The following is a 56,123-nucleotide window of genomic DNA, read 5'->3' as shown; positions in this document are numbered from 1 at the left end:
GCGGCCAGAAGAACTCCCACACCGACACGTCGAAGCTGAACGGGGTTTTCTGCAACACCGCATCGTGAGCCTTGAGGCTATAGGCGTCCTGCATCCACAACAGGCGGTTGACCACCCCCGCATGTTCGTTGATCACGCCCTTGGGTTGGCCGGTGGAACCGGAGGTGTAGATCACATAGGCGGCGTGTTGGGCAATGAGGTTTGGTACTTGCGGGTTGGTGGCGGGTTGGTGTTGCCAGGTGCTGTGGTCGAGGTCGACTACCGCCACGTCCCCCAGCAGGCTGCGGGTGGCGCTTTGGGCCAGCACCACCACCGGCGCGCTGTCGTGCAGCATGTAGGCGATGCGCTCTGGCGGGTACGCCGGGTCCAGCGGCACATAGGCACCGCCGGCCTTGAGGATGGCGAACAAACCGACGACCATGTCCAGGCCGCGCTCGACGCAGATGCCCACCCGTGCATCCGGGCGCACACCGCTGTCACGCAGGTGATGGGCCAGGCGGTTGGCGCGTTCATTGAGTTGCTGGTAGCTCAAGGTGTGCTCGCCGGCCTTCACCGCCACTGCCTGCGGGGTACGTACAACCTGGGCTTCAAACAGCCCGTGCAGGGTCTGGTCGAGGTTGTAGTTCACCTCGGTGGCGTTGAACTGCACCAGCAGTTGTTGCCGCTCTTGCAGCCCCAGCACCGGCAGGCGGTTCAGCGCCTGGTGCGGTGCCTGCTCAAGAGCCTCGACCAGGCCGCTCAACGCGTTATGCATATAGCCGCACACCCGTTGCGCATCCATCTGGGCCAGGGCGGTGAATGCATAGCCGTCGCCCAGGTCATCCACGTTCAAGGTCAGCGGGTAATTGGTGCGCCCGTCATTGACCAAGGTCTGCATGCCTTCCCATGCCAACTGCGCATCCGCCGAGCGGGTGGCGGCGCCGCGATGGCGATAGTTGAGCATCGAGCTGAACAAGGGCGCCGGGGCCGCTACGCCACTGCAACGCTGGGCCAACGCCAGGGAGGCGTGTTCATGGCCGAGCAATTCGGTCAGCCGCGCATGGGTGGCCCGCACGGCGGCGCGGGCGCCCTGGTCGTCGATATCCAGGCGCAGCGGCAAGGTGTTGATAAACACGCCCAGAGCGCGGTCGGCTCCCTCGCCGCCTTGCAGACGGCCCACCAGTACCGTGCCGAACACCACCGTATGGCGCGCCGATACCGCGGCCAGCACCTGCGCCCAGGCCAGATGGAACAGGCTGGCAGCGCTGACCCCCAGCAGCCGTGCCTGGCTGCGCAGGCGGCGGTTGAGCTGGCTGTCCAGTTGCAGGGTGTGTTCGTCGATGGCATTGCCGTCGCCGCGCACGTCCTGCCAGCCGAACGGCAACGTCGGTTCGTCGACATCGCCCAGCATCTGGCGGAAGAACTGCTCATGCTCCTGTTCGCTGACACCCAAACGGGCCTGGGCCACATAGTTGCGATACGGCATTGGCGCGGCGGTGGGCGCTGCGTGGCCCAACAGGTGGCCCTGCATTTCGCGCAACACCACGTCGAAGGCGGTGTGGTCCAACACGATATGATGATAGAGCAACACCGCCACCACGCGCTGGTTGGCCGGGTCCTGGGCGTACATCAGGCGGATCAGCGGCGCCTGGCTGATCTCCAGGCGATACCGCCGCGCATCAAACCGCTCGTGCAGGCCGGCGAGTACGTCACCTTCCAGTTGCAGTTCCTGCACGCACAACTGCGCCTGGCGCCACACCACTTGCAGCGGTTGCGCCAGGCCCTCCCACACCACCCCGGTGCGCAGGATGTCGTGGCGGTCGATCACCTGTTGCAGTGCGCGCATAAAGGCCTGCAGGCGCTCCACACCGTCAAACGCCAGGTGTGATTGCAGCAGGTAAGGATCGCCCTGCGCCGCCGTGAGGTAGTGATAGAAAATCCCTTCCTGCAACGGCGCCAGCGGGTAGATGTCCTGCACGTTGGCAGCGCCGCCAGGCACCTGGGCCACCACCTGGTTGATCGCCGACTGGTCGAGGTCCACCAGGGCCAGCATGTCCGGGGTGATGCGCTGGCAACCGGCACTGATGCGATTGGCCGGCACCTGCACTTCGCGGCCACTGCCGACAGCGGCGGCCAGCGCGGCCAGGGTTGGCTGGCTGAATAGCACGCGCACATCGGCGCTGAGGCCGGCTTGGCGCATGCGCTCGATGAGGCTGACGGCCAGCAATGAATGGCCGCCCAGTTCGAAGAAGTGGTCATGGCGACCCACTTGCTCCACCTGCAACACCTCGGCCCACAGCCGCGCCAGGGTGGTTTCGACGTCACCCTGGGGGGCTTGGTATTCACGGCTGAGCAAGGCGCACTGGTCTGGCTCTGGCAATGCCTTGCGGTCCAGTTTGCCGTTGGCGGTCAGGGGCAACTGATCAACCCGCATGTAGGCGACCGGCACCAGCGCCTCGGGAAGTTGGGCCTGCAGGTGCGCACGCAAGGTCTCGATCTGCAGCGGGCGCTGTTCGGTGAACCAGGCCAACAGGCGGCCTTCGCGCACCAGCACCACGGCCTCGCGGATGCCGTCCAGTGCCGCCAGGCGGCTTTCGATTTCACCCAGTTCCACCCGCACGCCGCGCAGTTTTACCTGGTCGTCGTTACGGCCCAGGTACTCAAGGTTGCCATCGGGCAGCCAACGCACCAGATCACCGGTGCGGTACATCTGCCCTGGGTTGAACGGGTCTTGCAGGAAGCGCTCGGCCGTCAGCTCGGGACGGTTCAGGTAACCCCGCGCCACGCCGCTGCCGCCCACATAAAGTTCACCGGCCACACCCACCGGTACCGGACGCAGGTGCGCATCCAGCACGTAGCTGGTGGCATTAGCGATGGGCCGGCCGATATGCAACACCTGCCCGGCCCGCACGCGGCCGGAGGTGGCAACCACCGTGGCTTCGGTGGGGCCGTAGTTGTTGACCACCGCAAAGCGCCGCTCCTGGGTGAACTGACGCAGGCGGTCACCGCCGATCAGCAGGATGCGCAAGGTGGGGTGCTGCTGGGGCAGGCTGAACGCGTACTCGGCCACCGGGGTGGGCAGGAAACTCACGTCCAACGGCTGTGCCAGCCACCAGGCCAGCAGTTCATCGATGTTTTCGTTGCCGATGTCGGCGGGTGGCAGGTGCAGGGTCGCGCCGACGCACAGGGCCGGCCAGACTTCCCAGGCCATGGCATCAAACCCCATGCCGGCCACGCTGCTGGTGTGGCTCACCGCTGTCAGACCAAAGGCCTCACAGTGCCAATGCACCAGGTTCTCCACGGTGCGGTGTTCCACCATCACGCCCTTGGGCAGGCCGGTGGAGCCGGAGGTGTAGATCACATACGCCAGGTGCGCGGGCGTCAGGGCGGGCAGTTGCGGATTGCTGACGGCGTGGCGCTGCCAACCGGGGTCCTGCAGATCGACCACGGCGACGGGCCCCAGCAGCTCCCGCGTGCTGGTCTCGGCCAGCACCGCCACGGGCGCGCTGTCTTGCAACAAGTAGGCGATACGCTCGGCGGGGTACGCCGGGTCGATCGGCACATAGCCCGCGCCAGCCTTGAGAATGCCCAACAGCCCCACCAGCATCTGCGGGCCGCGACGGCAACACAATGCCACGCGGTCATCGGCTTGCACGCCGAGTTCCAGCAAGTGATGAGCCAACTGGTTGGCCCGTTGATTGAGCTGCTGATACGTCAGCGCCTCGCTGCCTTGCTGCACGGCAATGCGATGGGGCTGGCGCTCGGCCTGCACCTCAAACGCACCGTGGACCGTCTGGCCACGGGGGAAGTCGTGGGCAGTGGCGTTGAACTCGCGCAGCACCGTGTCGCGCTCTGCGGCGGGCAGAATCGGTAACTGGCGCAGCGCGCGGTGGGGCGCCGTCTCAAGGGTGGCAACCAGTTGCTCCACGGCGCTGAGCATGTAGTCGCACAGGCGCTGCGCGCCGATTTGCGGCACGGCCAGCACGCTCAGGCCAAAGCCTGCGCCCAGGTCATCCACGCTCAGGGTCAGCGGGTAGTTGCTGCGTTCTTCACCGCCCAGCAGTTGCACGCCTTCCCAGATGCCGTGGCCGTCGCGGGCCATTTCGCCTGGGTTGCTGTGGCGGTAATTGAGCAAGGCGCTGAACAACGGCGTGCTGGTCGGCACACCGCTGCAACGCTGGGCCAGGGCCAGTGACGCATGCTCATGCCCGAGCAAGGCGCTCAAGCGTGCATGGGTGGCTTTGACCGCCTGCGCTGCGCCGGCTGCAATATCGACCCGCAGCGGCAAGGTGTTGATAAACATCCCCAGCGCACGGTCTGCGCCCTCGCCGGCTTGCATACGGCCCATCAGCACCGTGCCGAATACCACCTCGTCGCGGCCCGAGACCAGGCCCAACACCTGGGCCCAGGCCAGGTGCATCAGGCTGGCGGCGCTGACGCCCAGTTGGCGCGCCTGCTGGCGTACACGCTGGGCCAGGCCCGCTTCCAGGTGCACCTCGGCTTCTTCGATTGCACGACCATCGCCCTGCACATCCTGCAGGCCAAACGGCAAGGTGGGCTCGTCAACCTCGGCGAGCATGTCGCGGAAAAACTGCTCATGCTGCGCCACACTGACGCCCAGTCGCGCCTGGGCCACATAGTTGCGAAACGGCGCGGCGGCGGGCAAATCCTGGGCCTGGTTGAACATAAAGGCACGCATTTCCTGGCCGACCACTTCCATGGCGGTGTGGTCCAGCGCCAGGTGATGGAACAGCAGGATCGCCGCGACCCGGTTGTGCGCCGGGTCCTGGGCATAGACCATGCGCAGCAAGGGCGCCTGGGTAATGTCCAGGCGGTAGTGACGCGCATCGAAACGCTCATGCAGTTGCGCCATCACGTCGCCGTGTGCCGGGTCGAGCATCACCTCGTGCACCCCCAACTGGGCGGTGCGCCACACCACTTGCACCGGGCTTTCGAGCCCTTCCCACACCACAGCGGTACGCAGAATGTCGTGGCGCGCCACCACCTGTTGCAGCGCGCCCATAAAACCGTGCAGGCGCTCGGCAGTGTCAAAGGCCATGCGCGATTGCAGCAGGTACGGGTCGCCCTGCTCGGCGCTGATGTGGTGGTAGAGAATGCCTTCCTGTAGCGGCGCCAGCGGGTAGATATCCTGGATATTCGCTGCACCACCCGGCACGCTGGCGACAATCCTCGCGATGGCCTGCGGGGTGAGTTGCACCAGGCTCAGCATCGACGGTGTGATCTGTATGCAGCCGGTGGGGATGCCATTGGCGGGCACCACGATTTCTCTGCCGCTGCCCACGGCTGCCGCCAGCGCGGCCAGGCTTGGCTGGCTGAACAACACGCGCACATCGGCGCTCAGGCCCACCTGGCGCATGCGTTCGATCAGGCTGACCGCCAGCAACGAATGCCCGCCCAATTCGAAGAAATGATCATGGCGCCCCACGCGTTCAAGCTTGAGCACGTCCTGCCAGATCTGCGCCAGCAGGCTTTCCACCTCGCCTTGTGGGGCGTCGTAGCCACGGCTGATCAAGGCGGCCTGGTCGGGTGCCGGCAATGCCTTGCGGTCGAGCTTGCCGTTGGCGGTAAGCGGCAACTGCGCCAGCCACACATAAGCCGAAGGCACCATGTAATCGGGCAACCGGCCTTGCACATGAGCTCGCAGGGTTGCGATATCCAACGTTGCGTCGGCGGTGTAATAGGCCACTAACCGTTTGTGGCCAGGCTCGTCTTCGCGAACCGATACCACAACGTCCCTGATCCCGGCACAGGCACACAGGCACGCTTCGATTTCACCGGGTTCGATACGAAAGCCACGAATCTTCACCTGCAGGTCATTGCGCCCCAGATACATCAAATTGCCGTCGGCTCGCCAGCAGGCCAGATCACCGCTGCGGTAGAGTTGGCCATCGCCGAATGGGTTCGGGACGAATTTTTCCGCGCTCAGCTGAGGCAGATTCAAGTAGCCTTTCGCAACGCCCGCACCGCCGATATAGAGCTCGCCGGTCACACCCACGGGCAGCGGTTGCTGGCGCGCGTCCAGTACATAGGCCTGAGCGTTGGCAATCGGTCGACCAATCGGAATAGCGCCCTCGCCAAGGGTAGTGATCTCAAACGTGGTGGAGAACGTGGTGGCTTCGGTCGGGCCATACCCATTCAGCAGATGCTGGGGTTTGCCGAGCTTGAGTACCCGGCCAATCACCTGAGGGTCAAGCACGTCGCCGCCGACGATCAGGTAGCGCAATTGGCGGAACACCGGCATCAACGCATCGGCGTACTGATGAAATAGCCCGGCGGTCATCCATAACACGCTGACCGCCTGTTCCCGCAACAGCTCGGCGAACGCGGCTTGGGATAACAACTGCACCTGCTCGACCACCACCACACAACCGCCATTGAGCAACGGCGCCCACACCTCGAGGGTGCTGGCGTCAAATGCCGGGTTGGAAGCAAAGGCCACCCGGTCGTGGGCATTGAATTCGGCAAAACCGTTGTTAAGCACCAGCCGCGAGATAGCGAGGTGGGGCACTTGCACGCCCTTGGGCGTCCCGGTGGAGCCGGAGGTATAGAGGATGTAGGCAACGCTCTGCGCGGATTGGGCCGGGTCGGGGTTAGCGGGCGACTGCGTGTCCAGATCCAACTGCGCCAGGTCGTCCAGCACATGGCGTGCGCCGCTGTCTTTGACGATGAAGGCCTGGCGTTCGACAGGCGCGTTGACGTCCAGCGGCACATACACCGCAGCGCACTTGAGGATCGCCAGTTGGCAGACCAGCAGATCCAGGCAACGCGGCAAGGCAATCGCCACGCTTTCGCCGGGCTGCACCCCCTGGCTGATCAGATGATGGGCCAGGCGGTTGGCACGGCGATTGAGGTCACGGTAGCTCAGTGACAGCTCGCCCTGCACCGCCGCCGACGCTTCAGGGCGGGCCAGCGCCTGGGCTTCAAACAGTTGCGAGACAGTAAGTTGCGAGGGGTATTGCCGGGCGGTGGCGTTGAAACCTACCAGCACTTGATGACGCTCGGAAGGCGGCAGGATCGACACCGCCTGCAGCGGCGTGGTCGGCGCATGTTGCAGCGCGCTCACCACATGGCGCAACGCGGTGAGCATGTACTCACCCACGCGTTGCACATCCAGGTGCGCGACGCCTTGCACCGTCAGCGCAAAGCCACTCCCCAGGTCATCAACGTTGAGCACCAGCGGATAGTTGCTACGTTCTTCGGAGCTGAGAATCTCGATACCGGAAGCGGCAAAGGGGTTGTCCCCCGGCGCTTCATCGGCTGCGCTGTGCCGGTAGTTGAGCAAGGTGCTGAACAGCGGCAGCGAGCCCGGCACGCCACTGCAACGCTGGGCCAGGGACAACGAGGCATGTTCGTGCCCGAGCAGTTGCGCCAGGCGCGCATGGGTGGCGCGCACGCCGGCCTGCACGCCGACGCTGCCAACGCTGACCCGCAGCGGCAAGGTATTGATAAACATCCCCAGCGCCCGGTCCGCGCCCTCGCCGCCCTGCATACGGCCCAGCAACACGGTGCCGAATACCACCTCCTGCTGGCCAGACACCTGGCCCAGCACCTGGGCCCAGGCCAGGTGTACCAGGCTCGCGGTGCTCACGCCCAGTTGCCGCGCCTGTTCGCGCAAGCCCAGGTTGAGCGCAGGCTCCAGCGGCAGGCGCGCTTCATGGATGCCGCTGCCGTCACCATTCACGTCCTGCAAGCCGAAGGCCAGGGTCGGCTCGTCGATGTCGCCCAGCATCTGGCTGAAGAAGGCTTCATGCTGGGCCTGGGTGACACCGAGGCGGGCCTGGGCCACGTAGTTGCGATACTGCACCGCGTCAGGCAGTTGCGCGCTGTGGCCATGCAGGCTGGCACTCATCTCTTTGACCAGCACGTGCAGGGCCGTGTGGTCGAGGAGGATATGGTGCAGCAGCAAAATGCCGACCAAGCCGTGGCTGTCCTGCGCATACGCCAGGCGCATCAGCGAGGCGCGTGACAGGTCCAGGCGATAGTGGCGTGGGTCGAAACGCTGTTGCAGATGCTCCAGTGCATCACTGCCCAGCGCATCCAGGCGTTCGATCACCAAGGGTGCCTGGCGTAACACCACTTGCACCGGCTCTTCCAGGCCCTCCCAGAGGATGGCGGTGCGCAGAATATCGTTGCGCTCGATCACCGTGTGCAGCGCGTTGACAAACCCGTCGACGGCGCCCTGGTCGTGAAACCGCAACTGCACCTGCAACACGTAGGGGTCGCCCTCGGTGGTCGCCAGGTGGTGGTAGAGAATGCCGGCCTGCAGCGGCGCCAGGCCGTAGATGTCCTGCACGTTGGCAACGCCACCGGGCACGGCCTCAAGGATATGGTCGATAGCGGCCTGATCCAGCTCGACCAGGGGCAGCATGTCCGGGGTTATGGCCTGCGTGTCTGCTTGAATAAGGTTGGCCGGCACCTGCACGGTCTGCTGGCCGCCCACCGCCGCAGCGAGCGCCGCCAAGGTCGGTTGACCGAACAGCACGCGCACATCGGCGCTGAGGTCGACCTGGCGCATGCGTTCGATCAGCTTGACCGCCAGCAGCGAATGGCCGCCGAGCTCGAAGAAATTGTCCTCACGACCGACACGGTCGACGTTGAGCAGGTCTTGCCAGAGCATGGCGAGGGTGGTTTCCACCGCCCCCTGGGGCGCCGCATACTCGCGCCGGGCCACGGCGTCGGCATCGGGTGCGGGCAAGGCCTTGCGGTCGAGTTTGCCGTTGGTGGTCAACGGCAGCGTATCCAGGCGCACGAAGGCGCTGGGCACCATGTGTTCGGCCAGGCTCAGCAGTAGATGGTCACGCAGGGCGGCCACGTTGAGTTCGCCATCGCTGATCACATAGGCCACCAGGCGTTTGTCGCCCGGCTGATCTTCACGGGCGATCACCACCGCATCGCGCACGCCGCTGGCAGTGGCCAGGTGCGCCTGGATTTCACCCAGTTCGATACGGAAACCACGGATCTTGACCTGGTCATCGTTACGCCCCAGGTACTCAACACTGCCGTCGGCCAGCAGGCGGCCGAGGTCGCCGGTCTTGTACATGCGCAAGCCGGTGGCCGGGTCGGCAAGGAAGCGTTCGGCATTCAGCGCCTGGCGGTTGAGGTAACCACGCGCCACCCCGGCACCGCCCACGTACAACTCGCCCACCACACCCAGGGGCAAGGGCTCATGGCGCTCATCCAGCACGTACAACTGCAAATCGGGAATACGCACGCCAATCGGGCTCACGCCGACCAAGTGCGCGTCGGCCGCTTCCAGCGCACGGTAGGTCACATGCACGGTGGTTTCAGTGATGCCGTACATGTTCACCAGTTGCGTACCGGCATTCACTGCCCGTGCGTACCACGGCTTGAGCATGCCCGGTTCCAGGGCTTCGCCGCCGAAAATCACTTGGCGCAAGGAATGGGACTGGGCACTGTTGCCCTGGGCCGCGATCAACTGGCGGAACGCGCTCGGCGTCTGGTTGAGGATGCTCACCTGGGCGTCGCACAACAGCGCGTAGCACTCATCCGGCGAGCGGCTGACCAGTTGCGGCACGATCAGCAACTGGCCGCCGTGCATCAGCGCGCCCCAGATTTCCCACACGGAAAAGTCGAACGCGAAGGAATGGAACAGCGCCCACACATCGTGCGGGTTGAACCCGAACCAGTGGTGGGTGGCGCTGAACAGGCGTGCGACCTGGCGATGCTCGATCATCACGCCCTTGGGCTGGCCAGTGGAGCCGGAGGTGTAGATGACGTAGGCCAGGTTGGCCGGGCTCAGGTGCAACCCAGGGTTGGTGATGGGCAACGGGCCCAGGTGGTCCAGGTCGATCCGGGCCAGTGCGCCGACCTGCTGCGCCGTGTTGGCCTGCACCAGTACCGCCACCGGCTGGCTGTCGGCCAGGGTGTAGGCGATGCGTTCCTGGGGATAGGCCGGGTCGATGGGCACATAGCCCGCACCGGCCTTGAGAATGCCAAGCAGGCCGATGATCATCTGCGGGCCACGCTCCACACAAATCGCCACGCGCGCGTCGGGGCACACGCCGTGGGCCAGGAGCGCGTGGGCGACCTGGTTGGCGCGTTCGTTGAGTTGGCGGTAGGTCAGGGCGTGGTGCTCGAAGCGCAGCGCAATGGCATCGGGCTGGGCAGCGGCGTGGGTTTCGACTTGCTGGTGGATCAGTTGGGTGTCGGCGTAATGCGTAGAGCAATGATTCAAAGTGTGCAGCAAATGGTGGCGTTCAGCGTCAGGCAGGATGTTCAGGCCGCAGAGCGGCATATCCGGTCGTTGTTCAAGGGCGTCGGCCAGGCTTTCCAAGGCCGTATGCAGATAACCCGCAACCCGCTGCGCGCCAATGGACGCATCGACCATCACGGTCAGGGCGAAGTCTTCACCCAGGTCATCGACGTTTAGCGTCAGCGGGTAATTGGTGCGCTCCTCGGCGCCCAACACCCGGATGCCGTCGGCGACTTCGATCACCGCCGCCATGTCGGTGGCGGCGCTGTGACGGTAGTTGAGTATCGCGCTGAACAGCGGCGTAGGCGCCGCCACGCCGCTGCACCGTTGTGCCAGCGCCAGGGACGCATGTTCGTGATCGAGCAAGCGCGTGAGGCGCTCATGGGTGACCTTGACCGCAGCGCGCACGCCCTGCTCACCCACATCCACCCGCAGTGGCAAGGTGTTGATGAACATGCCCAAGGCCCGCTCACCGCCCTCACCTGCGCCCATGCGCCCGAGCATCACAGTGCCAAATACCACCGCCTCCCGACCGGAGACTGCACCCAGCACTCGCGCCAAAGCCAGATGCATCAGGCTCGCCACACTCACCCCCAGCGGGCGCGCCATGCTGCGCAGGCGGCGGCTCAGAGCGCTGTCGACGGGGATGCGCACTTCGTCGATCCCTTGGCCATCACCCTGCACATCTTGCAGGCCGAACGGCAGCGTCGGTTCATCGATATCCGCCAGCATGTCGCGGAAGAACGCCTCATGGGCCTGCTCGCTGACGCCATGGCGCACCTGGGCGATATAGCTGCGAAACGCTACCGGTGCAGGGGCCTGGGCTTGCTGCCCGGCCAGGTACAGCTGGATCTCATGCCGAACGCCATCCAGGGCCGTGTGATCAAGGATGGTGTGGTGGAACAGCAGCATCGCCACCACCCGCTGGTTGGCCGGGTCGTCAGCGAATACCAGGCGCAGCAGCGGCGCCTGGCCCAGGTCCATGCGATAAGCGCGGGCATCATAACGAGCGAGCAATTGAGCGAGGCGGTCAGCACCGTCCAGAGGCACCTCTTCGCAGGCCAGCACAGCCTTGCGCCACACCACTTGCAGCGGCTCGTCCAGGCGCTCCCAGACCATGGAGGTACGCAGGATGTCGTGACGGTCGATGACCCATTGCAACGCCTCGGCAAAGGCCTCAAGGCGTGCGCGGCTGTCGAACACGAACTGCGCGTGCAGCACGTAAGGGTCACCCTTCTGCGCCGAAAGATGGTGATAAAGCATGCCTTCCTGGAGCGGCGCCAGGGGGTAGATATCCTGCACATTCGCCGCGCCGCCGGGGATCGCCGCGACGATGCGGTCGATGGCCGGCTGGCCGAGGTTGACCAGGGCCAGCATGTCCGGTGTGATGCGGTAGGCCGGGCTCAGCCAGTCACCGCCATGTTCGGCGACCAACTGCAACAGTTGGGGTTTGTGCGCGATCAATTGATCCCAGAGCGCGTCGTCCAACGCTTCGTCATCGCCCAGGACGATCAGGTCGCCCTCTTCGGTCTGCAGACGGATCGCATGGGTGGAGATCGCTGCCAGTAAGTCGCTGAACTGCATGGGTAACCTGCCTGATAATTCACGGTTGACGAGAATGTCCGTATTCAGTTTTGCCGCTTGGATCGGCAGTGCCGGGCGCCCAGGAAAAAATAGCGGGCGCAGCCGAGGGCCTGGAGTGGCTTCCGGCAGGCTTGGAAAATTAAGGTATCTGTGGGCTGGGGGGTGACATGGGAAGCGGGGACAAGTGCCCGGCTGAAGGGTTCCACCGGACTCTGGCGGTTACCCCTCTCTGTGGATGCCAAGGCGGCCCGGAGCTGACAGCCTCAGGGTAAACAAGGTGCGCGGGACATGGTAAAACAGCGCCGTGCCCTTTTCCGGAGAACGCGGCGATGACGTCCAAACTTGAACAACTCAAGCCATTCACCACTGTGGTCTGCGACACCGGCAATCTGGAAGCCATCAGCCGCCTGCGGCCCGTGGGCGCCACCACCAACCCGTCGCTGCTGCTCAAGGCCTGCGCCATCCCGGAATACGCCGAGCGATTGCGTGCCGAAGGGATCCGACAGTTTGCGCGGGATCAGGAAAAACTGGAAAAGCTGCTGGCCTGCGCATGACTGCACTCTCTCCTTTGGCCCAACCACGCACGTTGGTGTTCCTGACCTACCCGCACATGGGCTTGCTCGACCTGACTGGCGCCCAGACGGTGTTCTGGGCCGCGACCAAGGCCATGGCCGAGCGCGGTTTGCAAGGTTATGTGTTGCACAACGCCAGCCTGGCGGGCGGGCTGATGCCGACCGCCGAGGGCTTGAGCGTCGACACCGTCGCCTTGGCACAGTTTGACCCCGCTGCCATCGACACCCTGGTGGTACCCGGCGCGCCGGCCATTGAGCAAGCCATGCTGGAAAATACCGCGCTGGTGGACTGGTTGCGCAACGCCTCCGGCCAGGCGCGACGGACCGCCTCGGTGTGCAGCGGCACGTTTTTGCTGGCGCTGGCGGGCTTGCTGGAGGGGCGCCGCGCGGCAACGCATTGGGCCATGTGCGAGCTGCTCAAGCAACGCTTCCCGAGCATCGAGGTGGACGTGGACGCGATCTTCGTGCAGCAAGGCCAGGTGTGGACCTCGGCGGGCGTCAGCGCCGGGATCGACCTGGCGCTCGCGCTGGTGGAGGCTGACTGCGGGCGCGAAGTGGCGCTGCAAGTGGCACGCGAATTGGTGGTGTTCCTCAAGCGCCCCGGTGGCCAGGCGCAGTTCAGCCAGGTGCTGCAAGCGCAAACCGCCGACAGTGCCAGCTTTGATGCGCTGCATGCGTGGATCAGCGACAACCTGCGCGACAGCGACCTCAGCGTCGAGCGCCTGGCCGCGCAGAGCCATATGAGCCCACGCAACTTTGCCCGGGTCTATAAGCAAAAAACCGGTCGCACCCCGGCCAAGGCCATCGAACTGTTTCGCATGGAAGCGGCGCGCCGCATGCTCGAAGACTCCCAGCGCAGCATCGACCAGATCGCCGGGCTTTGCGGGTTTGGCGATGAGGAACGCATGCGCTGCACCTTCCACCGCCACCTGGCCATCTCACCCCGCGACTACCGCGAGCGCTTTTCCAGCTAGGCCGGCAGAGGTGGCAGTCATCCAGGGTTATCTGTCCTTTCGGACAGACCCTGCTGCTTTTACAGTGATCCGGCAATGCCTTGCGGCTTATCTGGTCTCTGGAGCAACCCCATGAAACAACACATTCTGATCATTGGCGCCGGGTTCGGTGGCGTGTGGAGCGCCTTGAGCGCGGTTCGGCTACTGGATAAACACGACCGCAACGATGTGCGCATCAGCCTGCTCGCCCCCCAAGCGGAGCTGCGTATCCGCCCGCGGTTCTACGAGCCCGATGTACATACCATGCTGGCCCCGCTTGATGCGCTGTTCGACGCTGTGGGCGTGACCTTTGTGCAAGGCGCCGCCGACAGCATCGACGCCACTAATAAGCAAGTGACCTACCGCAACGCGGCCGGCATCCCGGCCACCCTCGCCTACGATCGCCTGGTAGTGGCCGCCGGCAGCCGCTTGAACCGCCCCGGCATGGACGGCATCGAGCATGTGTTCGATGTGGATCAGATCGAAGACGCCGCGCACCTTGAAGCCCATATCAACGCCCTGAAAAACCTGCCCGACACCCCGGCCCGCAATACCGTGGTGGTGGCCGGCGGCGGCTTTACCGGTATCGAGACCGCCACCGAAATGCCGGCGCGCCTGCGTGCGGCACTGGGTGAGACGGCCAACATCCGTGTGATCGTGGTCGACCGCGGGCCGCAGATTGCCGCGTCGATGGGCGATGGCATACGCCCCTCGATCATCGAAGCCAGCCAGGCACTGGGGCTTGAATGGGTACTGAACACCTCGGTCGCCTCGGTGGATGCCGGTGGCGTGACCCTGGCTGATGGGCAGCGGATTGAATCGAGCACCGTGATCTGGACCATCGGCTTTCGCGCCAACCCCCTGACCGAACAGATTGAGGGCACCCGCGATCCCCAGGGCCGCCTGCACGTGGACGCCCACCTCAAGGTCAAGGGCCAGGCTACCATCTTCGCCGCTGGCGACGTGGCCTACGCCGCCACTGACGCGCTGGGCAACTTCGCTGCCATGTCCTGCCAGCACGCCATCGCGCTGGGCCGCTACGCCGGCAACAACGTCGCCGCCGATCTGATCGGCGTGGCCCCCATGGCCTACAGCCAACCCAAATACGTGACCTGCCTCGACCTCGGCGCCTGGGGCGCGGTGTACACCGAAGGCTGGGACCGTCAGCTCAAGCTGGTGGGCCAGGAAGCCAAGGAACTCAAACAGCAGATCAATAGCGTGTGGATCTATCCACCGGCGGCGGATAGAAAGGTGGCGTTGGCGGCAGCGGATCCGTTGATCCCGGTGGCGTAGAACTTCGCGTTGCTCACCACAATGACAGGATGTGAACGGTCCAATTTTTTGATGTCATCCACTTCCCGGTTGCGATGGAGCATCGCGCAGGCTACTCTTTCAACTCGCAGCAAGTGCTGCGATTGGACTTGGCGGTCCGACCAGATATAGGCGCAACGGCGCCCCCAACACGATTGCAGGCGCTTTTTTTGCGCCCGTGATTTCGTGCAATGGCGGGTTGCGCAGGGACTTCTTCGGAAGTGCCGGGTCCTATATCCCCGGTCCGCCAACCTTGCGTAATCCGCCACCCTAATTCTGCTTGGCGGCAGAAGGTGACGGCTCACTTAGATATAGGAGCAAGAACCATGACCTCATCTGATCGGTATATGCCCATAACGGGCCCCGATTGCACCATACCTACACTGCTAATCGATACTCAGGCGCCGCTTGATGCTTTGCATGACGCAGCAGTTTTTCGTATTCGGGCAGTCACTCAAGTTCTGGAAAACCTGGCACTTCGCGATGAAATCAGCAGCGATACCGTGGTGCTGCAGGACTTCGCGTTGCTGTTGAGTATTCCATTGCGGGACGGCTGCGATTTACTGGATGTGATCGGGCGTAGGCTAAGGGCAAGGATGTCGTAACCGAAAACAGGCGACCTTACGGTCGCCCTCTATAAACTCAGCAAATCAGCAAAGCCGCATTTATTCAGCGTACCTTGTGATAGTTGGCCAAAGCATCCATATAGGCTGCTTTAACTGTCAGGCCTACAGTATCCAATACCTGCGCGTTAAGGGCAGCAAGCTTGTCACCTATCAAGCTTTGCCCCGCCTGCTTCAACTTGAGCCGGGAATGCCCAGCATATTTCGTGCCGGCGATATCCACCGTCAGGCTAACCTCACAGGCGTAATAGTCAGGAGAGTTCCAAGTCTTGACGAAGACTCTGTCGATCTCGACGCTGGTTTTGAGTGTCGAAGAGGGAGAAACGCCCACCGCACGTTTGGTGAACTCGGTCCAGTCGTCAACAGGAACGTTGGCGAACCCCTCGTAAAGGCCGACATTGTAATTAGCAGCATGCCAAACAAGCTTGCTCGACTCCTTGCAGCGCGTACACTTTTCAGCGCCAGTCACTTGCACGATGTCGGCCTGTACAACACTACTTTTGATTGCCGCCAACTCGGCCTCCGTCGAGTACGCCGCGAAGTGCAACTGGTTGGTAACGCAACCGCTGAGCCCTAACAGAACACATGCAACGATCAAGTACTTCATCAATCACCAATCCCTGTGAAATTCATTTGTTAAGCGGCACACCCTGCCCAAACCGCCGAATCGCCAGGCAATACCCCACCAACGCCAGCCCCGCCAGCAAACCGCCCGCCGCGCCGATCCAGGCGAAGCCGAAGTGGCTGCCCACCCAACTGCCCATCAACGCGCCGCCGCCGATGCCAATGTTGTAGATCCCGGAAAACATCGCCATGGCCACATCCGTGGCATCCGGTGCCAGCACCAGCACCTTGGACTGCATGGCCAGGCCAAACCCCATGATCGCCATGCCCCAGAAAATGCTCAGCCCCACCAGGTAAGACTCGGCGCCGCTCAACGGCAGCATCAGCGCCAGGCACGCGGCGAGGATAGACACTGCGCCGATCACGAACAGGTGGGGGTTGAAGCGATGCACCAGGCTGAACAACAACGAGCCGATGATGCCAGCACCACCGAACACCAGCAGGATCAGGGTCACGGCACTGCCGCCCAGGCCGGCGACGCCTTCGACGAAGGGTTCGATGTAGCTGTAGGCGGTGAATTGCGCAGTGACGGTCATTGCGGTCAGCACATAGAGCGCCACCAGCGCCGGGCGCTTGAACAGCAACGGCAGGCTGCGCAGGGAGCCGGAGTTCTGGCTGGGCAGCAGCGGCAAGGTGCGCCCCAGCCAGAACACAAGGGCGGCGGCGAAGGCGGCGATCACCAGAAAGGTGGTACGCCAGCCCATGGCCTCGCCCAACAGACGGCCCAAGGGAATGCCCAACACCATCGCCAGGGACGTGCCGGTAGCCAACAAGCCAAGAGCCTGCACCTGCTTGCCTTCTGGCGCCAGGCGCACAGCCAGTGAAGCCGTGATCGACCAGAACAACGCATGGGCCAGGGCAATGCCGACCCGACTGACCATCAGCAAGCCGAAGCTGGTGGCCACGCTGGAGAGAATATGGCTGGCGATAAACAGACCGAACAGCACGATCAGCAATTTGCGCCGTTCGACGTTGCGGGTCAGCAGCATCACCGGCAGCGAGGTCAGCGACACAATCCACGCGTAGATGGTGAGCATCAGGCCGACGCTGGCCACGGGCATGTCAAAGCTGGCACCAATGGCGCTGAGCAGCCCGACGGGGACGAATTCGGTGGTATTGAACACAAACGCGGCCAGCGCGAGGGCGATGACCGGTTGCCAATTGGCTTGGGGGGTTGCGGCTGAAAGGCTCATTGACGGGCGCGGTACTCTGACGATGATCAAGCGGCCACCCAGGACAAGCGCCGCCGCCGAACATTCTATAGGTTTCTCGCACCGCTGTTGCTGCGGATCGTCGCCCCAGGGTTTATGGCGAGGTCATGGTAATCACGTAATTGCCCGACTGAATCAGCTTGCCGGCGCGGTCTACCAGCACGTAACGCTGATCGTAATAGCGCCCCTCGCCGGTGTCCGCTACCAGCCGCACATGGGGTGCGTCGACGCTGACCACCGGCGCGACACTGCGCACCTCGATTCGGCTGCCACGACTGGATTGGGCGCAACCGCGCAGTTCCATTACCGAGCCGCTGCGCGCATTTGTCGCACACCCTGACTCGACAATCGCGCCGCTGAACCTGATGGTGCCCTGCCCCACGGTCTGGGCGGCGCCGCAGGTACTTGCCCACAGGGCCAGGAGGCCAGTCATTACCGCAACACGACGAACGTTCATGCCGACACTCCTTCTTGGGTCAGTTAAGAAGTAAGTCGTCGGCACGCCGGTTAACTTGAGCTTATTTACCCGCGAATGAGAGGTGCATCACGGATCTACCTGCCCCATCAATTCAGGAATGCTCTCCGGCCGCTGGGCATAGCGTTGGGCCAACGCCGCACAAACCATCAACTGGATCTGGTGAAACAGCATCAACGGCAAAATCAACACCCCCATGCTCGCCCCGGCAAACAGCACCTGCGCCATCGGCACGCCGGTCGCCAGGCTTTTCTTCGAGCCGCAGAACAGGATGGTGATACGGTCTTCCTGGTTAAAACCAAACGCCTTGCCCAGCAGCGTCGACGCCACCAACACCAGGGCCAGCAACACGCAGCAGGCCACCACCAACCCGCCCAATTCCCACAGCGGGATCTGGTGCCAGATGCCCTCATTGACCGCCTCGCTGAAGGCGCCGTAGACCACCAACAGAATCGAGCCCTGATCGACGAATTTCAGCCAGGCTTTGTTACGCCCGACCCAGCCACCGATCCAGCGGCTGGCGACTTGCCCGGCGATGAAGGGCAGCAACAACTGCACGCTGATTTTGACAATCGCATCGACTGTGGAGCCGCCATCCCCATGCACGTTGAGCAGCAGCGCTACCAGCAACGGCGTCAGGAAGATGCCGAACAGGCTGGACGCCGCCGCGCTGCAGATGGCCGCCGGGATGTTGCCGCGGGCCAGGGAGGTAAAGGCAATCGCCGATTGCACAGTGGCCGGCAAGGCGCAGAGGTAGAGCATGCCCATGTACAGCTCGTTGCCGATCAGCGGCGACAGCACTGGCTTGAGCGCCAGGCCCAGCAACGGAAACAGTACGAAGGTCAGGCTGAACACCAGCAAATGCAAACGCCAGTGGCCGGCACCGGCGACGATAGCCTTGCGCGACAGCTTGGCGCCGTGCAGGAAAAACAGCAGCGCGATGGCCAGGTTGGTGACCCAGCCGAACGCCACGGCGGTCTGGCCGCTGGCGGGCAGCAGTGAAGCGAGGATCACCGTGGCGATCAGGGTGAGGGTGAAGTTGTCGGGGAGAAACCGGGGCCGGGTCATAAGCAATTCTTCCAGGGGTTGCCAAGAGCGTCGCGACGACTCTAACGTAACCACCTGTTACCGACTAACGCCAATGAGCCAGTAAATGCCGCCTAAAGGACATGAAAAAGCCGTGCGCCGCAGTGTACCTGGGCTTTCCAGCCTGCCGAGGCCGGTGTACGGGCGTACTGAATCCTTGCCCAACCGGGCGCTGACACGACGCCACAGCCACCCGTGGGTGCAGTTGTCCTACGCGATTTCCGGCGTGCTGGAGATCCAGACCAGCGTCGGTCGTTTCGTCGCGCCACCGCAGCGCGCCGTATGGATTCCGGCCGGCATGCCCCATCGTGTGTTCAGTTCGCCCCATACGGAGATGCGCAGCTTGTACCTCGATTGCAGCGTCACCGCGTGGGCCGCCGAGCGTTGCCAGGTGCTGGAGGTGAGCAGTTTGTTACGCGAGCTGATCCGCAACTTCAGCCAATTACCGGTGGAATATACCGAGGACGGGCCGGACGGGCGCCTGGCACAGGTACTGCTCGACCAGCTCGCCGCCGCACCCCAGGTGGATTTGATGTTGCCGCTGCCTCACGACCCACGACTGCGGCAGATCTACCGCAGCCTGAACCTGCACCCCGAGCAGCAGACCACCTTGGGCGAGTGGAGCCGCAAACTGGGGGTCAGCGAAAAGACCCTCAGTCGGGTGTTCCTGAGTGACACCGGGCTGACATTCCGCGCGTGGCGCCAGCGCCTGCGCCTGTTGAGCGCCCTGCCCGCCCTGGAACAAGGCGAGCGGGTGACGGATGTGGCATTGGGGTGTGGCTATGAATCGACCTCAGCGTTTATCAATGCATTTCGTCAGCAGTTCGATTCCACCCCCGGTGAGTTCTTCCGCTGACCCTCCCACGACGCAAATAATCCCCAAACCCACGCTCGGCTGGTATTGTGCCGCGCTTTGAAACACAGCAACCGACTGCGAGGAATGGACGTTGAACACTGACGAAAAAATGACCGGGGACCTGTTCGAGGTTGATAAGCGCCTGTCACTCAAGCCCGTGGTGGACTTCAACGCCTACCTGCGCAGCGCCTTCGGCGACGGCCCTTGCACCTGCGTGCGCTGCACGGCCAACGGCGGCGATGAAAGCGGTTATGAGTTCCAACACACCTTCACCTTCGAGGGTAAACCGGTGCACCGTCGCTTCGCTTCGACGGCGGGGAGTGATGTGTTGATGGCGTTGAAGAAGGCATGGTTGTCGTACACCAAGGCCGAGCTGCCGCTCAGTGGAACGTTGGCGCTGGATACAGTCAAAGAGTTTGTCGAGCCACAGTGGCACAAACGCCTGGCGCCGCTGTTTGTCGCCAGTGGGTTGGTCAAGGATGTCGAGGGCCAATTGCGCATCCAGCCGCAAGCCGCAGCCTGACACAGGTTAATGTGGGAAACACCACTGTCAAAGCAAAGAAGAACCATGTGGGAGCTGGCTTGCCTGCTATAGCGGTAGTGCAGTAACAGGCGCAGGGACTGTCACGCCGCCTTCGCAGGCAAGCCAGCTCCCACATTGGTCATGCATCGCCCACAAAATCAGCGTCCGGCACAGATCCCCTGTGGGAGCGGGCTTGCCCGCGAAGGCGGCGTGTCAGTCACTGAATATTCAACTGAACCACCGCTATAGCAGGCAAACCAGCTCCCACATTTTTCCGGTTATTGGCCTAGAACCCGGGAACGCTTTGTACGCGCAACTCAGGGGTCAGTTCGTCCAGCGGCTCGGTCAGCGGCCGGTCGCTCCCACCCGGCAGCAGGATCACCTTGCGGCATTCCTCCTCGGCTTTATCAAACAGCTCATACCCCCGCGCCGCCTGCTCCAGGGGCAGCCTGTGAGTGATGATCGCCTCCGGATGCAGATGCCCCAGCTCGATGTGCTCCAACAACTCCGGTAAGAACCGCTGCACATGGGTCTGGCCCATCTTGAAGGTCAGGCCCTTGTCGAAAGCATCGCCAAACATGAAGCCATGGATAAACCCGGCATACACCCCGGCGACGCTGACCACACCACCGCGACGTACGGCGGCGATGCACTGGCGCAGCGCCTTGCCGCTGCTGCCCTCGATCTTGAGCGCGGTGAGCAGGGTTTCCGTGGTGCTGCCCTTGGCCTCGAAACCCACCGCGTCCACCACACCATCGACGCCGCGCATACCGGCGGTCTGGCGGATGATGGTGTCCGCCGGGTCTTCGTCTTCTTCGAAGTTGATCGGGATCACGCCGTACATTTTTTGCGCATAGGCCAAACGATACGGATGGTCGTCGACCATGAAGATCTGCTCGGCACCCAGCATCTGCGCGCAGGCCGCACTGAGCAGGCCTACGGGCCCGGCGCCATAGATGGCCACGCTGGAGCCTTTGCCGATGCCAGCGTTGGTCACTGCCTGCCAAGCGGTGGGCAGGATATCGGAGAGGAACAGCACCTTCTCATCCGCCAGGGTGCCGGGCACCTTGAACGGCCCGGTATTGGCCTTGGGCACCCGCACCCACTCCGCCTGGCCGCCGGGAATACCGCCATACAGGCGGCTGTAGCCAAACAGCGCGGCACCCGGTGGGATGGATTTTTTATTCAGGATCGCGCCGCGCCCATCGTTGGTGGTTTCGCAGGCGGCGAATTGCTGGAGCTGGCAGAAAAAGCAATCGCCACAGGCAATCACGAACGGAATCACCACACGGTCGCCGCGTTGCACGGCGGTGACGGCCGGGCCGGTTTCTTCGACGATGCCCATGAACTCATGGCCGAAGATATCGCCGTGCTCCACGGTCGGGATCTTGCCCCGGTACAGGTGCAGGTCCGAGCCACAGATCGCGGTGGCGGTGACCCGCAGAATGATGTCGTCGGGTTGTTCAATGATCGGATCGGGCACGGTATCCACCTGCACCTTGTGTGCGCCCTGGTAAGTCATCGCTCGCATGCTCTGCGCTCCTGCCGTTGAGGGGTTACTGATTAAGGGCGGAGCAACACCATCAGTGTTCCATCAACCTCGTTCAAGACCCGATCAATGGTCGCCGCGAGTCTGGGCCAACAGCAGGTCGACTACCTGGCGCAAGCTGGCAAGCGCATCGGCGCCGCTCGCCTGGGCCTGGGCCTCCCAGCGCAACTGCTCGGCCGCGCTGTTGCCGCGTCGCAGCAGTGCCTGCAGGGTATCGAACAGCAGCGGCTCGCCCATGGCCTCTGCGGTGGCGGCAAAGGTCTGCCGGGCGCACTGCAGCCATTGCTCAGCGCTGCCCAGGGTGCCTGCGTCGTCCAACGCGAAGGTGCCTGCGACCCCATAACGCTTGGCCTGCCAGCGATTTTCCTTGAGCAGCCAGCGCGCCTCGGCACTGAACCCGGCGCCAGGGCGCTGCATCGCGCAGGCATGGGCGACCATTACCCGAAACAGCGTGGCGAGGGCCAAGGTGTCCGCCAACCGTGGGCAGGCGTCGGTCATGCGCAGTTCAAGGGTGGGATAGCGTGCCGCTGGGCGGATTCCCCACCAGCCATTGCCATCGGCCTTGATCGCGCCGATGCGCTGTAACATGGCCAGGTAGCGCTGGTACTCGGCCCAATCGCTGAAGTGTTCCGGCACGCCCATGCGGGGCCACTCGTCGCACGCGGCCTGGCGGTAGCTCATGAAGCCGCTGGGCGCGCCGTCCCAGAAGGGGGACGAGCAACTGAGCAGCAGCAACAACGGCAACCACGGCGACACCTGGTTCATCACCGCGATACGGTCCAGCGTTTGCGGCACCTGCACATGCACATGCAGCCCGCACAACACACTGCGCCGCGCTACATATTGAATATCGTCGAACAGGTGCCGGAAATGCGCCTGATCGGTTGGCCGCTGCTCACGCCAATCGGCCAGGGGGTGGCTGCCGGCGCACACCACACCGAGGCCGAACTCAGCCAGGGATTGCGCCAGGTTGCCGCGCACTGCCCGGAAGTAGTCCGCCGCTTCGGCGCTGGAGGTGAACACCGGAGAGGCCGCCTCGATCTGGCCCTGGAACATCTCAAACGAGAAGCCCGCGCCAATCGCTTCGCGACAGGCCGCCAGCACTGCCGCCGAGGGCTCGCCGACCATCTGGCGGCTGTGCAGGTCGGTGATGAAGTATTCCTCTTCAATGCCAAAGGTGAGCATCGGGTATTCAGCGCAATCGGGTGACAGTCAGTGCGACCACGGCGATGCGCTCCACCTGTTCATAGCCTGGCTTTTCCAGTTCTTCACCGAAAACATCCGGGTCCAGTTCGCGGTAGGTCCAGCCGTAGGCGTCGCTGCCCAGCAGCGGCTTGACCGCCTCCAGGAAGGGGTCGCTGCCGGCCACCATCGCCACCCCGGTATACAGCAACAGGCTACCGCCCAGGGCCAGGCGCCCGATGGACTCACTGACGATGCGCAGCGACAACTGCTCCCCCAAGGCGCCGCCGCCATGGCGATAGGCGCGCTGGCGGTCATCTTTCATGTACGGCGGGTTAGCGACGATCAGGTCGAATTCGCCCTCCACACTGGCCAGCACGTCACTGTGGTACACGCTGACGTTATTCAGCGCGGCCAGCTCGGCATTCACCGCGGTCATGCGCAGGGCACGGGGGTTGATATCCACCGCCAGCACCTGGGCGTCATGCCGGGCTTTAGCAATCACCAGCGCACCGACGCCGGCGCCACAGCCAATGTCTACAGCGCGCTTGAGCGGCTCGAAACGCTGTTGCAGATAGGCTTCGATCACGTGGGCAAAGCGGTAGCTGTCGGGGCCGAAAAACACTGCGTCCGCCTGGTCGGTAGGATAAGGCGAATGGGCGAACAGCAGCTCGTCGAGGCTCGACCATCGCACCGAGCTGCGCCATAGCGCGCCGTGCTTTTCGATCACATCCGCTTGCTGCAATTCTTCGCGCAGGGCCTCGGGCAACAAGCCTTGATCGAACGGCATCGACCAACCGAACACATCGCGCAGCGTCATTGCCAGGGGCGTCGCCAGCCGCCGATAGACACGCTCATGGGTCAAGGGCGTTGGCGTGATAAAGCGATAACCACCCTCCTTCAACCCCCGGCCCAAATTCAACAAGGCACGATCAGCCAGTTGTTGCGCAGACATAGGCACATTCCTTAGCGCAGGCGCGCACGCAGTTGGATAAAGCGGCGAGTGGCATACAGCCCGGCAGGCGTGCAGTGACGGCGTGCCGACAGCCACGGGATCAGTGCATTGAGCTGCTGCACATCGGGCAAGTTGCACAATGACTCCGCCAGGGCCTGGGTATCAGGATCCGCGGGACGATGCTGCTCGCGGGAAAACCGGCTGCCGCGTCCCGGCCGCACGGGCGGCACGCGTTCGCTGGTAACCCATTCACCCGCAATCCAGTCATGGATCAGTTGTTTTTCATAACCGCTGAACACCCCGAACATCGCGGCGCCAGCGCCCTCGATCAATTGCCAGAAGCGGCTGTTGGCGGGGTCCTGGTTGTGTTTGATCCAGCCTTTGTCTTCGAGGGCCTTGAGGAACGCGCCGATCTGCCCAGGCTGGGCCAGCCATTGGTTGACGGTCTGCCCTTCGAAGCGGCAATAGTCCGAATGCATGTGCTGGCCGAAGGCGCGCTTGCGCTCAAGCATCGCCACCACCTCGTCCTGCAAGTTGAATTGTTTGATGATAGACGTGGTACCCAGGCCCAAATCATTCAGACGGTAGCATGCCGCCACACGGCGATAGAAGTCTACCCTGCCCTCGCCCAGCGGCAACAGGTTCAGCACCGATTGCGCCGCCTTGCTCGCGTGGCCGCTGCTGGCGTTGTCGATGGTGACATGCAGCGTGAAGTAATAAGGGTCGATACCCAGCTCACTGAGTTCATAGGCGGTGATCAACAGGTGCAGCGGCAGTTGCTCGTAACCCAGGTTGAAGCCAATGACCTCCGGCAGGAACTCGTCGGCGCACACGCCAAGCGCCAGTTGCAGCGCGCCTTGCAGGTAATGGTCATCCTCAAGGCCGGCTTCGCTGTCGGCATCGTGTTCGCTGAGCAACTTGCGGTAGATCACCACATGGTTCTGCGCGGCTTCACCGTCGCCCAATTCTTCCAGGTAAGTGGTGAGCAGGCCGTCGAAGCGCTGGTCTTGCCAATAGCGCAGCAAGCCATAGAGCCAGGCGCCGTCGACCTGTTTGGTGGGTGCCACGCGCTGCAGAAAGTACAACGCATGGGCCTTGTTCTGGAAATACCGTCGTGGCCCCCCTTGCTGGCGCTGCTCAAGGTAGTCGGCATAGGCCTGGGCCACCTCGGCGCAGCGTTGCTCGACCCAGGCCATCAGCTGTTCGGGCGCCTCAGGCAAGTCGCAGTCGGTGTCCTCTACCAGGGCCAATTGATCGTGCAGGTATTCACGCGCCAGTTCGGTGGCGTCTTGGGTTTCGCCATGCAGCTGTTGGTAGACCCGTTGATGGCGGCCCTGGGCCGAGTCGGTGAGAGAGGCCGGCTGGCCAGACAGCGCTGTAAGGAGTGTCATGATGGCAGTTTCCGCAAAGTCCGTTACAACGGGCCTCCCACAAGGTGGCCCCGCAAGAGCGCTCAACATCACGCGCTTCTAAAATGCAGAGCCTCGGGGCGTGCGGAAAATTCAAATGAGGTTGGGTTGGGAGGGATAAGCGGTCGTTTGTCAGGGCTCACAAAACCAAAAAATGCCTGTAGGAGCGAGCTTGCTCGCGAAAAACGTCAACGATAACGCGTGCTTCCTGAATAAACGCGGCGTCGGTGAGTTCTTCGCGAGCAAGCTCGCTCCTACAGGGGTTGAGATGGCGCTGTTACTTACGCGCCGCCTCCCACTGCTTGAGCAGGTCGTTGTAGTTCACGGTTTCGCCCTTGGGCTTTTCGTTGGCCAGTTTCGGCTTCGGTGCACCCGGCTGGTCGAACCAGTATTGCGCGTCACGCTCGGGGTTCATTTTCGGGCCGCACACCGGTTGCACCTTGGAGCGTTCCAGGCGCGTCATGATCGCATCCTGCTCCTTGGCCAGGTTGTCCAGCGCCTGTTGCGGGGTCTTCTCGCCGCTGGCCGCTGCGGCGATATTGCTCCACCACAGTTGCGCCAGGCGCGGGTAGTCCGGCACGTTGGTGCCCGTCGGGGACCACTCGGTACGGGCCGGGCTGCGGTAGAACTCCACCAGCCCCCCGAGTTTGGGCGCCATGTCGGTCATGGCCTGGGAGTTGATATCGGACTCACGAATCGGCGTCAGGCCAACGATGGTTTTCTTCAGCGACACCGTTTTTGAGGTCACGAACTGCGCGTAGAGCCAGGCCGCGAGTTTCTGCTTTTCGGGCGTGGACTTGAGGAAGGTCCAGGAACCTACGTCCTGATAGCCCTTCTTCATGCCCTTTTCCCAATACGGCCCGACTGGGGACGGTGCCATGCGCCATTTCGGCGTACCGTCGGCATTCACCACCGGCAGGCCCGGTTTGACCATGTCGGCGGTAAACGCGGTGTACCAGAAGATCTGCTGGGCGATGTTGCCCTGGGACGGCACCGGGCCGGATTCGGAGAAGGTCATGCCCGCCGCTTCCGGTGGCGCGTAGGCTTTCATCCAGTCCACGTATTTCTGCGTGGCGAATACCGCCGCCGGGCCGTTGGTGTCGCCGCCGCGGGTGACGCTGGAGCCCACCGGGTGGCAGTCCTCTACACGGATGCCCCACTCGTCCACCGGCAAACCGTTGGGCAAGCCTTTGTCGCCGCCGCCGGCCATGGAGAACCAGGCATCGGTGAAACGCCAGCCCAGGGACGGGTCTTTCTTGCCGTAGTCCATGTGCCCATAAATGCGCTTGCCGTCGATTTCCTTGACGTCTTCGCTGAAGAACTTGGCGATGTCTTCATAAGCCGACCAGTTCACCGGCACGCCCAGGTCGTAGCCGTATTTCTCCTTGAACTTGGCCTTCAGCTCCGGCCGCTCGAACCAGTCGGCGCGGAACCAATAGAGGTTGGCGAACTGCTGGTCGGGCAACTGGTAGATCTTGCCGTCCGGCGCGGTGGTGAAAGACAGGCCGATAAAGTCCTTGAGGTCCAGGGTGGGCGAGGTGAAATCCTTACCTTCGTTGGCCATCAGGTCGGTGATGGACTCGGTCTTGCCGTAGCGAAAGTGCGTACCGATCAAGTCGGAATCGTTGACCCAGCCGTCATAGATATTCTTGTCGGATTGCATCTGGGTTTGCAGCTTCTCCACCACGTCGCCTTCCTGCAGCAGGTCGTGGGTCAGCTTGATGCCGGTGATTTCACTGAAGGCCTTGGCCAGCACCTTGGATTCGTATTCATGGGTGGTGAGGGTTTCCGACACCACGTTGATCTTCATCCCACGGAACGGCTCCGACGCCTTGATAAACCACTTCAACTCCTCCAACTGCTGGGCTTCGGTAAGGGTCGAGGGTTTGAACTCGCTGCCGATCCATTTTTTCGCGGCATCTTCATACGCATCAGCCCAGGCCGAAGCGCTCAAACCACTGAGGGCCAGTACGGCGGCCAATGAAATGCTATGTCGCAGCTTATTGTTTTTATTCAACATAGAGACCTCCAGGTTAATTTCAAACGGGGCTTGTAGGAGCGAGCTTGCTGTGGCGAGGGAGCTTGCTCCCGCTGGGCTGCGAAGCGGCCCCAAAATAGATATCCGAGTCGGTTATCGGTTTGGGAGTGCTGCGCACTCCAGCGGGAGCAAGCTCCCTCGCCACACAAGCCCGTGCACAGCTAGCCCCAACGCATCACACTCAACAGCCAAACAAGGGAGAGCGCGGACGCCACCCAGATACTCCAGTCGGTAACGCCAATGACCAGCAAATGCAGGTAGGCGCTACCGAGAAGACCGATAAACAAGCGATCGCCACGGGTGGTGCTGATCGGCAGCAAACCGCGCCGCGGGATACTCGGCGAACGTAATTCCCAAGTGGTCATGCCCGCCAGAATCAGGGCAATGCCGCCAAAGAACAGCGCAGTGGGGGTGGTCCAGGCCATCCATTCCATCATCGACTCCTCTAGACCCGGCCCAAGGCAAAGCCCTTGGCCACGTGGTTGCGAACAAACCAGATCACCAGCATGCCCGGCAGGATGGTCAACACCCCCGCCGCTGCCAGCACGCCCCAATCAATGCCGGAAGCCGACACCGTACGGGTCATTACCGCTGCGATGGGTTTGGCGTTGACCGAGGTGAGCGTGCGCGCCAGCAGCAGTTCTACCCAGGAAAACATGAAACAGAAAAACGCCGTGACGCCGATACCGGAGCCGATCAGCGGGATAAAAATCTTCACGAAGAACTTGGGAAAACTATAGCCGTCGATGTAGGCGGTTTCGTCGATTTCCTTGGGTACGCCGGACATGAAGCCTTCAAGGATCCATACCGCCAACGGCACGTTGAACAGGCAATGGGCCAGGGCCACGGCAATGTGCGTGTCGAACAACCCGATGGAGGAATACAGCTGGAAAAACGGCAGCAAAAACACCGCCGGCGGCGCCATGCGGTTGGTCAGCAGCCAGAAGAACAGGTGCTTGTCACCCAGGAAGCGATAGCGCGAGAACGCATACGCCGCCGGTAGCGCCACGCTCAGGGAGATCACCGTGTTCAGGCTCACGTAGTACAGCGAGTTGAGGTAGCCGGTGTACCAGCTCGGGTCGGTGAAGATCACCTTGTAGTTGGCCAGGGTGAAATCCTGCGGAAACAGGGTCAGGCCGCCGAGGATTTCGGTGTTGCTCTTGAAGGACATGTTCAGCAGCCAGTAAATCGGCACCAGCAGGAACAGGATGTAAACGAGTAGTGGAATCAGCTTGCGCTTGCTCATGTTGGCGGCCTCAGCGGTTGGCGTCGGAATGGGTCATGGCGGTGTAGAACAGCCAGGACACCAACAGGATGATCAGGAAGTACACCAGGGAAAACGCCGCCGCCGGGCCCAGGTCGAATTGGCCGACGGCCATTTGAGTAAGCGTCTGGCTCAGGAAAGTGGTGGCATTACCCGGCCCGCCGCCGGTGAGCACGAAGGGTTCGGTGTAGATCATGAAGCTGTCCATGAAGCGCAGCATCACCGCGATCAGCAGCACGCTTTTCATCTTCGGCAACTGGATATGTCGGAACACCGCCCAGGCCGATGCACGATCAATCCGCGCAGCCTGGTAGTACACGTCCGGAATGGCCCTTAAACCTGAGTAGCACAGCAGCGCCACCAGTGAGGTCCAGTGCCACACGTCCATGACCAGTACGGTGACCCAGGCGTCCATGGTGTTGGCCGCATAGTTGTAGCTGATGCCCAGGGCGTTGAGGGTCGAGCCCAGCAGGCCGATGTCGGCACGGCCAAAAATCTGCCAGATAGTGCCGACCACGTTCCACGGAATCAGCAAGGGAATGGCAAGGATGATCAGCACCAGCGAGGACCAGCGGCCCTTGGTGGGCATGGTCAGGGCGATGGCGATGCCCAGCGGGATCTCGATCAACAGCACGCAGGCCGAGTAGATGAACTGGCGCAGCAGCGAGTCGTGCAGGCGTGGGTCGAGCAGCACCTGCTTGTACCAGTCGGCCCCGACGAAATAGCGGCTGGATTGGTCGAAAATGTCCTGCACCGAATAGTTGACCACGGTCATCATCGGGATCACCGCACTGAACGCCACCAGCAGGAACACCGGCAACACCAGCCACCAGGCCTTGTTGTTCTGCACTTTGTTCATGGCGCCACCTCCAGCAGGTAATCGTCGGCGTAGAGCATCAGCCATTGCGTCGGGAAGCTGATGGAGGCCTTGCCTTCCGGCACCGGCTTGTCCTCGGCCAGGCGCACCTTGAGGGTGGCGCCGTCGAGGTTGAGGGTCATGATCTTGTAGGTGCCTAGGTCCTCCACATGTACGACGTCGGCTTGCAGGGCGTCAGGGTTGTACTCGTCCCATACGTGGATAAATTCCGGACGAATGCCGACCTGGAGCTTTTTGTAGTCGGTGGTGTTGAGACGTTGCTGCATCGCTTCGGACAGCGGCAACAGGGTATTGGCGAACCCTACACCGCCAGCCTTGGCCTGCACCTCGATCAGATTCATCCCAGGGCTACCGATGAAGTAACCGACAAAGGTGTGGCTGGGCCGCTCGAACAATTCACGCGGCGTACCGAACTGCACGATCTGCCCGCCGTACATCACCGCGATCTTGTCGGCGAACGTGGAGGCCTCCAGTTGATCGTGGGTAACGTAGACCATGGTGATATTGAACTGCTCGTGAATCTGCTTGAGCTTGCGCCGCAGTTTCCACTTCAGGTGCGGGTCGATCACCGTCAGCGGCTCGTCGAACAGGATCGCCGACACGTCATCGCGTACCAGGCCACGGCCCATGGAGACTTTCTGTTTTTCGTCGGCGGTGAGGTTACGGGCTTTTTTGCTCAGCAGGTTTTGCAAGTCGAGGACTTCGGCGATCTCCTGCACCTTGCTGTGAATTTTCGCTTCGGCCATGCCCTGGTTGCGCAGCGGGAACGCCAGGTTGTCGAACACCGTCATGGTGTCGTACACCACCGGAAACTGGAACACCTGGGCGATATTGCGCTTTTCCGGGGTCAAGTCGTTGACGACTTGGGTATCGAACAGCACCTGGCCTTCGGACGGGCTGAGCAGGCCGGAAATGATATTGAGCAGCGTGGACTTGCCGCAGCCCGACGGCCCGAGCAAGGCGTAGGCACCGCCCTGCTCCCACACATGATTCATTTCCCGAATGGCGTAGTCTTCTGGACCTGTGGGTGTAGGACTATAGCTATGGGCCAGGTTGCGCAAATGGATCTCGGCCATCAGGCAACCCTCGCGACACGGCGCCCGGGGGCCTGGACCAAGCGACCCTGACCATCGAACACAAACAGTTTATGGGTGGGGATATACACGCGGATCGGCGCGTCGACATCGTATTCATGTACCCCCGGCAGGTGCAGCACCAGGAGGAAATGCTCACTGCGCACATGCAGGAAGGTTTCCGAGCCGCTGATTTCGGCGACTTCCACGGTCACCGCCAGCTCCAGGTCATCATCGTTGCTAGGCACCAGGCTGATATGGCTGGGGCGCACGCCAAAGCGGAATTCGCCTTCGCCGATAGGACGCAGGTCAACGTTGAGTGGGAAATGCACGAAATTGGCGAAGCTCACTTCGTTGCCGCTGATGCGCCCTGGCATCAGGTTGATCGGCGGCTCAGAGAACAGTTCAGCGGCGAGGACGGTTTGCGGCTGGTGGTAGACCTCGGCGGCCTTGCCGCTCTGGATTACCCGCCCCTCGTGAAGAATGGTGGTGGTGCCACCCAAGGCCAGGGCTTCGTTGGGCTCGGTGGTGGCATATATCGCGATGGTGTGGCGCGCCTTGAACAGTTCGCGCATTTCCTGGCGCAGCTCTTCGCGCAGTTTGTAGTCCAGGTTGACCAGCGGCTCATCGAACAGAATCAGTTCGGCATCTTTCACCAGGGCGCGGGCCATGGCGGTGCGTTGTTGCTGGCCACCGGACAATTCCAGGGGGTGGCTCTGCAGGAATTTCTCGATGCGCAGCATCTTGGCGGTTTCCAGCACCTTGCTCTGGATCACCTCCTGGGACACACCGGCCTGGCGCAACGGCGAGGCGATGTTTTCGAACACGGTCATGGTCGGGTAGTTGATGAACTGCTGGTAGACCATCGACACATTGCGCAGGCGTACCGGCTTTTGCGTGACATCCACGCCGTTCATCAGGATGCGACCGCTGTCGGGCTTGTCCAGGCCGGCCATCAAGCGCATCAGGCTGGTCTTGCCGGACAGGGTGCGACCGAGCAGGACGTTGAAAGAACCGGCTTCGAACCGCAGGTTGGCGTCGTCGATCCAGGTTTGGCCGTCGACAACGCGGGAGACATGTTCCAGGGTCAATGACATGACACGACCTTTTTTATTATTGGAATGAATCTGGTGCGTTGTCAGAGCGAGTTTCGTGCCAAAACCGCAAGCGCTTGATGTGTAAGGAGATGGGTGAATCATGATGTTCAGGCGTGAACAATCCGGCTGAACAACTGAACACTGCCGGGGTTGACAATGAACAGTTGTGAACAACACTTTATGCGCGACGAAGATCAAATGTGGGAGCGGGCTTGCCCGCGATGGCGGTGCATCAGTTTGTAGATGGTGTGCCTGACCCTCTGCCATCGCGGGCAAGCCCGCTCCCACATTGTTCGATGTCCGACATTAGATGGCGCAAGACCCGACAACAATAATAAAGAAGGTCGCACGATGGCCGAACCCTTGACCCACGACACCCTTATCCAGGAATCCTGGCGCCGTTGCCGCGCCTACGGCCTGGACCACCAGAGCGCCCCCAGCTTTGACCAACTGCCCGCCGAAGGCATTCGCCAGCTCCTGGAAAGCCAGCATTCCCTGGTGCAGACCACCCACCAGGAAGTATTGCCCTACTACGAGAACATCCTCAGCAATTCCAATTGCCTGATCATGCTGGCCGACAATCAGGGCCAGGTGCTGACCTCGTGGGGCACCCAGCGGTTTATCGAACCCACGCTGGCCCGTGGCTTCAGCCCCGGCGCCAGTTGGATGGAACGCGCCAGTGGCACCAACGCCATCGGCACCGCACTGGCCTGCGCCCAGGCCGTGCATATTGAGCACGATGAACACTTCCTCAAGGCCAACCGCTTCATGACCGGTTCCGCGGCACCGATTTTCGACGCCCAGCGCGAAATCATCGCGGTGCTGGACGTGTCCAGCGACAGTTACCTGCCGCCCTCCCACACCCTGGGCATGGTCAAGATGATGAGCCAGACCGTGGAAAACCGGCTGATCCTCAACCTGTTTCGCGGCGAACATTTCCAACTGACCTTCAACACCGGCCTGAGCAACCTCGACAGCCAATGGGCCGGCCTGCTGATCTTTGATGAAAGCGGCCAGGTGCTCTCGGCCAATCGGCGTGCGGATAACTTGCTGGGCATCAGCCTCTCGCGGGTGATGATCGACGGTCTGTTCAAGGTGTCGCTGCTGGAGTTGCTCAACCAGCCGGAAGGGCTTCCCTTTGCGTTGCAAGCGGCGGGACGCAATCGGTTCCAGTGCCTATTGAAGCGCCCCAGGCAGATGCCGGTGCAGGCCCGGGTGTTCAGCCAACCGCAGCCGCCAGCACCGACCTCGATCAACCTCCAAACCCTGCATTTTGGCGATGTGCGCGTGGAAAAAGCCGTGCGCCAGGCCGAGCGCCTGCTGGAAAAGGACATTCCGTTGTTGATTCACGGCGAGACCGGCGTGGGCAAAGAGGTGTTCGTCAAAGCCCTGCACCAGACCAGTTCCCGCAGCCGGCAGGCGTTAATCGCAGTGAACTGTGCGGCGATTCCCGCAGAACTGGTGGAATCGGAACTGTTCGGCTACGAAAAAGGCGCCTTCACCGGCGCCAACCAAAAAGGCAGCATCGGTCTGATCCGCAAGGCCGACAAGGGCACGCTGTTTCTCGACGAAATCGGCGATATGCCGCTGCCCACCCAGGCCCGCCTGTTACGGGTATTGCAGGAGCGCTGTGTGCAGCCGGTGGGCAGTAGCGAGGTATTCCCAGTGGACTTGCGCATCATCTCGGCGACCAACCGCGCACTGCGCGAGCTGGTGCAGGCCGGGCGCTTTCGCGAGGACTTGTACTACCGCATCGGCGGCCTGACCCTGGAATTGCCGCCGTTGCGCGAGCGTACCGACAAGCAGGCGCTGTTCCAGCAACTGTGGCAGCAACACCGCGAGCCGACGCAATGGGCCGGGCTGAGCGCCGAAGTGCTGAGGCTATTCGAGCAACACCCGTGGCCGGGGAATTTACGCCAAGTGAGCAGCGTGTTGCAGGTGGCGCTGGCAATGGCCGAGGAGCAGCCGATCCGCGCAGAGCACCTGCCCGATGATTTTTTTGTGGATTTGCAGGCGACAGTGCCGCTGTCTAAACCTGAACACTTGGATGAAAGTCTCGACCTGAGCCAGCGCCTGGAAGCCGTGGGCGGGAATATTTCCCACCTGGCGCGAGAGCTGGGGGTGAGTCGCAACACCCTGTACAAGCGCCTGCGCCAACACGAAGGTTGATTTAACGCCAGCTCCAGGAAACGCCGGTGTAGATACCACGCCCATCAGCGGGGGTGGAGCGTGCAGCGTCCATGCCTTTGTCGTCGTAGCCCGGCGTGACGGTGTTGGCGTAACGGCGGTTGGTGAGGTTGCGCAGGTCGACCCAGGCTTGCCAGTCCTGCTTGGGCGCGTCGTAGCCGAAGGTGGCGCCGAGGGTGGTGTAGGCCGCCGCGTAGTAGGAATTGGCGTAGTCCACCGCTACCCGTGATGCATGCTCGGTATTGAGGCTGGTGTAGAAACCCGTCGGGTGGCTGTAGCGCAGTTGCGCCTGGTAGTAGTGCTTGGGAATGCCGGGCAAAGTGTTGTCGCCGAAACGCTCGTCGTCGCGGTAGTGGAAGTCGCTGAAGGTGTAGGCCTGGCGCAGCTGGAGCTCACCGCTGCCGCCGCCGTCCCACAGCAGGCTGAGCAGGCTCAGTTCCACGCCCTGGTGCACGGTGGGGCTGGCGTTGGATTCGGCGATGATAGCGTTGCTGGTGGCAGTCTGGGCCTGGGTCTCTACAGAAAGCAGCTCGTGGCGAACTTCCGAGCGATAGAGCGCCAGGTCCCATTGGCCGAGCCAGGCGTCACCGCGCCCGCCGACTTCCAGGGTGGTGGCGGTCTGATTACGCAGCTTCACGCCTTCGCGCTGCAACCCCGTGGCTGCCCCACTGCCCGGGCCAAAGTATTTGTTCGAGCCCCAGATCATCGACCACGCGTGCGGTGGCTCTACCGAGCGGCTCAGGTTGCCGTAGACCTGCAACTGCGGGGTGAAGTCGTAACGCAGGCCAATGCGCGGCGCGTAATCCCAATCATGCTGACTGAGCGGTGCCTGGCCGTCAGGGTAAGTGACCTGGGTTTCGCGGCGCGTATAGATGGCGGCAAGGCCGGTGGTCAGCCACAGATCCTCCACCAGTTCCAGCTCGTTGCCTACATGCAGCACAGTATCGGAGCCCAGGTAGCTGTAGTCGCGGGTCTTGGTGCCGGGGGCATAAATGGCAGTATTGCCCGCAGGGATGCGCACGTATTCCGACGCGCCATTGTTCGGCATCGCCTGGGTAGTACGCAGGCCGAGAGTGGTGGTGCTGGCATGGCCGAACAGGCTGTCCTGCCGGATGTAATTCAGGGTGCCGCTGATATCGGTGTAGGCAACTTTGAGGCGGTTGGTGCCTTCGCGCAGGTCCATGGGGTAATCGTGATAGGCCAGCCCGACCTCGACCCGAGCGTTATCGTCCAACCGCAAGGTGGTCTTGTTGGCAATCCAGGTGGAGCCCGGTTGCAGGCGCTTTGAATCGCGGGCGGCATTGAGACTGTTGGCGGCACGCGGATCATGGCTAATCTGGTCACGCGTGAGCCTGCCGGGAGAATCGTTGGTGGTTTCGCGATAACGCAAGTAGAAGCGCGTTTCCAGGTCCGGGTTAAAGCGGTAGCCGAAGTTGGCGGCGATGCCCTTGCCGGTACCAGCGCTTTGGTGCTGATAACCGTCGGACTCCGAATCGGTGAGGCTGATGTAATAGTCGGCGTCCCCCAGCACTTGCCCGGAACTGACTTCACGCTGGGCATAGCCGCGACTGCCGACCTCATAGCGCACCTGTAGCTTGGGCGCGTCCAAGCCGGTGCGGGTGACGTAGTTGACCGCACCGCCCAAGGCCAATGCACCCTGATCGAACCCGTTGGCGCCACGCAGCACCTCTACCCGGCTTTGCCACAGCGGGTCCTTGAGCTCATAGGGCGTGCCGCCTGGGCCGGTAAGCGGCAGGCCGTCGAACATTTCATACAGGCCGGAGGCATGGGCACCGGGGGCGCGGTTCAGGCCCGAGCCACGAATGGACACCTTCACCCCTTCGTTATTGGCCGCCTTGGCGTACACACCGGCCTGGTACTTGAAGACATCCTCGTTGGTGCTGACCCGCCCCTGCTGCACGCTGTCCATATCGATGTAATTGGTGCCACCGGGCACGCTTTTGAGCTGTGCCTGGGCGATTTCTGCGGCGCTGGCCTCAGCCGTGGTGACTTCAACCGGCGCCAATTGCAGGCTTTCAGCCTGTACCAGCGAACTGAGGGTCAAGGCGGCAAAAATAAACGGGGGGTGGCGCAGCAGCATTGGGGCAGGTCCTTGGAATCCGGGAACGTGCCGGGCCAAACCCACCACGCGAACAGTGATGGGATGGCAGGCATGCCCGTCAGGTCACTCCTTGATGACGGACAGGGGCGTTTTAAAAACAGGATGGATCAGGTTTGGTCGTCAGGCGTTGCCAATGCCCGCATCAGGTCATCGGCATCCGACCCCGGCGGAAAGCGGAAGCCATACATTTCGTCAGTGGCGAGAATCTCCCCCAAGGTGTCGCGCAACTGGACTTCCGTGGGCGAGTCACGCAATAACTTATGCGCCGGCAGCAATAACTCGGCAGACACGCCCTGGGCGGTCGCGGCATCGATCACCGCATAGAGGATAAACCGCAAGCGTATTTCGCGATCCGTGGGCCAAACCGTTTTTCGTTTACCCAAGGGAGGGCCTCGTGTTTAAGAAAAATCCGAGGCTATTGCCCGCAGGCAAGCCTTTCAAGCCGCCGGAGGCAAGATAGGCCGCTTCCTACAGCGGAAAGGGAAACACCGCACCGATTGGTCGATGCGATGGGCCTCACTGCACCGGCAGGAAATTCATCAGCAACAGGCTTTGTGCGTAATTGAGGCCAATGCGCCGGTAGCGCTCATCAAGGATTTGGGTCAGCAGGTCCAAACGCGCGACGATCTTGCCGAACTCAACGGCAAAACTGAGGTTACTGCCCTCCTCTGATATCTCGTTGGAAAACAACAGCAGCACGCCATTGGCATCCTGACGCTGACTGAGCAGCCAGGTGGCCTTTTCGATATTGCGCGCGGCATTGCTGACAAACTGCGGGTTGATCGAGTCGGTCACATAAAACTGCGTACGCCCGCCGTGAGCGGTCACGAGCATGCTGCCAATCGCGTAGATGAACGCGCCGACGCGGTCGCCGCGAAAGTCAGGGCTCAAGGAATAACTCAGGGCAGCCAGGTCACTACGATCTCCCAGTGCGGGCAAGGGACGGCGATTTTCGATGGCCTGACGGATTTGCCGGGCGGCGGTCACTGCATCCGGATACCCCGATTGACGCCACTGGTTGGGGTTGCGCAGGTAGAGCTTGCTCATCAGCAAGTAGAGGCTTTGCAGGTTGTCACGCATCCCCAGGGTGGCCATGCGGTCGACGCTGGTCTGGAAGAATTCATCCGGCTTGCCATCGCTGAACTGCCTGGCGATATCGCGACCCTGTTGTTGGCTGCAACCTGCGGCACACAGCGTTAATATCGCAGCCAGCAGCAGCGGCCATCGGGAGGTGGAAACAGTTGACGTTCGATCCATCGGCACCGGGTCTGATTCTGTTGGCCACCCGTGGGGTCGGGTGGCTGGGACAGGGTAGATCAGCAGAATGGAAAAAAGTGCAGCGGTGCGGGTCAGATCAGCATCGGACTGCAGACGCTGATCTGACCCGACACTTGATTCCCCGGCGTGCTAGAGCACTACCGTCGCAAGCATCCCCAAGGCGCCCAGGCAGAACCCGATCAACGCGCCCCGCCCTGGAGCTTCATGAAACAGCGCCCAGACCACCACAGGTTCCAGCAGCACTAACGAAGTGACCGAGACTACCGTGACAATCCAGATATCACCGACAACCACATACCCCAGCCAATAGGCGCCCAGCAGGCAAAGCCCGGCAAAACACATCAAGACCACGGGAAGTACAAAGGCCTCCCAGGAACCACTGCCGGCCTGGGCCAACTTGGCGGTCACCACCTCACTGTAGATTGCACAAAACTCACCGACCATCATCAACCCTAGAGCAAAAACTCCGAGTAATTCTTTGGACATATCAAAAACTCCTTCGTATTCAGCGCACTGTTTTTCAGCTCCCAGTCGGCAGTGCTGCAGCCGTTGTGAGCGTCGTTGCCTTGATACGAAGGGTTCTTGAAAAGGCCCGAATTACCGAAGTGCTTGTCCATGCTTGTGTCCTTTAAAGGGTTGAGGCTCAGCGATCCAATACAGTGCGTGCTGATCATAGAGGCATCGTGAAGCCATTCACAATTATGCGATGCCACTACTTAAGGATTACGGTTATTTAAATGAGCCGAAAACCGCAATAAAAACCCGGCGCTCGGCCGGGTTTCATTGATCGGGCGTCTTCAGGTAGCGGGGTGCTCACTTGCTACGGAATCCGCCGCGTCTACATCCGACATGTCCTCCTCGATCGGGGCCTCGTCATCCGGGGGTAGCGGGATATCGTCCTCATCGCGCCTCGGGTCATGCCCCGTCTCATTATCGGTGTTACGAGTAACCGCTTGCTGGGAAATGTTGCCTTGGGCTTTCTCGTTGATTTCCATGCTGGCTCTCCGTGTATCGCTCGGGATATCCGTGCTTAAGATTGAGAGGAAGCAACGGATGGAGAGTGCCGGATGTTAGACGAATGGTGGTTCGTCTTTGAAAGGTATGAATGCGAAAAACAGCGTTTATTTGATTATCAGCACACCCAAACCCCAGAAACGCAAAAGCCCCGCTTTCGCGAGGCTTTCGTGTAAATCTTGGCGGGAAACCAGGGATTCGAACCCTGGAGACGCTATTAACGTCCGCCGGTTTTCAAGACCGCTATGCAAATTCAAGCGGGCCAATGCCCCGAAACCCGTCGGCGTTCCATTACTCATGGCAATCGGTCAGGCTACAGACCGCATTCTGCAAGGGGTGCGTTTTGAGTTTGGGAACCGTTTTTGTCCTCCCGAGCATCATGTCGAATGAAGGCAAGCCACGGAATTGCCTAAAGAATTACAAATACTTTGCGACTGCTTTCGGCCAAAAGGAGCCAATCAGGCTCACCCACTCAGGGGCAAGCTCTGATATTAGTTAGTTGCCCTTGATAGTTAAGGACAGATCAGCTACCACCAAGATGATCTCGTGCCAGACTTACGTCAGTATATCAAATGGAATAATGCGAAACTGATGAGCTGCCATTAGAGTGGCCGCGAGCGGGACAAAGTTAACTTGACGTGTGCGGCGCCTAAAGCAAAAGTAATTAATGCTTAACGTTTGATTAAGGGTCGTGCTTTAGCCCGTCTCAGTAGGCACAGCGAGCGACCCAATCATTCGCTATCAATACTTTCCCGAATGCCTCAATAAAACAAACTGCTGATGCTGCCTGAAATCCGGAAATTCTCCGATTTTAAATGTATTGCATGTATTCTCGGTGAGATGCATTACGTTAATTTCGCCACCAATATATATTCTGTTTTCTTTAGGTTGCGATTCTTGAAATTCTCGTTGCTCTTGCATCATCAGAGGGATTATTTCAATAAGATTACCCTCTAAGATTTTGCATTCTGGTTTCACGGCCGTACCATATTGGATGGCCTCTGAGCGAAATTCGTTTGTGGAACGATAGGCGAAAGAAACAATTTTCTTGGTTTCTTCAGATATACCAAAGTGATAAACAGTAGTTGTCATTTTCTCCGATAAAGCGAAGTTTCCTTTGTATTTATTCCAGAGCTCTAAAAGCGAATTTTGGGTGTGATGGTCAAGATTCATGATTCCACCGAGAACCATTCGATTATTCACATGCATTGCCCATTCATTGGAGAAACCACCGCACCCCGTACCCGCAATAACTAAATTTAAGTGTGGGATATGTGTAGACTTTGATGTCAACATGAATGGCTCACCATTGGCGTCGACAGCAAGAGTGTCTGTTGCTACAACCACTTGCGTTTCATCTGTATAAAAGATGAGTGATGACATGCTGATTCCTGCTGTTGCGTTAACTATAAATGGACACCACGTGGTGCATAACTACCCGGGCGCGCGTGGGGTGTAACATTCTTTGTTCATCTGGCTATCCGTGTCTAGGCTGAGGCTTTCAGCGTTCCGATGATCGTATACGGTAGTTATACAACATTGATGGAAAGCCTCGCTCACAGGTGCACGAGAAAATCCGCCTAAAAAGCTACTCTATTTACACCGGGCGTGTCTAGTGCGAGTAAGTTGAGGGGGCCGTCCCATCGTTTTACACCAAGAATGGGGCTACCGAGGTCGAGAATATTTATCCAGTCTTACGGTGTATTTGCACCTGTCGGCACTCAGCAGCAGGCGCTATTTATCTTAGACCAGCCGGCAGATTTTGGCCGATTTCTGTCTGTCGCGAAAGTCAGAAACCTGCCAGGAGCGGACTGTTTCCCAGTAAATAAATCTGTTCCCTTTTCCCTGCTGCTTATCAACTTAGGAAAAATCATTCCTAAAAAGCAACACAAGAGCGTCAAGTCGACGTCTTTCGTTGGCTAGGATGAGTGCATGCGTTTAATACCTGCGCAATCTCGTCAACGTTCAGGTACCTATCATAGGACGATATTCGAACCATAGCGAAAGCGTGAAGCATGCGCTGATAAACGTCCATCATAGGGGAATGTGAGTTGAGATATCTTCCCTTGAATCGCTCGAACCGATCAAGATCGTTAACAAGCGTTGATGCAATCCCTATATATCTCGACTCATTATTACCATCAAACCCCTGAAATGTAGGATTTAGCCCAAACGGCTTGGCCTTCTCAATAAGCGCTTTTTTGTCGTCGGCAGAAAGCTCAGCGTAGGAGTCTTCAATCCAGTCCCACATTTCAAGTACATCCAAAATTTCTCTTAGGCTTTCAGGTTCATCCTGTTCAGTAAAAGGGATGCCTGGGTATTTCCATGCGATACTCCACTCACTTTCTGAATGGATCGCCGACCTTATGAAATCTGGATCTATCTCGCTGTCTACTCCGAGCTTGTCGTAAAGTTCGCACAGCATCAAAGCGATTACTTTTTCACCATCTGTAAACTTCATATAATCGTCACTCCTTATTTCACGTCTTCCATGCGCTCGTCAGATATCTGCTTGGCGACTGGCATGAAATTATTGATTTCAATATAAATCAATGTACCGGCCTTTATAACACCTTCCAAATCAGACTTATTAACCACATCTGGCAAATTATTCAATATTGACTTTGAAAGGTTAACTGCATGACTTTCTATATCAACACTAAAAAGATGACCATATTCCGAGAGGGTCTGACAATAACTCTCTAGCGCTCTAGATATGTGAGAAAGATCAATGCCCTTTATCTGCTTGACTTGTCCAGAGGGCCCTATAGGAGAGATAGCCTGCAATATCGTCCTAGTAGCATGCAGCACCTGATGCGCCTCAGCACTTTGCCTGGAGTTAATCATTCGCGAATACAGTGCATCGGCTTTTGATGCCGAGTCAGATGCATTTAATGCCTCACGCCATGCCCATACAGCGCTGCCGATAGATGCGATTGCCGAGACAAGACCGAGCCACCACATAAAACCTGTTTCCACGCAGCCTCCCTGCCATATGACTTCGCTTTAGGCATTGAAGCTTATCCTCATCAAGCCGCAATCACCACGCCTTTTTCCTCCCCCAGCACCACCGTCAGCGGCCTCAACGCCTGCCCATCCAGCCGGCCGACCACACGGAACAGATCCTGAATAACCCAGCCCAATTACGAAACCAGATGGGTGGAAAAGGGGACAGATTTATTTACTGGGTGACCGTCCGCTTCTGGCCGACTGCTGCCCTTCGCGGTAGGCAGCTTAGGATCCCATACGACTGCAGGGAAGCCAGCTAAACGATCCGTCCGATGATGGATTGGACGTCGCTCTCCCCAAAAGCGCCACTACCCCTGCTTTCGAGGCATTGAGCGGCCTTCCTCGTAGCAATTTCTAAGCAAGCACCAATTTACTACGCCACTGCTATGCTTAGCCCTTTTAGGCGGGGTGACACACATGGCAGGGGAATACTCACTCCCAGATTTGCTTGAACGAATGTACGAGAATCAGCTGGCGTTGGAAGCAGCTCTGATGGAGTTGGCTCTCCAAAGCGAAAAGCAAGGCATGGATGAGGTTGGTGACAACGTCCGTGGTGCTCTATTCGTGATCGGCGAAAATGCTGGGCACATCAAGCAGGGCTTGGCGAAGCTACGAACTAATCGTCTGTGACAAAGCACACCCCGATTGTGTAGGAGTATGTCGGGGATTTTGGGGGATAGGCCCGCGTTTGCGGGCCGTGATGCACGTCCACGACAGTTTGCACAAATGCATAATTGGCATTGGATGGCATAGAATGGCGTATGGTTTGCCCCATTTTTGCCCCATAAGGGCCGCCCTATCGTTCTTCGGACCCCTCGACAACTGCGAAAGGAGTGTTGCCAGCGCAGCGACAGGCGCGTCCATCTGCAGCCAGGCCGATTTTTCACTACACTTCTTCGCAGTCCCTCCCCTTGCTGACATCGCTGGTCTACTCTCGATTTCGAAAACTCGCATTAGGAGCCGCCATGGCACCCCCCAAAAAAGAGAATTCCATCAGACTTGAAATCGGGGAAATACTCAACAACGCTATCAGCTCGATCCAACTAGGGATCGAAGACTATGAAACTAGCCGCACTACACCCGCGAGAGCAATTTCAGCTGCCAGAAACATTTATGCCGGCGTGCTATTACTTTTCAAATACAAAATCGCATCATTAGCAAAAACACAAGAGCAAGCCATCGAATTAATATTCAAGCCTCAATCTATATTACCAAGCATTGATAATAGTGGCGATATCAAATGGAAACCTAAACCTCACTCAAAGGACACCATTGATACCTCTATGATCAAAGCACGCTTAGAAAGTTTATCTATATACCATGACTGGAATGTAGTAACCCGATTGAGAAACAGCAGGAACGCGTTAGAACATCTTCACCCGACAGATCCGACGAGTAAGATTCAAGCCCTAATCGCCGATTTGTTTCCTATGCTCCAAAAATTTATCACGGAGGAACTCTACGAAGCTCCGGCGGCGCTTCTTGGACGCTCTTGGTCCAAAATGCTAGAAACGCATGAGTTTTTAGAGTCCAATCGTTCACGTATACAGATGGAATGGGATGCTCTAAAACTTCCGGAATCGGCACGCATTCTGTTAATCAGCGTTGAATGCCGAGCATGTGGGTCGTCACTGCTGCAGCCATGCAAAGCTGACGTAGACGCCAGCATACCTATCAATGTTTCAGAATTTCGATATGAATGTCTCGCATGCCACCAGACCGAATCATTGATTGAAATGTTGGAAGCAGAATTCGCCTTGGCGCACGAACCCGCATTCGTTACGGATGACAATTACGAGTTAATTCGCGAGTGTAATTCTTGTTACATTCGTATGTTCTTAATCGATGACAGTACATGTCACTGGTGTGGCGCAACAAATGAATGGCCTAAATGTCATCATTGCTCTAAACCAGTAAGCGCACTTGTTAGGGATCATGGAGGGGGATTATGTGACCGATGTTCTGAGGATGAGTGGCTCCTTCAGAACAGATGATACGCACATTATTCAGTTATCAATTTATTTACAGTCGACAATCCATAATTGACTGAGGCGCGTAGTGAAACTCTGGCTCATCATCTCTCTACGCATCCCCCACTCGGGGCACGCAGGTACACTAGCAGAGCGCAAAGTGCCCCTTCCCCACCGCCCGTTGATCTGATCCAAAACGGTCATCACTCTTGTGGCTTCGGCAGGTTGCGATGCAGCGAACAGATCATCGGTAAACTCTCCGGGCTGGCATAAGCTGAGCAGCATCACCTCTGCCTTGCTGTACTTGAAGCCTGGCCGGAATATCCGTTCGAGCGCGTCAATCGCCGCCTGGGTGAGCAGACGAACGTCGTCAGTGGGGTACGGCATATCTACCACCACACCGTTGGCGAATTTCGCCTCCTCAGGATTGAACATCCCGGTGCGTATACTGACGCGCACTTTCTTACACAGCGAATTCTGGGCGCGAAGCTTCTCAGAAGCTCGCATCATGTAGGTGGCCACCGCCTCTTTGATAGGCGGCAGTTCCGTCAGCCGCTGGCCGAACATGCGACTGCAACAAATCTCCTGCTTTGGCGGATCTGGCTCGTCCAGCTCCAAGCAAGGTGTGCCGCCCAGCTCCCTGGCCGTCTTCTCGATCACAACGCTGAACTTCTTGCGGAGCGTCCATGGATCGGCCTTAGCCAAATCCATTGCAGACTTGATTCCCATCGCATCGAGGTGAAGTTTCATCTTTCGGCCAACGCCCCACACCTCCGCCACGTCCGTATTACGCAACACCCAGTCCCGCTTAACCGGGTCGGTAATATTGACCACACCACCGGTCTGCGATTGCAGACGCTTCGCGGTGTGGTTTGCCAGCTTCGCCAGGGTCTTTGTATGAGCGATACCAACACCAACAGGTATGCCGGTGCAGCGAAGTACCTGGGCGCGGATCTGTCGGCCCAGGGCGTCCAAACCGGCAATACCGGTTAGGTCTGCAAAAGCTTCATCAATCGAATACACCTCAACGGCCGGCACCAGCGACTCAATCACGCTCATCACGCGCTGGCTCATATCCCCGTACAGCGCGTAATTCGACGAGAAGGCCGCAATCCCGTGCTGTCTGAGCTTGTGCTTAATCTGAAAATACGGTTCGCCCATTTTGACGAAGGGAGAAGCTTCATAGCTACGCGCAATGACACAGCCATCGTTGTTACTCAAGACGACGATTGGGACGCGCGCCAGATCCGGGCGAAACACGCGCTCACAGCTAGCGTAGAAACGGTTGCAGTCGACAAGTGCGAATACAGGCGATTTAGACATGACTGCGCACTGTGCTGGTGATCACACCCCAGATTGATAGCTCATCCCCTTCGAGAACATAACGCGCCGGATATTTGGGGTTCTCTGACAGCAGGATCACCTCCCGGCCACGCTTACATAGACGCTTACAGACGGGCTCATTATTCAGCAGCGCCACCACCACATGCCCATGTGCAGGCTCAATGGCACGATCCACCACCGCGAGATCGCCTTCGAAGATACCAATCCCCTGCATGCTCTCCCCAGTGATGGCTACCAGGTACACATGCGGTGCGCGGATATTCAGGACCTCGTCCAATGAAATATGCTGCTCAATGTGATCCGCTGCCGGCGAAGGAAAGCCAGCCGGAACCTGGAACGAACACATAGGCAGCTTCGCGCCTGCCTCAGCGATAGGACCTAGAATGGTGAAGCTCATGATGCGGCCTTTTACAGATACTGTACGAATGTACAGTTAACTTTGTAGGACGCTTGCGGTCAATTTTTCTGTAGGGGATTTCGACAGACGGAGAAGGCGTATGTGCGGACGATTTGTGCAGTACGAAGGGATGGCGATCTTCATTGAAGAACTAAGTCCCCAAATAGAGCTATTCAGCGGCTATGACGCTCAGCCAATTGATCGCTACAACGTCGCTCCCTCGACACGGGTTCAGTTGCTGCACGCCGCAGAGGATGGGCTGCATATCGATGCAGTCAAATGGGGATGGGCGCCGTTCTGGGCCAAGGGCAAACGCCCCGACCCGATTAACGCACGCGTAGAGACGGTCACCACGGGAAAATTCTTTAAGCAACTTTGGCCGAATGGCCGAGCCCTGGTGCCGAGTGAAGGGTGGTATGAGTGGGTTAAAGACCCTGACGATCCGAAGAGAAAGCAGCCCTACTTCATTCGCCTGAAGAGTCAGAAACCCATGTTCTTTGGTGCACTTGCCCAAGTTCATCCTGGCCTGGATCCACACGACGGCGATGGATTCGTGATCATCACCGCCGCCAGTGATCAGGGCATGGTGGACATACACGACCGCAAGCCTTTGGTGCTGACGCCAGAGCACGCTAGGGAATGGATCGACCCCGACCTTACTCCAGCCCGCACCGAGGAAATAGCAAAGGAATGTTGCCAGCCTGTGGAGGACTTTGAGTGGTATGCGGTTGGCAAAGCAGTGGGGAGTGTGAAAAACCAGGGGGCTGACTTACTGCTGCCAGTGCCATGCAAGGATGTTTGATGCTTTCAGAACAGTCCTCCCAATGCGGCTGGCTCCCAGATCATGATCACCAGTTCACCGCTAACCTCACTCTTTCCTTGCCGTTGATTGGAAGTGGTGTATCGAATGTCCACCATCTCAAAGTGAAACCCATCAAACACTCGCCGGATATCGGGATGATCGTTGATGCTGACCATCACCTTGCCTTTGCAGCGCCGCATAAAGTCGGCCATGCGCTCGTAATTCTCAAATGGAAAATCCACACCATAGCCGGCGGTCTGCCAGTAAGGTGGATCCATGTAGTGGAACGTATGGGCACGGTCGTAGCGCTCGGCACATTCAAGCCAGCCCAGGTTTTCAACATAAGTGCCGGATAAACGCTGCCATGCTGCAGACAGGTTTTCCTCGATCCGCAGAAGGTTAATGGCTGGGCCGGTCGTTGCAGTGCCGAACGTCTGCCCGGTCACTTTGCCCGCGAAGGCATGGTGCTGCAGGTAAAAGAAACGGGCGGCGCGCTGGATGTCGGTGAGGGTTTCCGGGCGGGTCATCTTTTGCCACTCGAACACCTGGCGGGAACTGAGCGCCCATTTGAACTGGCGGACGAATTCTTCCAGATGGTTCTGCACGACGCGGTACAGCGTGACCAGGTCGCCATTGATGTCGTTAAGAACTTCAACAGGCGCTGCCTGGGGACGCATGAAGTAGAGCGCGGCGCCGCCGGCAAAGACTTCAACGTAGCATTCGTGTGGCGGGAAGAGCGGGATAAGGCGGTCGGCCAGGCGGCGTTTGCCGCCCATCCAAGGGACGATGGGTGTAGACATAAAAAAGCAAGACCTTTGCTGTATGGATAAACAGTGCTAGGCTCGCTCCGCTTTGTGCACGAAGCAGGAGCCTTGGCTGGACTTGCAGGGACGATCTGCGGGGAAGGTGGCCGGGTTGGATGTTGACGCATCCTGCCCGGCCGCTCCTTTTACTTCGGTGTAGAAACTTCTTTTGCGTAAGCCTGACAGGCCCGCAGGGCGATCAATCCTCGGTCGCCGGCATCGGTGACTCCGATAATTCGTTGAGCATGCGCTGGGTCAAGTTGGGCTCTTGTGGCGCCATGAACCACGCGGCCGGTGGCGGTGGTGGTTGGCACTGAACAGCTGCCGGTGGTTTCGGTGGCGGCGAGTACGACTGACAGCCGCAGATCAGCAGTAGCCAGGCGATCACGCAGACGAGCCTGCTTGATTTGCTCATCGGTCAATTCCTTGTAGTGGGTTTCGTCTTTGTTCTGCAGGCGGAGCTCCAGGGCTAGGCGCTTGTCCTGCTCTGAACGCTGCAGAGCAGCAGAAGCTTGGGATATTTCGTTGAGGGTGTCCGCCTGCAGCCTGGCTTGCCGCTCCAGCACGCTGCCATAACGCCACTCCTGAGCAGTCCAGGCCAACGCTGCAGATCCTGCGGCCACCACCACTAACAGCAAGCTGATAGCGGCGATACGGAACTGCGCCGGGATCAGATCGAAGAGACGCATAACACCGCCCTCGCCCTGGCCCACAACTGCAGCCGATCCTCCAGGCCATTAAGGCCGCCATTGATCCGGCGGGTGATGGTGTTGAACTGATCCTGATCCGCGAGCGCATTCAGCCCATTCACCGACCAGAACCAGGCCGCCGACTCTGCCGCCCATTGCGGCTGCTCGAGCAGTTCGGGAGTGCGCAACAATCGCTCATCCCCGAACAGTGCCAGACTGCAGCGCAGGTAGTTATCGTGCCCGGTTACCTGGATCAACCCTCGGCCACGATAGCGTTGACCATCACCATCTGCAGCTGGGGTATTACCAAGCTTGGCAGCCAGAGTGCCGGTATCGTATTTACTCAGGTATTGATCCCCACCCAATTCGCGGACGTACTGCAGTTGCCCGGACTCGTGACCAAGCTGCGCCAGGAAAGCAGCTTGGCGTTTCGGTGTATTGATCTGCCGATGCGCCATTGCCGCGTTCAGGGCAGATACAAAAACGCCCGCTTGGCGGCGGGCGTTTGGCATGATGCGTTGTAGCTGTTGTTCAGTGATCGTCATAAAAACTCCGGACAAAAAAAACCGCACTCAGGCGGCGGTGGATTGCATTACAGCTTCTCGACGCTCACGACCTTGAGCGGCTTCGTTTCCTTCTTTTTCTTACCCTTGGATTTGCCTTGCTTGCCGGCATTGCACTCGACCGTGGTCGACCAGCCAGACTGGGTAAACACCTGCTCCACTGAATCTGCCAGGTATTCGCCATCCAGCCCGACCTTGAAGCCCTGGGCGTTGATCAGGCGCTCGGCAAAAATGTCAGTTCGGCCAGGCATCTCGAAACGCACGTCGGCGGTCGAGCGATTGAATGCCGCTAACCTTGCTTTGGCTGCTGATTCAGCAGCAGTCTTGTTCGGATAGATATGCCGATCCGTGTGCACCGCCGGCAAGCCATCCGGAGCGTCATCGTTGTCGATGGTGACCACCGCCAATTTGCCGTCCTTTTTGTTCTGATGCTTAGTCGCCACGGCCTTGTGCGAATTGCGATCCCCTAAGCTGAACTGCCAGCGACTGAGATCGCTGCGGGTCAACGTGATCGCCCCGAACGTTTTGCCGCTGGCTGTCTGCCCTCCCTGGCGTGGCATCACTAACAATTTGCCATCTGCGACCTTGGCCGTGCAGTCGTATTGCTTAGACAGGCGCGTGATGAAATTAAAGTCGGACTCGTTGAGCTGATCCACACGAGCGACCTTCGTCGCCACCGGACAACCTGCCTGCCAGCCATTTCGAGCCGCGATGTCGGCCACGATCTTCGACAACGGCGCATCCTCCCAGCTTCCGCTGCGGATAGTCTTACCACTGCCGCGCATATCGCTGGCCTTACCCTTGATCACAATCGTGTCCGGCGGGCCGGAAACTTCGACCGTGTCGACCGCGTAAAGCCCTAGGCGCATCAAAGACGTTTCGGCATAGCCCAGGTGAATCTCGATTGAGCTACCGCGCCGGGGCAACTGCACCTGGCCGTCGCGGTCATCGATACGCAATTCAAACTCGTCGGACTCCATACCCGGCTTGTCAGAAGTCCTAAGTAACAACAGTCGATCATTGATCTTGGACGTAATATCGGCACCGTCGGCAACGATACGAAAAGTGGGGGTCATGGTTTTTTCCCAAAGAAAAACCCGCACAGGGCGGGCTGAATACAAAGTTTCTATTCGCTTAACGCAACGGGCTGCAGGCGGTGCCGTTCGGAGTCAGTCCCACAAGCTAATCCCTTCCTCGGTCGGGGCTGGCAGATCCGGCAGCAGAATCACCACACCAGCGCGGAAGGGCTGGGGCTCGTCAGCCAAGCCCTGATTGGCATCCAGAACTGCCTCGACGCTGCCGTTTAAGTGCCCATAAACGTTATTGCATATGACATCGAGCATGTCCCCGTCAGACGTTCTGCATGTCGTCGCCATAGCGCGTGAACTCCAGAGTGAATACTTGTTTACGCGGAATACCGCCGTGCAGCAGCGCGCCCTGCTCCTCGTTGATCGACTTCAGACACCAGGTGCCAATCACCTCGCCATAACCCGTGGTCAGAGTGAGCGGTTGCAGCCGCCCACCGATGGTGCGTAACGTGTCAAGCTGCTTGAGGCCACCCTTGAAGCCGGGATAAATCGTACCTTTGAGTGTGAGCTTTTCTTCGCCCATGCCCACGGCCTGCTGCGCCGGGCGCCGCGATAGCCGCTCCTGTGAAGCCCAGCGGAATTCGGTCGAGCGACTCAATTCGTCGAAGGCCGCCGTATCTAAGTTGAAGTAGTACGGCTGAATCTTAGGATCCCTGGGCTGGATGATCAGCAGGTGCGGAAATGGCTTCACCGCTTCCGGTGCCGGCGTGGCATCCACGGCAAATGCGCTGGTGGGCACGATGTTTGCCAACGACGGATTGACCTTTCCGGCGACCTTGTTGATCGCCGTCGCAGCTTTTCCCGCCTGCTCCTTCAACGCCCCCATTCGCTCCTGCACTTCGGCGGCGCCCCGTGTCGCACGACTGTACACAGCCAGCACCTGGCCGGCCTTGGCCTGTGCCGCATCCACACCGCGCATCACCCGCTGAAGCTTGGCACCGACAGCAGGCCCCACAAGCGGGATATTTTCCAGCTCGGCCGCTGCACCCGTTATCTCCCTTATTGCACCGTTGACGGGCCCAAGCATGCCTTCAGCACTACGTCTACCAGCCTCCCCGGCTTCAACCAGGTACTTGAAGCCCGACTGCATCTGTTCCATATAAGCCATAGGCCCTCCTTACAGGTGCGGCTCGTCGTACAGCTTCGCGGCGTTTTGCTTCGCCACATCAGCCATCATTAACCGCATGTGCGGCATTAGATCTTGCGCCAAGCGTTGCGGGTCTTTCACATCCCCTTGCACCGTAACCGGCATGCTCAGCGAATACTGAAACTGCTGTTCCACTTTGGCCGGGACAGGCTTTTCCGGCTCTTTGAGCTGGATCGCTACAGCCGCTGGTTTGGTAGGCGCTGACACGGCCAGAGAGCGCGCTACATCACCCAGGACCGGCGCTTGCGGTGCAGGTGCCATCAGCAATGCACCCGTACCGTCCGCCCGGTTGAATGACTTGCCCATGGCGGCCAAGCTTGGAATGGCTGAGCCCGGTCGAGGCGCCATCAGCAACGGCGTTACCGGTGGCGCGGGCTTTTCGTCCTCCCCTCCGAACCACGACTTACCTGCAGCACTGCCCAGCGCCGAACCACCCATGCTCCCTAAGTAAGCGCCTACCAGACCACCAATAGCGGTGCCGATGATAGGCACCACCGAGCCAATAGCCGCTCCTGCAGCAGCACCGGCCATAGTGCCGGCGAGATTGCCAGCGGCAGCGCCATAACCCTCGGCCTTTTCGTCCTTGGTCTTAGCATTCTCATAGGTGTCAAAGGCCATGGCGCCGGCCTCGATGAGCGAGCCACCAGGTATTGCCTTGGCGGCTTTACCGATCTTACCGACCGCTTGCACAACCCCGCCCAGTTTCGCTATCGCCCCGCTTGAAATAGAGACTGGTGGAATAGGCGGACGTGGTACCGGTACCGCAGGCCGTGGCAGCGGTGGACGCGGAACCGGTGCGGCAGGCAGTGGCACCGGCGGACGCGGGACCAGTACTGCCGGCCGAGGCAGCGGCGGACGCGGAGCCGGCGCTGCAGGCAGTGGCACCGCCGGGCGCGGGACCAATGCTGCTGGCCGTGGCAGCGGCGGACGCGGAGCCGGTGCTGCAGGCAGTGGCAGCGGCGGACGCGGAGCCGGTACTGCAGGCAGTGGCAGCACCGGACGCGGAGCCAGTGCTGCAGGCCGTGGCACCGGAGTACGCGGAGTCGGTGCTGCAGGCCGTGGTGCCGGTGGACGCGGAGCCGGCATCCGAGCACGCAGCGAGGTCGGCCGACGTCGCGGCATATTACGTCTTGAACCGCGCCCACGTCGGCGGGCTTCACCTGGCCCCCCAGGGGCCCCCATGGCATTCAAGTTAACGACGAAGACCTTTTGGACGCCGTCGCCATTCGACGCAGCATCGTCATTTCCCGCGCTGTCATCGCCAGATACCGCTTCTTTAGCCAGCGAAACCACTTTGAGGCCAGTAGCGACGATGTCTAACTTACCGGTCTTACTCTCATCCTTTCCCTCACCATCAACCGATTCACCCTTGAGAGCGGCTACTGCCTTGAGCCCAGTCTCAACTAACGACAGGGCCTTGCCGGCCTTACCTTTCGCCTCGCCGCCCTTTCCGACTCCCCCAGCGCCATCCTTGGAGTTGGTCACAAAGACCTTTTGCACTTCGCCGGATTTGCCACCCAACGATCCCCGCGCGACGTTGAGCAAACCTTTAGCGATTTTGAACGAACTGAGCAGCCCCTTGAGCGCGACAAACCCTCCCCCGACCGCCGCGATAGCCGTCACCATACCTGGCGCGCTGTCAGACAGCGAGGTAATGCCCCTGGTGACTTTGGTCAGTCCTTGCGCCACGGTATCTGTGACCGGGCGCAGGGCGTCCCCGACGCTGCGCATGGCGTCATCCATTGACTGGGCCATTTCGGCCCACTTCTGCGACGACGCCTCACGTCGTTCGCTGAGGTTCTTGTCGAGAATGCCCGTTGCATCGCGCGAATCGTTTTTAAGCTGGCTGTACAGCGCCTTGTTCTGCATATAGGCAGAAAGCGCAGCCTTTACCTGCATGTCAGCGAACAGGTCACCGGTGCGCAGTGACTCCTCGAGCGAGGCCATCATGGCCTTGGCTTTCTCCGGGTCCGACTCCTTGCTGATCTTCGCCGTCGCCTCAGCCATCGCCGCCGCGCGCTTTGGATCCGTGGCCTGAATGTACTTCTGCGCCAGCGACATACTGGTTTCAAGGGTGGACATACCGTTTTGCAAACCGGTCTGCATCGACCCTTTGTAGTCAATGCCCGCCTTTGCATACGCCTTGACGGTGTCGCCAGAGCCGATTTTGCCCATCCAGTTCTTGAGATTGTTTGCCGCCTCATCGGCGCCGCCGGCAGATTTCATCTGCACTTGCAGCATGGCACCCAACTGTGTAACCGCATCCATGCCGGTAATGCCGAGGCTACCCATGTTCGCCAACAGCTCAGGAAACCACTTGGCCATGTCGGCCGCTTCAAAGCTACCGGCCTGCCCTTGGTAGGCAATTGCTTCCAGGGCCTGCTGCATCTGCCTAGGATCTGTGATCCTGGCATTCTGCCCCAGTGCGTTGATCATCTTTGCTGTATCAACACCGCTCGACCCTTGCCCCACGACGAACTTGGCCGCGACTGGCGCATATTCCAGGGCCTTGCTCAAATCCATGCCGGCGCCAACCAATTGGTTGACCACATCGGCTACATCGTTACGCGCCATGCCCGTGTCGCGTGACGTATCAATGATCTTGCGCGACATCTCCTGTTCTTGCGGTTTGTTGGCAATGCCGGCCTTGATCGCGATATCACGAACAATGGCCCCAAAATCCGCACTGACCTTGGTCGGAACAGCCAGCATGCCGACACCGACGACAGCGGCACCGACAGCGCTTTTCATGCCAGTCTTACCAGCATCGATCTGCTGATGCCCCTTGGCTTTGAGCTCCGCCTTGATGGCTGTCTGCCCCATAGAGCGATAGGCTTTCTCCAGTCGGCCAACCTCGATTCCCTGCTTTTTCAAACTATCGAGGTTGGAATTCAACCGGCCTAACAACTTGGTCGCGCCCTGTGATCCGCTGTCGTGGGCTTTCTTCCACTCGTCGCGCAGGCGAATGGTGTCACCGATAGTGCGCTGCAGGACACGCGCCTTGTTGCCTTCCGCCTCAAGACGCTTGATGCGCCCCGTTACATCTTTAAACGCAGCACCGACAGTCGAACTGACGGCGCCGCCGATCACCAGCCCGAGGGCGATTTTGTTCGCCATGTCACGGCCCTCATTTGGATAGCCTTATCGAAGGCGGCTCAGTCCGTGAGCCACCACACCATTTCTGCAAAGGGCATCGACAAAATCTCAGCAGCGGAAAATCCTGTTTCCGCCGCCAGACGTTTCGCGGCCATCTTTATGACGTGAGGGTTAAACCCCGTCGTCTTGGTCCAAACGAAAATAGCCGGCCTGCAGACGGTTAAAATCCACCAGCTTCAGGCCCTCCAGGTCCGTGACAGGCGCACCGGCAAGCGCGGCAAACAAAATCAATTCACGCTGTTCGTCATCTCCGCCCGCGTCACGATTAGCCGCGCGCACATCGCCCACTGTCGGGGAGCGCAGGACCAAGGTATCAACCGATACCCCATTGATTTCGCTTGGGCAGGTCAGGGTGACCTGGGCGCGATCAGTGTTGACCGACAGCCACGACGGCATTGATTCCGAATAGTCGGTATCCGGCACCAAGTGTGCGTAAGCGGCTTGAACACGGCGGTAGTCCGCCAGCTTCAGGCCTTCAAGATCCTTAACACCCACCTCAGCCAAACCAGCAAACAACATCAGTTCTCGCTGTTCTTCGTCGCCATTAGAGGCGCGGTCGGCTGCTCGCACTTCCCGTACCAGCGGGGCCCGCAAGGTCAATGTTTCGACCAGAACGCCATTGGCATTGCTAGGTCGCGTGAGCGTTACGACGGCTGCAAGCGCAGTGAGTGATAGCCAAGCCGGTACTGCTTTGGACGTTGCTTTATTCATTTGGATCTATTCCCTTAGAGGCCGAGTGCGGTGCGCACTTCAAGGAGTTGGTCTTTGCCGTCGATCACCTGAACACCGGCGACCATGTCGATTTCGTACATGAGGCGCCCGTCGATTTCGAGCTTGTAATAGGCGACTGCCACGGCGTGCTTGATCTCGGCAGGGTCACCGGCTTTCCAGTCCCCCAGGTCGAGCTCCTTGAGGCGACCGCGCAGGGTAGCGACAACCGCCGTGACGGCACCTTTCTGCCCCTTGAAGGCACCCCGGAACGTCGCATTGAAAGCGGTGCCATCGGCCAGACCGAAGTACTTCAACGACTCGCGGCGCACGCCCTTGGTAACAAAGGACGCCTCCATTTTTTCCAGGCCTTGGTCCATCTCAATCGCACCGGCCATGCCGCCAGCGCGATACTCGTCAGTCTTGGTGGTCAGCTTGGGCAGCGTAAGGCTCGGCACGTCGCCAGCGAAGTTCACGCCGTCGACAAACAGGTTCGTGTTAAACAAGGTTTGAGGAATCATTGACTAGGCCCCTTAGGCTGCTTCAAGAACTTCGGTCATCCACTGATCGGTGACTTCGAAAAGGAAATTCGGGTTTTCTGCCGGCGGCACGTCGGTGAAGCGGATGCGCCAATAAACTTTGCCCTGGGCGATCTGGCTGGCAGTGTTCAGCTCGGTGTCCGGGAACACCTCAAAATTGATAATCGCGCCCTGGGCTTTGAGGTCGCGCATGAACGCATCCAGCCCATCCGTAACGTCCTTGACGTAGGTCTTGGTGATCGAGCGGTCAACAGCCCATTTATGGCCGGCCTGCACAGCATCCATAAGGATGAACAGCGTGCGAACGCGCGTGACAAACGCCCACTTCGGATCGCTCGACAGCGTGCGGTTACCCCACAAGCGATAGCCGTCGTCGCGAATGATCGTCGCGATATTGGCGTTGTTCAGCAGGTTCGCCCGGCACGTCTCGTCGCCGTCCAAGTACTCGACAGCTCGGGTCGTACCAGTCAGACCGGTGAACTCTTTGTTAGACGGCGAAGCCCAGAAGCCGTATTCAGCATCGGTCCAGGCGAACAAGCCCGCCGCCCAGGCCGAAGCCGGCGCATCAACTGTCTTGCTGGACTCAGTGTCCCAGTACTGAACGCCCGGATCGACCATGAACAGGTTGCGACTGCCAAAGTTATCGGCATAAAGCATCGCCGCCTCATCCGTTGTGCCAGGGCCATCAAGAATGCCGATTGCCCGCAGCTTCTGCGCCAGGCTATCAAGCGCGGTAGCGACCGCCTGAGTGGCCGTGTGACCCGGCGCAATCAACAGCCGCGGCTGCGCGTTGTACAGGCTTTTGCCATCGAGCAAGGCTTGTAGGCCGGTACGCTGACCCGAGGCCATAACGCCGCCAATGATCGCCGAGGTTTGCAGCGCCGCGTCTTCGAGCTTCGGCACGCCGATGGCAACGATCACCGCTTTGGCTTTCGTGTAGATCGCTTTACAAGCCTTGGTGATCGCCGATTCAGCACCGAAGGCAGTGATAGCCTCGCGCTCGGTGGTGATCAACTTGAGCTCGCCGGCCTTGGCGGTGCCGCCGCCGAGGACGCCTGGGGTGAAGGTGTCGCAAAGTCCGATGATGGAAGACGATGGCAAGGAAATAGTGCGCGCGCCTGTCTTGATATCCGTTGTAGTAACGCCGTGAAAGAAACTCATAAAGCTAATGCTCCAGAAACGAAAAAGCCCCGCGTAAGCGAGGCCGGGAGGGTGTTTGTGTTGCGAGTGGAGGAAAAGAAAACGCCCCTTCGATGCGCGGCGTTTATTGCAGCTGGTCAACCACCCAGAGGGGCGTTGGCGGTCGGTGTTCAGTCAACGGGAACTCACCCGCTTCTGGCCAGTTTCGCAGTGCTCGGCGGTAAGCCTGAAGCTCGGTGTACTGCGTGGGAGTCAGGGTGGTAATTTGACCCTCTTCCAGTTCATCCCGATGGCGCGAAACTGAACCATCCGTTTCAAATAGTCGCTGATCCCGCCAAGCCCGCTCAACAGCAGCTAACGCCTCATCACTGGGCGGCGGCGGATCAACCAGCACCGGGAGACCGTCATCACCCCAGGTAATAATCTTGCCTTCCGACTCCCCCGCGAGCAGCTCTGCGTGATACTCAGCAGAGATCTCTATCGCATCGTCAGGAATCAGACTCGCCCCATGGATTTCGGCATCGTAGAAGCCGCGATTGGATTTTGATGCAAACATTGGTTCTCTCCTTAAAGGCCGATGGCGACCCAACTGAACGGCTGCCCAGCGAGGGGTGAGCCACTGGCCGCCCTGATAGTCATAGAGGCTCGAGGAT

The 56,123-nt window shown here is 60.0% G+C and carries 45 protein-coding genes and 1 pseudogene; 10 read left to right on the top strand and 36 right to left on the bottom strand.

Features of this window, described 5'->3' with window-relative positions:
* Positions 1-11,797: non-ribosomal peptide synthetase (locus OC445_RS21790; protein WP_262020352.1), on the bottom strand; the 11,797-nt coding region annotated here is incomplete at its 3' end.
* A 329-nt stretch (positions 11,798-12,126) separates the two neighbouring features.
* On the opposite strand from OC445_RS21790, the pseudogene OC445_RS21785 reads away from it, so the two are divergent.
* The 4 genes and pseudogenes from OC445_RS21785 to OC445_RS21770 form a co-directional block, all read left to right on the top strand.
* Positions 12,127-12,285: pseudogene (locus tag OC445_RS21785) on the top strand (transaldolase family protein); the annotation flags it as partial.
* A gap of 62 nt (positions 12,286-12,347) precedes the next feature.
* On the top strand, positions 12,348-13,343 hold the full coding sequence (locus OC445_RS21780; RefSeq protein ID WP_198790512.1) for a GlxA family transcriptional regulator: 996 nt from the start codon (positions 12,348-12,350) through the stop codon (positions 13,341-13,343).
* Between the two features lie 111 nt (positions 13,344-13,454).
* The gene (locus OC445_RS21775) at positions 13,455-14,654 is read left to right on the top strand and encodes an NAD(P)/FAD-dependent oxidoreductase (RefSeq protein ID WP_198790513.1); all 1,200 of its coding nucleotides are present in this window, start codon (positions 13,455-13,457) and stop codon (positions 14,652-14,654) included.
* Positions 14,655-15,019: 365 nt separating this feature from the next.
* Positions 15,020-15,277, top strand: coding sequence for a hypothetical protein (locus OC445_RS21770; RefSeq protein WP_032897892.1), 258 nt, complete (start codon positions 15,020-15,022; stop codon positions 15,275-15,277).
* 64 nt (positions 15,278-15,341) lie between these two features.
* On the opposite strand, the gene OC445_RS21765 is transcribed toward OC445_RS21770, so the two are convergent.
* The 4 genes from OC445_RS21765 to OC445_RS21750 form a co-directional block, all read right to left on the bottom strand.
* Positions 15,342-15,902, bottom strand: a complete 561-nt coding sequence (locus OC445_RS21765) for a hypothetical protein (RefSeq protein WP_198790514.1) — start codon at positions 15,900-15,902, stop codon at positions 15,342-15,344.
* A 22-nt stretch (positions 15,903-15,924) separates the two neighbouring features.
* Positions 15,925-17,112, bottom strand: a complete 1,188-nt coding sequence (locus OC445_RS21760) for a sugar transporter (RefSeq protein ID WP_198790515.1) — start codon at positions 17,110-17,112, stop codon at positions 15,925-15,927.
* Positions 17,113-17,224: 112 nt separating this feature from the next.
* Entirely contained in the window at positions 17,225-17,587 is a 363-nt protein-coding gene (locus tag OC445_RS21755) for a type 1 fimbrial protein (RefSeq protein ID WP_096143849.1), read from the bottom strand.
* Positions 17,588-17,674: 87 nt separating this feature from the next.
* A complete protein-coding gene (locus OC445_RS21750) occupies positions 17,675-18,673 on the bottom strand; it encodes a bile acid:sodium symporter family protein (protein ID WP_034127750.1) in 999 nt (332 codons plus the stop codon).
* 85 nt (positions 18,674-18,758) lie between these two features.
* Here OC445_RS21750 and OC445_RS21745 point away from each other — a divergent pair, with 85 nt between their 5' ends.
* Together OC445_RS21745 and OC445_RS21740 are read left to right on the top strand one after the other, a co-directional pair.
* A complete protein-coding gene (locus tag OC445_RS21745; RefSeq protein WP_032896737.1) occupies positions 18,759-19,547 on the top strand; it encodes an AraC family transcriptional regulator in 789 nt (262 codons plus the stop codon).
* A 91-nt stretch (positions 19,548-19,638) separates the two neighbouring features.
* The gene (locus tag OC445_RS21740) at positions 19,639-20,070 is read left to right on the top strand and encodes a hypothetical protein (RefSeq protein ID WP_198790517.1); all 432 of its coding nucleotides are present in this window, start codon (positions 19,639-19,641) and stop codon (positions 20,068-20,070) included.
* Between the two features lie 286 nt (positions 20,071-20,356).
* On the opposite strand, the gene OC445_RS21735 is transcribed toward OC445_RS21740, so the two are convergent.
* The 10 genes from OC445_RS21735 to OC445_RS21690 form a co-directional block, all read right to left on the bottom strand.
* The gene (locus OC445_RS21735) at positions 20,357-21,601 is read right to left on the bottom strand and encodes a zinc-dependent alcohol dehydrogenase (RefSeq protein WP_060764787.1); all 1,245 of its coding nucleotides are present in this window, start codon (positions 21,599-21,601) and stop codon (positions 20,357-20,359) included.
* An 84-nt stretch (positions 21,602-21,685) separates the two neighbouring features.
* Positions 21,686-22,804, bottom strand: coding sequence for a carboxylate-amine ligase (locus OC445_RS21730; RefSeq protein WP_198790518.1), 1,119 nt, complete (start codon positions 22,802-22,804; stop codon positions 21,686-21,688).
* Between the two features lie 7 nt (positions 22,805-22,811).
* Positions 22,812-23,756, bottom strand: a complete 945-nt coding sequence (locus OC445_RS21725) for a methyltransferase (protein ID WP_105227128.1) — start codon at positions 23,754-23,756, stop codon at positions 22,812-22,814.
* Between the two features lie 11 nt (positions 23,757-23,767).
* Positions 23,768-25,147 (bottom strand): iron-containing redox enzyme family protein, encoded by a 1,380-nt coding sequence (locus OC445_RS21720; protein ID WP_262020351.1) that lies wholly within the window; start codon positions 25,145-25,147, stop codon positions 23,768-23,770.
* A 295-nt stretch (positions 25,148-25,442) separates the two neighbouring features.
* A complete protein-coding gene (locus OC445_RS21715; protein WP_003192009.1) occupies positions 25,443-27,185 on the bottom strand; it encodes an ABC transporter substrate-binding protein in 1,743 nt (580 codons plus the stop codon).
* A 179-nt stretch (positions 27,186-27,364) separates the two neighbouring features.
* A complete protein-coding gene (locus tag OC445_RS21710) occupies positions 27,365-27,637 on the bottom strand; it encodes a DUF2160 domain-containing protein (protein ID WP_014718862.1) in 273 nt (90 codons plus the stop codon).
* Positions 27,638-27,648: 11 nt separating this feature from the next.
* Positions 27,649-28,449, bottom strand: coding sequence for a carbohydrate ABC transporter permease (locus OC445_RS21705; RefSeq protein ID WP_003192012.1), 801 nt, complete (start codon positions 28,447-28,449; stop codon positions 27,649-27,651).
* A gap of 10 nt (positions 28,450-28,459) precedes the next feature.
* The gene (locus tag OC445_RS21700) at positions 28,460-29,326 is read right to left on the bottom strand and encodes a carbohydrate ABC transporter permease (RefSeq protein ID WP_003192014.1); all 867 of its coding nucleotides are present in this window, start codon (positions 29,324-29,326) and stop codon (positions 28,460-28,462) included.
* On the bottom strand, positions 29,323-30,420 hold the full coding sequence (locus OC445_RS21695; protein ID WP_032902868.1) for an ABC transporter ATP-binding protein: 1,098 nt from the start codon (positions 30,418-30,420) through the stop codon (positions 29,323-29,325). The genes OC445_RS21700 and OC445_RS21695 overlap by 4 nt, the downstream gene beginning before the upstream one ends.
* Positions 30,420-31,514 (bottom strand): ABC transporter ATP-binding protein, encoded by a 1,095-nt coding sequence (locus OC445_RS21690; RefSeq protein ID WP_198790520.1) that lies wholly within the window; start codon positions 31,512-31,514, stop codon positions 30,420-30,422. The genes OC445_RS21695 and OC445_RS21690 overlap by 1 nt, the downstream gene beginning before the upstream one ends.
* Positions 31,515-31,865: 351 nt before the next feature.
* Here OC445_RS21690 and OC445_RS21685 point away from each other — a divergent pair, with 351 nt between their 5' ends.
* Positions 31,866-33,683 (top strand): sigma-54-dependent Fis family transcriptional regulator, encoded by a 1,818-nt coding sequence (locus OC445_RS21685; protein ID WP_198790521.1) that lies wholly within the window; start codon positions 31,866-31,868, stop codon positions 33,681-33,683.
* Between the two features lies 1 nt (position 33,684).
* Here the strand turns inward: OC445_RS21685 and OC445_RS21680 are convergent, their stop codons facing one another.
* From OC445_RS21680 to OC445_RS21645, 8 genes are all read right to left on the bottom strand, one after another.
* Positions 33,685-35,802 carry a TonB-dependent receptor family protein gene (locus OC445_RS21680; protein ID WP_198790522.1) on the bottom strand — a complete coding sequence of 706 codons (2,118 nt, stop codon included), beginning with the start codon at positions 35,800-35,802 and terminating at the stop codon, positions 33,685-33,687.
* Between the two features lie 128 nt (positions 35,803-35,930).
* Positions 35,931-36,206 carry a hypothetical protein gene (locus OC445_RS21675; RefSeq protein ID WP_054898274.1) on the bottom strand — a complete coding sequence of 92 codons (276 nt, stop codon included), beginning with the start codon at positions 36,204-36,206 and terminating at the stop codon, positions 35,931-35,933.
* 133 nt (positions 36,207-36,339) lie between these two features.
* Positions 36,340-37,080 (bottom strand): hypothetical protein, encoded by a 741-nt coding sequence (locus OC445_RS21670; protein ID WP_057974897.1) that lies wholly within the window; start codon positions 37,078-37,080, stop codon positions 36,340-36,342.
* Positions 37,081-37,230: 150 nt separating this feature from the next.
* Complete coding sequence (locus OC445_RS21665) at positions 37,231-37,587, bottom strand: hypothetical protein (protein ID WP_233097264.1); 357 nt, start codon at positions 37,585-37,587, stop codon at positions 37,231-37,233.
* A 311-nt stretch (positions 37,588-37,898) separates the two neighbouring features.
* Positions 37,899-38,096, bottom strand: a complete 198-nt coding sequence (locus tag OC445_RS21660; protein ID WP_034127763.1) for a hypothetical protein — start codon at positions 38,094-38,096, stop codon at positions 37,899-37,901.
* A 760-nt stretch (positions 38,097-38,856) separates the two neighbouring features.
* The gene (locus OC445_RS21655; RefSeq protein WP_262020350.1) at positions 38,857-39,498 is read right to left on the bottom strand and encodes a hypothetical protein; all 642 of its coding nucleotides are present in this window, start codon (positions 39,496-39,498) and stop codon (positions 38,857-38,859) included.
* Between the two features lie 514 nt (positions 39,499-40,012).
* A complete protein-coding gene (locus tag OC445_RS21650) occupies positions 40,013-40,576 on the bottom strand; it encodes a YfbU family protein (RefSeq protein WP_262020349.1) in 564 nt (187 codons plus the stop codon).
* A 14-nt stretch (positions 40,577-40,590) separates the two neighbouring features.
* A complete protein-coding gene (locus OC445_RS21645) occupies positions 40,591-41,094 on the bottom strand; it encodes a hypothetical protein (protein WP_262020348.1) in 504 nt (167 codons plus the stop codon).
* Between the two features lie 447 nt (positions 41,095-41,541).
* Between OC445_RS21645 and OC445_RS21640 the strand changes: the two genes are divergently transcribed.
* The gene (locus tag OC445_RS21640; protein WP_043046698.1) at positions 41,542-41,754 is read left to right on the top strand and encodes a hypothetical protein; all 213 of its coding nucleotides are present in this window, start codon (positions 41,542-41,544) and stop codon (positions 41,752-41,754) included.
* A 335-nt stretch (positions 41,755-42,089) separates the two neighbouring features.
* Positions 42,090-43,118, top strand: a complete 1,029-nt coding sequence (locus OC445_RS21635; protein ID WP_262020347.1) for a hypothetical protein — start codon at positions 42,090-42,092, stop codon at positions 43,116-43,118.
* Positions 43,119-43,142: 24 nt separating this feature from the next.
* Here the strand turns inward: OC445_RS21635 and umuC are convergent, their stop codons facing one another.
* Positions 43,143-44,417: a translesion error-prone DNA polymerase V subunit UmuC gene (gene umuC, locus OC445_RS21630; protein ID WP_262020346.1), complete on the bottom strand. Its 1,275-nt coding sequence runs from the start codon at positions 44,415-44,417 to the stop codon at positions 43,143-43,145.
* The gene (locus OC445_RS21625; RefSeq protein WP_023658794.1) at positions 44,410-44,835 is read right to left on the bottom strand and encodes a LexA family protein; all 426 of its coding nucleotides are present in this window, start codon (positions 44,833-44,835) and stop codon (positions 44,410-44,412) included. The genes umuC and OC445_RS21625 overlap by 8 nt, the downstream gene beginning before the upstream one ends.
* 100 nt (positions 44,836-44,935) lie before the next feature.
* On the opposite strand from OC445_RS21625, the gene OC445_RS21620 reads away from it, so the two are divergent.
* A complete protein-coding gene (locus OC445_RS21620) occupies positions 44,936-45,637 on the top strand; it encodes an SOS response-associated peptidase family protein (RefSeq protein ID WP_262020345.1) in 702 nt (233 codons plus the stop codon).
* Between the two features lie 5 nt (positions 45,638-45,642).
* Here OC445_RS21620 and OC445_RS21615 read toward each other — a convergent pair whose 3' ends face one another.
* From OC445_RS21615 to OC445_RS21560, 11 genes are all read right to left on the bottom strand, one after another.
* Positions 45,643-46,437 carry a DNA adenine methylase gene (locus OC445_RS21615; protein WP_262020344.1) on the bottom strand — a complete coding sequence of 265 codons (795 nt, stop codon included), beginning with the start codon at positions 46,435-46,437 and terminating at the stop codon, positions 45,643-45,645.
* Between the two features lie 149 nt (positions 46,438-46,586).
* Positions 46,587-47,129 (bottom strand): lysis protein, encoded by a 543-nt coding sequence (locus OC445_RS21610; RefSeq protein ID WP_262020356.1) that lies wholly within the window; start codon positions 47,127-47,129, stop codon positions 46,587-46,589.
* Positions 47,111-47,674 carry a glycoside hydrolase family 19 protein gene (locus OC445_RS21605; protein ID WP_262020343.1) on the bottom strand — a complete coding sequence of 188 codons (564 nt, stop codon included), beginning with the start codon at positions 47,672-47,674 and terminating at the stop codon, positions 47,111-47,113. Before OC445_RS21605 ends, OC445_RS21610 begins: the two co-directional genes overlap by 19 nt.
* Before the next feature lie 47 nt (positions 47,675-47,721).
* The gene (locus OC445_RS21600) at positions 47,722-48,768 is read right to left on the bottom strand and encodes a phage late control D family protein (protein WP_262020342.1); all 1,047 of its coding nucleotides are present in this window, start codon (positions 48,766-48,768) and stop codon (positions 47,722-47,724) included.
* A 93-nt stretch (positions 48,769-48,861) separates the two neighbouring features.
* Entirely contained in the window at positions 48,862-49,068 is a 207-nt protein-coding gene (locus OC445_RS21595) for a tail protein X (RefSeq protein ID WP_046071201.1), read from the bottom strand.
* Entirely contained in the window at positions 49,043-49,888 is an 846-nt protein-coding gene (locus OC445_RS21590) for a phage tail protein (protein WP_262020341.1), read from the bottom strand. The genes OC445_RS21595 and OC445_RS21590 overlap by 26 nt, the downstream gene beginning before the upstream one ends.
* 9 nt (positions 49,889-49,897) lie before the next feature.
* Positions 49,898-53,044 (bottom strand): phage tail tape measure protein, encoded by a 3,147-nt coding sequence (locus tag OC445_RS21585; RefSeq protein WP_262020340.1) that lies wholly within the window; start codon positions 53,042-53,044, stop codon positions 49,898-49,900.
* A 150-nt stretch (positions 53,045-53,194) separates the two neighbouring features.
* A complete protein-coding gene (locus OC445_RS27210) occupies positions 53,195-53,794 on the bottom strand; it encodes a phage tail assembly protein (protein WP_082587710.1) in 600 nt (199 codons plus the stop codon).
* A 14-nt stretch (positions 53,795-53,808) separates the two neighbouring features.
* Entirely contained in the window at positions 53,809-54,312 is a 504-nt protein-coding gene (locus OC445_RS21570) for a phage major tail tube protein (protein WP_056783396.1), read from the bottom strand.
* A 12-nt stretch (positions 54,313-54,324) separates the two neighbouring features.
* The gene (locus OC445_RS21565) at positions 54,325-55,491 is read right to left on the bottom strand and encodes a phage tail sheath family protein (RefSeq protein WP_223018365.1); all 1,167 of its coding nucleotides are present in this window, start codon (positions 55,489-55,491) and stop codon (positions 54,325-54,327) included.
* Between the two features lie 103 nt (positions 55,492-55,594).
* Positions 55,595-56,123 (bottom strand): tail fiber assembly protein (locus OC445_RS21560; RefSeq protein ID WP_315986352.1); only part of this gene is annotated, 529 nt, incomplete at its 5' end.

The organism is Pseudomonas sp. Pse35 (assembly GCF_024519715.1).
GTDB lineage: Bacteria > Pseudomonadota > Gammaproteobacteria > Pseudomonadales > Pseudomonadaceae > Aquipseudomonas > Aquipseudomonas paracarnis.
This window is presented reverse-complemented; position numbering and strand designations above follow the sequence as displayed.

What these genes read in the sequence shown, in the direction of transcription:
- OC445_RS21650 (WP_262020349.1), bottom strand. Translation starts at nt 40,576, where the DNA reads ATGAAGTTTACAGATGGTGAAAAAGTAATCGCTTTGATGCTGTGCGAA.
- OC445_RS21585 (WP_262020340.1), bottom strand. Translation starts at nt 53,044, where the DNA reads ATGGCGAACAAAATCGCCCTCGGGCTGGTGATCGGCGGCGCCGTCAGT.
- OC445_RS21725 (WP_105227128.1), bottom strand. Translation starts at nt 23,756, where the DNA reads ATGTCTGCGCAACAACTGGCTGATCGTGCCTTGTTGAATTTGGGCCGG.
- OC445_RS21615 (WP_262020344.1), bottom strand. Translation starts at nt 46,437, where the DNA reads ATGTCTACACCCATCGTCCCTTGGATGGGCGGCAAACGCCGCCTGGCC.
- OC445_RS21600 (WP_262020342.1), bottom strand. Translation starts at nt 48,768, where the DNA reads ATGACCCCCACTTTTCGTATCGTTGCCGACGGTGCCGATATTACGTCC.
- OC445_RS21590 (WP_262020341.1), bottom strand. Translation starts at nt 49,888, where the DNA reads ATGGCTTATATGGAACAGATGCAGTCGGGCTTCAAGTACCTGGTTGAA.
- OC445_RS21735 (WP_060764787.1), bottom strand. Translation starts at nt 21,601, where the DNA reads ATGCGAGCGATGACTTACCAGGGCGCACACAAGGTGCAGGTGGATACC.
- OC445_RS21565 (WP_223018365.1), bottom strand. Translation starts at nt 55,491, where the DNA reads ATGAGTTTCTTTCACGGCGTTACTACAACGGATATCAAGACAGGCGCG.
- OC445_RS21605 (WP_262020343.1), bottom strand. Translation starts at nt 47,674, where the DNA reads ATGACGATCACTGAACAACAGCTACAACGCATCATGCCAAACGCCCGC.
- OC445_RS21690 (WP_198790520.1), bottom strand. Translation starts at nt 31,514, where the DNA reads ATGTCATTGACCCTGGAACATGTCTCCCGCGTTGTCGACGGCCAAACC.
- OC445_RS21770 (WP_032897892.1), top strand. Translation starts at nt 15,020, where the DNA reads ATGCCCATAACGGGCCCCGATTGCACCATACCTACACTGCTAATCGAT.
- OC445_RS27210 (WP_082587710.1), bottom strand. Translation starts at nt 53,794, where the DNA reads ATGAATAAAGCAACGTCCAAAGCAGTACCGGCTTGGCTATCACTCACT.
- OC445_RS21660 (WP_034127763.1), bottom strand. Translation starts at nt 38,096, where the DNA reads ATGGAAATCAACGAGAAAGCCCAAGGCAACATTTCCCAGCAAGCGGTT.
- OC445_RS21695 (WP_032902868.1), bottom strand. Translation starts at nt 30,420, where the DNA reads ATGGCCGAGATCCATTTGCGCAACCTGGCCCATAGCTATAGTCCTACA.
- OC445_RS21570 (WP_056783396.1), bottom strand. Translation starts at nt 54,312, where the DNA reads ATGATTCCTCAAACCTTGTTTAACACGAACCTGTTTGTCGACGGCGTG.
- OC445_RS21620 (WP_262020345.1), top strand. Translation starts at nt 44,936, where the DNA reads ATGTGCGGACGATTTGTGCAGTACGAAGGGATGGCGATCTTCATTGAA.
- OC445_RS21625 (WP_023658794.1), bottom strand. Translation starts at nt 44,835, where the DNA reads ATGAGCTTCACCATTCTAGGTCCTATCGCTGAGGCAGGCGCGAAGCTG.
- OC445_RS21655 (WP_262020350.1), bottom strand. Translation starts at nt 39,498, where the DNA reads ATGTCATCACTCATCTTTTATACAGATGAAACGCAAGTGGTTGTAGCA.
- OC445_RS21705 (WP_003192012.1), bottom strand. Translation starts at nt 28,449, where the DNA reads ATGAGCAAGCGCAAGCTGATTCCACTACTCGTTTACATCCTGTTCCTG.
- OC445_RS21730 (WP_198790518.1), bottom strand. Translation starts at nt 22,804, where the DNA reads ATGCTCACCTTTGGCATTGAAGAGGAATACTTCATCACCGACCTGCAC.
- umuC (WP_262020346.1), bottom strand. Translation starts at nt 44,417, where the DNA reads ATGTCTAAATCGCCTGTATTCGCACTTGTCGACTGCAACCGTTTCTAC.
- OC445_RS21775 (WP_198790513.1), top strand. Translation starts at nt 13,455, where the DNA reads ATGAAACAACACATTCTGATCATTGGCGCCGGGTTCGGTGGCGTGTGG.
- OC445_RS21700 (WP_003192014.1), bottom strand. Translation starts at nt 29,326, where the DNA reads ATGAACAAAGTGCAGAACAACAAGGCCTGGTGGCTGGTGTTGCCGGTG.
- OC445_RS21710 (WP_014718862.1), bottom strand. Translation starts at nt 27,637, where the DNA reads ATGGAATGGATGGCCTGGACCACCCCCACTGCGCTGTTCTTTGGCGGC.
- OC445_RS21765 (WP_198790514.1), bottom strand. Translation starts at nt 15,902, where the DNA reads ATGAAGTACTTGATCGTTGCATGTGTTCTGTTAGGGCTCAGCGGTTGC.
- OC445_RS21755 (WP_096143849.1), bottom strand. Translation starts at nt 17,587, where the DNA reads ATGAACGTTCGTCGTGTTGCGGTAATGACTGGCCTCCTGGCCCTGTGG.
- OC445_RS21635 (WP_262020347.1), top strand. Translation starts at nt 42,090, where the DNA reads ATGGCACCCCCCAAAAAAGAGAATTCCATCAGACTTGAAATCGGGGAA.
- OC445_RS21640 (WP_043046698.1), top strand. Translation starts at nt 41,542, where the DNA reads ATGGCAGGGGAATACTCACTCCCAGATTTGCTTGAACGAATGTACGAG.
- OC445_RS21715 (WP_003192009.1), bottom strand. Translation starts at nt 27,185, where the DNA reads ATGTTGAATAAAAACAATAAGCTGCGACATAGCATTTCATTGGCCGCC.
- OC445_RS21720 (WP_262020351.1), bottom strand. Translation starts at nt 25,147, where the DNA reads ATGACACTCCTTACAGCGCTGTCTGGCCAGCCGGCCTCTCTCACCGAC.
- OC445_RS21670 (WP_057974897.1), bottom strand. Translation starts at nt 37,080, where the DNA reads ATGGATCGAACGTCAACTGTTTCCACCTCCCGATGGCCGCTGCTGCTG.
- OC445_RS21685 (WP_198790521.1), top strand. Translation starts at nt 31,866, where the DNA reads ATGGCCGAACCCTTGACCCACGACACCCTTATCCAGGAATCCTGGCGC.
- OC445_RS21750 (WP_034127750.1), bottom strand. Translation starts at nt 18,673, where the DNA reads ATGACCCGGCCCCGGTTTCTCCCCGACAACTTCACCCTCACCCTGATC.
- OC445_RS21610 (WP_262020356.1), bottom strand. Translation starts at nt 47,129, where the DNA reads ATGCGTCTCTTCGATCTGATCCCGGCGCAGTTCCGTATCGCCGCTATC.
- OC445_RS21745 (WP_032896737.1), top strand. Translation starts at nt 18,759, where the DNA reads ATGCCGCCTAAAGGACATGAAAAAGCCGTGCGCCGCAGTGTACCTGGG.
- OC445_RS21760 (WP_198790515.1), bottom strand. Translation starts at nt 17,112, where the DNA reads ATGAGCCTTTCAGCCGCAACCCCCCAAGCCAATTGGCAACCGGTCATC.
- OC445_RS21595 (WP_046071201.1), bottom strand. Translation starts at nt 49,068, where the DNA reads ATGGCGACGACATGCAGAACGTCTGACGGGGACATGCTCGATGTCATA.
- OC445_RS21680 (WP_198790522.1), bottom strand. Translation starts at nt 35,802, where the DNA reads ATGCTGCTGCGCCACCCCCCGTTTATTTTTGCCGCCTTGACCCTCAGT.
- OC445_RS21665 (WP_233097264.1), bottom strand. Translation starts at nt 37,587, where the DNA reads ATGTCCAAAGAATTACTCGGAGTTTTTGCTCTAGGGTTGATGATGGTC.
- OC445_RS21780 (WP_198790512.1), top strand. Translation starts at nt 12,348, where the DNA reads ATGACTGCACTCTCTCCTTTGGCCCAACCACGCACGTTGGTGTTCCTG.